The sequence below is a fragment of the Psychrobacillus insolitus genome (assembly GCF_003254155.1).
Classification (GTDB): Bacteria; Bacillota; Bacilli; order Bacillales_A; family Planococcaceae; genus Psychrobacillus; species Psychrobacillus insolitus.
In genome coordinates this window covers 57672-115342 of record NZ_QKZI01000001.1, presented here as the reverse complement: position 1 = coordinate 115342, position 57671 = coordinate 57672, and the positions used below count along the sequence as shown (strand labels likewise).

General features: G+C 35.3%; 54 protein-coding genes and 1 other annotated feature (2 of these 55 cut by a window edge). Of the genes, 9 read left to right on the top strand and 45 right to left on the bottom strand.

Features of this window, described 5'->3' with window-relative positions:
- Positions 1 to 397, top strand: partial view of a ribonuclease HIII gene (rnhC, locus tag C7437_RS00515; RefSeq protein WP_111437701.1) — the end only. The gene continues 539 nt to the left of window position 1, outside the view; the window shows 397 of its 936 coding nt (coding positions 540-936); its start codon lies beyond the left edge, outside the window; it ends in the stop codon at positions 395 to 397.
- 54 nt (positions 398 to 451) lie between these two features.
- Here rnhC and C7437_RS00510 read toward each other — a convergent pair whose 3' ends face one another.
- Positions 452 to 2533 (bottom strand): catalase, encoded by a 2082-nt coding sequence (locus C7437_RS00510; RefSeq protein WP_111437700.1) that lies wholly within the window; start codon positions 2531 to 2533, stop codon positions 452 to 454.
- A 186-nt stretch (positions 2534 to 2719) separates the two neighbouring features.
- Between C7437_RS00510 and C7437_RS00505 the strand changes: the two genes are divergently transcribed.
- Together C7437_RS00505 and C7437_RS00500 are read left to right on the top strand one after the other, a co-directional pair.
- Entirely contained in the window at positions 2720 to 3859 is a 1140-nt protein-coding gene (locus tag C7437_RS00505) for an MFS transporter (protein WP_245909174.1), read from the top strand.
- Positions 3860 to 3966: 107 nt separating this feature from the next.
- On the top strand, positions 3967 to 4785 hold the full coding sequence (locus tag C7437_RS00500; protein ID WP_111437699.1) for a cupin domain-containing protein: 819 nt from the start codon (positions 3967 to 3969) through the stop codon (positions 4783 to 4785).
- Positions 4786 to 4857: 72 nt separating this feature from the next.
- Here the strand turns inward: C7437_RS00500 and pheT are convergent, their stop codons facing one another.
- The 3 genes from pheT to C7437_RS00485 all read right to left on the bottom strand — a co-directional run bounded on the left by pheT (position 4858) and on the right by C7437_RS00485 (position 9471).
- On the bottom strand, positions 4858 to 7269 hold the full coding sequence (pheT, locus tag C7437_RS00495; RefSeq protein WP_111437698.1) for a phenylalanine--tRNA ligase subunit beta: 2412 nt from the start codon (positions 7267 to 7269) through the stop codon (positions 4858 to 4860).
- Positions 7270 to 7281: 12 nt separating this feature from the next.
- Positions 7282 to 8319, bottom strand: coding sequence for a phenylalanine--tRNA ligase subunit alpha (gene pheS / locus C7437_RS00490; protein ID WP_111437697.1), 1038 nt, complete (start codon positions 8317 to 8319; stop codon positions 7282 to 7284).
- A 101-nt stretch (positions 8320 to 8420) separates the two neighbouring features.
- Positions 8421 to 8654: a binding site (T-box leader), on the bottom strand.
- Between the two features lie 52 nt (positions 8655 to 8706).
- Positions 8707 to 9471, bottom strand: a complete 765-nt coding sequence (locus C7437_RS00485) for a TrmH family RNA methyltransferase (RefSeq protein ID WP_111437696.1) — start codon at positions 9469 to 9471, stop codon at positions 8707 to 8709.
- A gap of 90 nt (positions 9472 to 9561) precedes the next feature.
- Between C7437_RS00485 and sspI the strand changes: the two genes are divergently transcribed.
- A complete protein-coding gene (gene sspI, locus C7437_RS00480; RefSeq protein ID WP_111437695.1) occupies positions 9562 to 9771 on the top strand; it encodes a small acid-soluble spore protein SspI in 210 nt (69 codons plus the stop codon).
- Between the two features lie 227 nt (positions 9772 to 9998).
- Here the strand turns inward: sspI and argF are convergent, their stop codons facing one another.
- The 3 genes from argF to C7437_RS00465 all read right to left on the bottom strand — a co-directional run bounded on the left by argF (position 9999) and on the right by C7437_RS00465 (position 12785).
- Positions 9999 to 10964 (bottom strand): ornithine carbamoyltransferase, encoded by a 966-nt coding sequence (gene argF / locus C7437_RS00475; RefSeq protein ID WP_111437694.1) that lies wholly within the window; start codon positions 10962 to 10964, stop codon positions 9999 to 10001.
- Positions 10965 to 11111: 147 nt separating this feature from the next.
- Positions 11112 to 12200, bottom strand: coding sequence for a M42 family metallopeptidase (locus C7437_RS00470; protein WP_111437693.1), 1089 nt, complete (start codon positions 12198 to 12200; stop codon positions 11112 to 11114).
- Between the two features lie 99 nt (positions 12201 to 12299).
- The gene (locus C7437_RS00465) at positions 12300 to 12785 is read right to left on the bottom strand and encodes a dUTP diphosphatase (protein ID WP_111437692.1); all 486 of its coding nucleotides are present in this window, start codon (positions 12783 to 12785) and stop codon (positions 12300 to 12302) included.
- A 92-nt stretch (positions 12786 to 12877) separates the two neighbouring features.
- Here C7437_RS00465 and C7437_RS00460 point away from each other — a divergent pair, with 92 nt between their 5' ends.
- The gene (locus C7437_RS00460; RefSeq protein WP_111437691.1) at positions 12878 to 13261 is read left to right on the top strand and encodes a sigma-w pathway protein ysdB; all 384 of its coding nucleotides are present in this window, start codon (positions 12878 to 12880) and stop codon (positions 13259 to 13261) included.
- 83 nt (positions 13262 to 13344) lie between these two features.
- Here the strand turns inward: C7437_RS00460 and C7437_RS00455 are convergent, their stop codons facing one another.
- The 20 genes from C7437_RS00455 to citZ form a co-directional block, all read right to left on the bottom strand.
- A complete protein-coding gene (locus tag C7437_RS00455; protein WP_111437690.1) occupies positions 13345 to 13629 on the bottom strand; it encodes a DUF1294 domain-containing protein in 285 nt (94 codons plus the stop codon).
- Positions 13630 to 13690: 61 nt separating this feature from the next.
- Entirely contained in the window at positions 13691 to 14050 is a 360-nt protein-coding gene (gene rplT, locus C7437_RS00450; RefSeq protein WP_111437689.1) for a 50S ribosomal protein L20, read from the bottom strand.
- 44 nt (positions 14051 to 14094) lie between these two features.
- Positions 14095 to 14295, bottom strand: coding sequence for a 50S ribosomal protein L35 (gene rpmI / locus C7437_RS00445; RefSeq protein ID WP_093536914.1), 201 nt, complete (start codon positions 14293 to 14295; stop codon positions 14095 to 14097).
- 30 nt (positions 14296 to 14325) lie between these two features.
- Positions 14326 to 14847: a translation initiation factor IF-3 gene (gene infC, locus C7437_RS00440; RefSeq protein WP_245909220.1), complete on the bottom strand. Its 522-nt coding sequence runs from the start codon at positions 14845 to 14847 to the stop codon at positions 14326 to 14328.
- A gap of 291 nt (positions 14848 to 15138) precedes the next feature.
- On the bottom strand, positions 15139 to 17064 hold the full coding sequence (thrS, locus tag C7437_RS00435; RefSeq protein WP_111437687.1) for a threonine--tRNA ligase: 1926 nt from the start codon (positions 17062 to 17064) through the stop codon (positions 15139 to 15141).
- 397 nt (positions 17065 to 17461) lie between these two features.
- Complete coding sequence (gene dnaI / locus C7437_RS00430; RefSeq protein ID WP_111437686.1) at positions 17462 to 18406, bottom strand: primosomal protein DnaI; 945 nt, start codon at positions 18404 to 18406, stop codon at positions 17462 to 17464.
- Positions 18407 to 18415: 9 nt separating this feature from the next.
- A complete protein-coding gene (locus tag C7437_RS00425) occupies positions 18416 to 19771 on the bottom strand; it encodes a replication initiation and membrane attachment family protein (RefSeq protein ID WP_245909173.1) in 1356 nt (451 codons plus the stop codon).
- Positions 19772 to 19812: 41 nt separating this feature from the next.
- Complete coding sequence (gene nrdR / locus C7437_RS00420) at positions 19813 to 20277, bottom strand: transcriptional regulator NrdR (protein ID WP_111437684.1); 465 nt, start codon at positions 20275 to 20277, stop codon at positions 19813 to 19815.
- Between the two features lie 571 nt (positions 20278 to 20848).
- The gene (locus C7437_RS00415) at positions 20849 to 21856 is read right to left on the bottom strand and encodes a glyceraldehyde-3-phosphate dehydrogenase (protein WP_111437683.1); all 1008 of its coding nucleotides are present in this window, start codon (positions 21854 to 21856) and stop codon (positions 20849 to 20851) included.
- Positions 21857 to 21961: 105 nt separating this feature from the next.
- The gene (gene coaE / locus C7437_RS00410; RefSeq protein ID WP_111437682.1) at positions 21962 to 22549 is read right to left on the bottom strand and encodes a dephospho-CoA kinase; all 588 of its coding nucleotides are present in this window, start codon (positions 22547 to 22549) and stop codon (positions 21962 to 21964) included.
- A gap of 17 nt (positions 22550 to 22566) precedes the next feature.
- Positions 22567 to 23439: a bifunctional DNA-formamidopyrimidine glycosylase/DNA-(apurinic or apyrimidinic site) lyase gene (gene mutM / locus C7437_RS00405; protein ID WP_111437681.1), complete on the bottom strand. Its 873-nt coding sequence runs from the start codon at positions 23437 to 23439 to the stop codon at positions 22567 to 22569.
- Positions 23440 to 23451: 12 nt separating this feature from the next.
- Positions 23452 to 26079 (bottom strand): DNA polymerase I, encoded by a 2628-nt coding sequence (gene polA, locus C7437_RS00400; protein WP_111437680.1) that lies wholly within the window; start codon positions 26077 to 26079, stop codon positions 23452 to 23454.
- Between the two features lie 117 nt (positions 26080 to 26196).
- Entirely contained in the window at positions 26197 to 27168 is a 972-nt protein-coding gene (gene hflC, locus C7437_RS00395) for a protease modulator HflC (protein WP_111437679.1), read from the bottom strand.
- Positions 27168 to 28151, bottom strand: a complete 984-nt coding sequence (gene hflK, locus C7437_RS00390; RefSeq protein WP_111437678.1) for an FtsH protease activity modulator HflK — start codon at positions 28149 to 28151, stop codon at positions 27168 to 27170. The genes hflC and hflK overlap by 1 nt, the downstream gene beginning before the upstream one ends.
- Positions 28152 to 28326: 175 nt before the next feature.
- Positions 28327 to 29541: a carboxylate--amine ligase gene (locus tag C7437_RS00385; RefSeq protein WP_111437677.1), complete on the bottom strand. Its 1215-nt coding sequence runs from the start codon at positions 29539 to 29541 to the stop codon at positions 28327 to 28329.
- 11 nt (positions 29542 to 29552) lie between these two features.
- Positions 29553 to 31088: a two-component system histidine kinase PnpS gene (pnpS, locus tag C7437_RS00380; RefSeq protein ID WP_111437676.1), complete on the bottom strand. Its 1536-nt coding sequence runs from the start codon at positions 31086 to 31088 to the stop codon at positions 29553 to 29555.
- A gap of 2 nt (positions 31089 to 31090) precedes the next feature.
- Positions 31091 to 31801, bottom strand: a complete 711-nt coding sequence (locus tag C7437_RS00375) for a response regulator transcription factor (RefSeq protein WP_111437675.1) — start codon at positions 31799 to 31801, stop codon at positions 31091 to 31093.
- A 249-nt stretch (positions 31802 to 32050) separates the two neighbouring features.
- Positions 32051 to 32989: a malate dehydrogenase gene (gene mdh / locus C7437_RS00370; RefSeq protein WP_111437674.1), complete on the bottom strand. Its 939-nt coding sequence runs from the start codon at positions 32987 to 32989 to the stop codon at positions 32051 to 32053.
- Positions 32990 to 33157: 168 nt separating this feature from the next.
- Positions 33158 to 34423 carry an NADP-dependent isocitrate dehydrogenase gene (gene icd, locus C7437_RS00365; RefSeq protein WP_111437673.1) on the bottom strand — a complete coding sequence of 422 codons (1266 nt, stop codon included), beginning with the start codon at positions 34421 to 34423 and terminating at the stop codon, positions 33158 to 33160.
- A gap of 88 nt (positions 34424 to 34511) precedes the next feature.
- Positions 34512 to 35627 carry a citrate synthase gene (gene citZ / locus C7437_RS00360; RefSeq protein WP_111437672.1) on the bottom strand — a complete coding sequence of 372 codons (1116 nt, stop codon included), beginning with the start codon at positions 35625 to 35627 and terminating at the stop codon, positions 34512 to 34514.
- Between the two features lie 194 nt (positions 35628 to 35821).
- Here citZ and C7437_RS00355 point away from each other — a divergent pair, with 194 nt between their 5' ends.
- The gene (locus C7437_RS00355) at positions 35822 to 36784 is read left to right on the top strand and encodes an AI-2E family transporter (RefSeq protein ID WP_170122284.1); all 963 of its coding nucleotides are present in this window, start codon (positions 35822 to 35824) and stop codon (positions 36782 to 36784) included.
- Here the strand turns inward: C7437_RS00355 and C7437_RS00350 are convergent.
- From C7437_RS00350 to C7437_RS00315, 8 genes are all read right to left on the bottom strand, one after another.
- Positions 36771 to 37163, bottom strand: a complete 393-nt coding sequence (locus tag C7437_RS00350) for an FxsA family protein (protein WP_111438942.1) — start codon at positions 37161 to 37163, stop codon at positions 36771 to 36773. The genes C7437_RS00355 and C7437_RS00350 overlap by 14 nt on opposite strands.
- 52 nt (positions 37164 to 37215) lie before the next feature.
- Positions 37216 to 38976, bottom strand: a complete 1761-nt coding sequence (gene pyk, locus C7437_RS00345; RefSeq protein ID WP_111437670.1) for a pyruvate kinase — start codon at positions 38974 to 38976, stop codon at positions 37216 to 37218.
- Between the two features lie 39 nt (positions 38977 to 39015).
- The gene (gene pfkA, locus C7437_RS00340) at positions 39016 to 39975 is read right to left on the bottom strand and encodes a 6-phosphofructokinase (RefSeq protein WP_111437669.1); all 960 of its coding nucleotides are present in this window, start codon (positions 39973 to 39975) and stop codon (positions 39016 to 39018) included.
- A gap of 65 nt (positions 39976 to 40040) precedes the next feature.
- Complete coding sequence (gene accA / locus C7437_RS00335; protein ID WP_111437668.1) at positions 40041 to 41009, bottom strand: acetyl-CoA carboxylase carboxyl transferase subunit alpha; 969 nt, start codon at positions 41007 to 41009, stop codon at positions 40041 to 40043.
- Positions 41003 to 41872, bottom strand: coding sequence for an acetyl-CoA carboxylase, carboxyltransferase subunit beta (accD, locus tag C7437_RS00330; protein ID WP_111437667.1), 870 nt, complete (start codon positions 41870 to 41872; stop codon positions 41003 to 41005). The genes accA and accD overlap by 7 nt, the downstream gene beginning before the upstream one ends.
- Positions 41873 to 42517 carry a FadR/GntR family transcriptional regulator gene (locus tag C7437_RS00325; protein WP_111437666.1) on the bottom strand — a complete coding sequence of 215 codons (645 nt, stop codon included), beginning with the start codon at positions 42515 to 42517 and terminating at the stop codon, positions 41873 to 41875.
- Positions 42518 to 42628: 111 nt separating this feature from the next.
- Positions 42629 to 45688 carry a DNA polymerase III subunit alpha gene (dnaE, locus tag C7437_RS00320; RefSeq protein WP_111437665.1) on the bottom strand — a complete coding sequence of 1020 codons (3060 nt, stop codon included), beginning with the start codon at positions 45686 to 45688 and terminating at the stop codon, positions 42629 to 42631.
- Between the two features lie 17 nt (positions 45689 to 45705).
- A complete protein-coding gene (locus C7437_RS00315; protein WP_111437664.1) occupies positions 45706 to 46635 on the bottom strand; it encodes a DHH family phosphoesterase in 930 nt (309 codons plus the stop codon).
- 93 nt (positions 46636 to 46728) lie between these two features.
- Here C7437_RS00315 and C7437_RS00310 point away from each other — a divergent pair, with 93 nt between their 5' ends.
- Complete coding sequence (locus tag C7437_RS00310; RefSeq protein ID WP_111437663.1) at positions 46729 to 47037, top strand: YtpI family protein; 309 nt, start codon at positions 46729 to 46731, stop codon at positions 47035 to 47037.
- A gap of 61 nt (positions 47038 to 47098) precedes the next feature.
- On the opposite strand, the gene C7437_RS00305 is transcribed toward C7437_RS00310, so the two are convergent.
- Both C7437_RS00305 and C7437_RS00300 read right to left on the bottom strand, forming a co-directional pair.
- A complete protein-coding gene (locus tag C7437_RS00305; protein ID WP_111437662.1) occupies positions 47099 to 48406 on the bottom strand; it encodes a DRTGG domain-containing protein in 1308 nt (435 codons plus the stop codon).
- A 72-nt stretch (positions 48407 to 48478) separates the two neighbouring features.
- Positions 48479 to 49159 carry a metal-dependent hydrolase gene (locus C7437_RS00300; RefSeq protein WP_111437661.1) on the bottom strand — a complete coding sequence of 227 codons (681 nt, stop codon included), beginning with the start codon at positions 49157 to 49159 and terminating at the stop codon, positions 48479 to 48481.
- Positions 49160 to 49277: 118 nt separating this feature from the next.
- Here C7437_RS00300 and C7437_RS00295 point away from each other — a divergent pair, with 118 nt between their 5' ends.
- The gene (locus C7437_RS00295) at positions 49278 to 50369 is read left to right on the top strand and encodes a M24 family metallopeptidase (RefSeq protein ID WP_111437660.1); all 1092 of its coding nucleotides are present in this window, start codon (positions 49278 to 49280) and stop codon (positions 50367 to 50369) included.
- A gap of 446 nt (positions 50370 to 50815) precedes the next feature.
- Here C7437_RS00295 and C7437_RS00290 read toward each other — a convergent pair whose 3' ends face one another.
- From C7437_RS00290 to ald, 3 genes are all read right to left on the bottom strand, one after another.
- Positions 50816 to 51178, bottom strand: coding sequence for a fluoride efflux transporter FluC (locus C7437_RS00290; RefSeq protein WP_111437659.1), 363 nt, complete (start codon positions 51176 to 51178; stop codon positions 50816 to 50818).
- The gene (crcB, locus tag C7437_RS00285) at positions 51175 to 51540 is read right to left on the bottom strand and encodes a fluoride efflux transporter CrcB (RefSeq protein ID WP_111437658.1); all 366 of its coding nucleotides are present in this window, start codon (positions 51538 to 51540) and stop codon (positions 51175 to 51177) included. Before crcB ends, C7437_RS00290 begins: the two co-directional genes overlap by 4 nt.
- Before the next feature lie 102 nt (positions 51541 to 51642).
- A complete protein-coding gene (gene ald, locus C7437_RS00280) occupies positions 51643 to 52758 on the bottom strand; it encodes an alanine dehydrogenase (RefSeq protein ID WP_111437657.1) in 1116 nt (371 codons plus the stop codon).
- Between the two features lie 242 nt (positions 52759 to 53000).
- Here ald and C7437_RS00275 point away from each other — a divergent pair, with 242 nt between their 5' ends.
- On the top strand, positions 53001 to 53447 hold the full coding sequence (locus C7437_RS00275) for a universal stress protein (RefSeq protein WP_111437656.1): 447 nt from the start codon (positions 53001 to 53003) through the stop codon (positions 53445 to 53447).
- A 426-nt stretch (positions 53448 to 53873) separates the two neighbouring features.
- Here C7437_RS00275 and C7437_RS00270 read toward each other — a convergent pair whose 3' ends face one another.
- The 5 genes from C7437_RS00270 to C7437_RS00250 all read right to left on the bottom strand — a co-directional run.
- On the bottom strand, positions 53874 to 54794 hold the full coding sequence (locus C7437_RS00270; RefSeq protein WP_111437655.1) for an HNH endonuclease: 921 nt from the start codon (positions 54792 to 54794) through the stop codon (positions 53874 to 53876).
- A gap of 30 nt (positions 54795 to 54824) precedes the next feature.
- The gene (locus C7437_RS00265; protein ID WP_111437654.1) at positions 54825 to 56024 is read right to left on the bottom strand and encodes an acetate kinase; all 1200 of its coding nucleotides are present in this window, start codon (positions 56022 to 56024) and stop codon (positions 54825 to 54827) included.
- A gap of 84 nt (positions 56025 to 56108) precedes the next feature.
- Positions 56109 to 57026 carry a class I SAM-dependent methyltransferase gene (locus C7437_RS00260; RefSeq protein WP_111437653.1) on the bottom strand — a complete coding sequence of 306 codons (918 nt, stop codon included), beginning with the start codon at positions 57024 to 57026 and terminating at the stop codon, positions 56109 to 56111.
- A 52-nt stretch (positions 57027 to 57078) separates the two neighbouring features.
- Complete coding sequence (gene tpx / locus C7437_RS00255; RefSeq protein WP_111437652.1) at positions 57079 to 57588, bottom strand: thiol peroxidase; 510 nt, start codon at positions 57586 to 57588, stop codon at positions 57079 to 57081.
- Positions 57589 to 57623: 35 nt separating this feature from the next.
- Positions 57624 to 57671, bottom strand: the 3' end of a protein-coding gene (locus C7437_RS00250; protein ID WP_111437651.1) for an RDD family protein. It continues 534 nt past the right edge of the window; the window shows 48 of its 582 coding nt (coding positions 535-582); its start codon lies off the right edge, out of view; it ends in the stop codon at positions 57624 to 57626.

Here is a 57671-nt window from a genome sequence, read left to right as displayed (position 1 = left end):
GCACAACCAAGCACTTATGCATGTGTTGAAAAAAATGGCGCCTGAAAAACCAGCTTTTATCTTAATTGACCAATTTGCAGAACGTGGCATTTACTATAATCACGTAAAAGCAGAAAAACAAATCATTCGTGAAAATGTTCTATTTTCCACTAAAGCAGAACAACTGCATGTAGCTGTCGCAGCAGCTTCCATTATTGCAAGATATGCATTCTTAAAAGAAATGGATCGTCTAAGTGAAATTGCACATACGACTATTCCTAAGGGAGCAAGCGCAAAAGTGGACGAAATCGCAGCTAGAATTTATTTGAAGCACGGAGAAGATTTTCTTAAATCTATTACGAAATGGCATTTTGCGAATACACAAAAAGCGATGAAGCTTGCAAATAAAAGAAAATAGAAAAAAGCAGCTCCTTTTCTACCCAGAGCTGCTTTCGTTATTAGTCATGCTGATTTAATAGATTTTTCTATCCCAAAATCGTTGTTGTGTGATTGATTTAACAAATGCATTCCCGAAGTCAGGATAATCTTTTGCAAATACGATGCCAGGTCCCGCTGTTGCATTCGACACATCGAAAAATGGATTACCAGTCGTTGCAACACCTATTGGCTTGTAATGTTTAAACGCTTCATTTATAAAGTACACAACATCGTTGTTGAATTTCGCTTGATTATCGGCAGTTCCGCCAACGACATACAAGGAATCAAACAATACGGAACCTGTTGTGAGAAGTGTTTCATTGACCTTTACTTTACGTCCATCCGCACTTGTGATGGTCCCTAGTTTTTCACCAATAATGCTAAATAGTACACCGTGCCGTCTTAATGTTTTAATAGCTGCTTCCACTTCAGCAACATGAAAACCGTTGCCAATGAGTACACCTACTTTCAAGGTTTGAGGAACTTTCCTTGTGTTCGCCTGACTTAGTGCGGGAGAAGACAAGGTTACCCTGGACTGCTCTCCAGTTGGTCGATTTACCCCAATATTATCTGCGATAGTCGTTGCCATGGCTTTATCTACATGAACGAACATCTCAACCACTTGCTGTCTAATGTCTTTGCTTTTCACTTTTCCTAATTCAAAAATGAATGCATCTAAAATATGTTGCTTTTCTGGAGGTGACATACTGTTCCAAAATAGTCTTGCTTGAGAAAAATGATCGTTGAAGGACTCACTCCGTGCCTGGATGACACGCCCTTCTACTTTTTCTTCGTAGTGTACAAAGCCACCTTCTTTTGCAGTACTTGGAGAAGGGCTATTATTGGCAAGTGAATTTTTATGGTAACTCACTTGCCCGACATTGATGGTCTGGCGACTGAATCCATTCCGCTGATTATTATGAATTGGACAAACAGGCCGGTTAATCGGAATTTCAGTAAAATTGGATCCACCTAAGCGAATGAGTTGTGTATCGATATATGAAAAAAGTCTTCCTTGTAAAAGTGGATCATTTGTAAAATCAATTCCAGGAACGACATTCCCTGGATGGAATGCTACCTGCTCTGTTTCTGCAAAGACATTATCAACATTACGATTCAATGTCAATTTGCCAATTATTTTTACAGGTACAATCTCTTCAGGCCAAACTTTCGTTGCATCGAGAATATCAAAATCAAATTTAAATTCATCTTCTTGTTCAATGATCTGCACACCAAACTCATACTGTGGAAAATTCCCCTGTTCAATCGACTCCCATAAATCTCGTCTTTGGAAGTCAGCATCTTTTCCAGAAATTTTCTGCGCTTCATCCCAGACCAATGAATGTACACCAAGAATTGGTTTCCAGTGAAATTTCACAAATCTAGATTTTCCTTGTGCATTGACGAAACGAAATGTATGCACACCGAATCCTTCTATTACCCGCAAATTTCTTGGGATTGCTCTGTCGGACATCTGCCACATAACCATATGTGCTGTTTCTTGATTGTTAGCTACGAAATCCCAAAATGTATCATGAGCAGAAGAAGCTTGTGGAATTTCATTATGTGGTTCTGGCTTGACCGCATGAATCAAATCTGGAAACTTTACTGCATCCTGGATAAAAAATACCGGGATATTATTGCCGACTAAATCGTAGTTTCCTTCTTCCGTATAAAACTTCACTGCGAATCCTCGCACATCTCTGGCCGTGTCCGCAGATCCAAGACTTCCTACAACATTCGAAAATCTAGTGAACACGGGAGTTTTCGTTCCAGGTTTCTGGAGAAAATTAGCTTTCGTGAATTCCTTCATGGATACATACAATTCGAATTCCCCGTGAGCAGCATATCCTCTTGCATGCACAACTCGCTCTGGAATACGCTCGTGGTCAAAATGCGTTATTTTTTCCCGAAAATGGAAATCCTCCATCAAAGTTGGTCCACGAACTCCTGCTTTCAATGATTCCTCATCATTCGACACTTTTAGCCCTTGATTTGTCGTAAGTTTTTTTCCATCATTGTTCACACGGAATTGTTCTAACTGTTGATCCTTACTGTTTGTATCTACTTTTCTTTGATGATCTGATGACGATTTATCCACGCAATCCCCTTCCATTATGTACTAGATTATGAGCACTCCCTATTATATGTAGTATTAAAGAAGCCTAGTACGAAGTTTGAATTTATTGAAAAGTATCATTAAAAAAATCTAACACGTCCATTATTGTTCATGGATATCCGCTATGCAAATCAGTTATAATAATCAAAGGTGAGCACTTTTTGCTTAAGAAGGAGAATATTTTTGAAAGCAATAGTATTATTAAAAAGTTATAATTTTATGTTTTTCGGTTTACTTGCACTCTTCATACCATTTTTACCAGTTTATTTGAGCAAACAAGGATTATCAACAAGTGAAATAGGATTAATTATTGGGACCGGTGGATTTGTGACATTAATTGCACAACCATTGTGGGGACTAATCAGTGATAAAAAGAAAACAGTTCGAAAAGTGATGTTATTACTAGTTGTATTTACTACCATTTTTGGTTACTTCTTATTTAGTACAAATAGCTTTTTATTACTCGGACTTTTTGCGTTGCTCGTTTATTTCTTTTTAATGCCATTAGATCCACTAACAGAAAGCCTTAATTTTACCGTTGCCGAAAAGGCAGGCATTAGCTATGGTTCTATTCGAACATACGGTGCACTTGGTTATGCAGTATTGTCATTAATTACTGGTTTTGCAATGGATTATTTTGGCGTAAGTAGTCTTGCTATTTTATTTGTTTTACTCGGTTTCCTGTCATTTGGACTTGTTTGGTTTATGCCCGATGTACAAGCATCATCAAAGCCTGTATCCATAGAAGGTTTGAAAAAAGTATTTTCTAATAAGGAAATGATCTTGTTTTTGGCATTAGTTTTTATCAGTGCCGTACCAGCCCGTATGAATGATACGTTTTTAGGCATTCATATTCAATCACTTGGTGGAGACGCTACATTAGTAGGAATTGCATTTTTCTTGGCTGCTATTAGTGAAATTGTGATCTTTGCCTTGAGTTTTTGGTGGTTGCGAAAAGGAAAAGAACTGGAAATCATTACAATTGCTACTTTCTTTTACTTTTTACGCTTCTTTGCCTCTGGGTTTGTAACAAGTCCAGTCGTTCTTACACTACTACAAGTTTTGCAAATGCTCACATTCCCTATTTTTTACACGGCTGCGATTCAATATCTATATCAAATAATGCCTAAGGAATGGCGGGCTACTGGACAAACTGTACTCGCGCTATTATTCTTCGGATTATCCAGTATTATTGCATCCTATGTAGGGGGATTCTTGTATACCAAATTTGGAGGACATTCCTTTTACTTCCTCATTTCAGCTATGTCTTTCATCGGAGTTCTATTCGGTATCTTCTTGACGATTCGTAAATATAGAAAATAAGTGTTTTAGACTAATAACGCTTTCTTAAAGAAGTTAATATGAATCCAAGTACATTCCTATAATAAGTTGCATAGTATAATTTTATAAACTGTGAAGGGATTGAAAAAATGTACTATGTTCCTCATATGTGTCAATGCCCTTATTACGTAACTGTACCAATGCATAATTACGGAAGCCCGTCTGGTTATTATACTGTCCCTAATAGAATAGAGGATGCAAACGGATTTAATTCTTATCCGACAGCCAATGGTAATGAAAGTATTTTGTTAACAGATTATGGACCAAAACCATTTGTCGTTAATATTAACGAAGCAACGAAGCAAAACAATACGTATCGTACTGCTTTATGGACCGGAACACATTTACAGATTACTTTAATGAGTCTCAATGTTGGAGAAGATATTGGTTTGGAGATGCATCCTAATGTAGACCAATTCTTACGTATTGAACAGGGTCAGGGTATTACTCAAATGGGCATGAATAAAGACAATTTAAATTTCACAAGAAATGTATTTGATGACTCGGCAATCATGATACCTGCTGGAACATGGCATAACTTAACAAATACAGGTAATATTCCATTAAAAGTTTATTCGATATATGCTCCGCCTAATCACCCATTTGGTACTGTTCATCCTACGAAATCAGATGCAATGGCTACGGAACAAAGTCATAGTCATAGCAATGGAAATACAGTTATTTCTGGCAAGACTCCAGATGAATGGGTACGGTACTCGGAATTTTTGGTAAATGAAGGTTTAGAGGATGTTAATAGAGGAATAAATGCTACACATATTCTTCAAGAATTTATTCTTATGGGAATCCTAGTAGGGAAAGGCTATTCTCCTGAAAGGGCATATGAGACAGTAGAAGAATGGGAACGCACAGGAGAATCAAAACTTCTTCAACAAAGTAAAAATATGTAGAAAAGATATATAGTTTCTTATTCCATACAAAAGGAGCAGCACCTGAAATCGGTGCTGCTCCTTTTGTATTTATTATCCTCGTAACTCTGCTCCAGCTTGTTCTGCTAGTGCTTTTAATACTTTATTATGTGCATTTACTACTTCTTCGTCTGTAAGTGTACGCTCTGGGTCGAAATATGTTAGGGAGAATGCAACCGATTTTTTGCCTGGTTCCATTTTTTCTCCTTCGTATAAATCGAAAAGATGTACATTTTTCAGTAATTTCCCACCAGATAACTGGATGATTGCTTGTAGTTCACCAGTAGCTTTTTCACTGTCCACTACTAATGCAATATCACGTGTAATGGATGGGAATTTAGATACTGGCGCATAGTATAATGCTTCCAACTCTTTATTTAACACTTTTGCTAAATTGATTTCCACTACATATGTTTCTTTTAAATCACGTGCTTTTTGTTCAGATGGGTGTAGTTGTCCGAGAAGACCAATTTCTGCTCCATCAAGTTTAATCGAAGCAGTACGTCCAGGGTGTAGGCCATCTTTTACTGTACGTTCAAAAGTAAGTTCTTTAGAATGTCCAAGAAGACCCATTAATCCTTCTACAATTCCTTTTAATACGAAGAAATCGACTGATTTTTTCTCTCCTTGCCAGCTATGATCCAACCATTTACCAGTAATAACAGCTGCTAAATGTTCTTGTTCATGTGGCAATCCAGATTCCGTTTCACCTAAGAAAACAGATCCTACTTCATAAAGTGCTACTGTATCTGCTTGGCGAGCTGTATTGTACGTAACTGCTTCTAGTAAATGCGGGATTAAGCTTTGACGAAGAATACTGCGGTCTTCGCTCATAGGCATTAATAATTCCGTGACTGGAGCAGTTTCTAATGCAAATTTTTGAGACATTTCTTTTGACGTTAATGAATACGTAATTGCTTGATACAGACCTGCACCTTCCAAATATGCACGTACTTGACGACGCTTAGCTTGGTAAGATGTTAATCCACCTGGTTTCGATTCTTCCACTGGTAACGTCATTGGGATTTCATCATACCCATACATACGAGCAATTTCTTCAATAATATCTTCTTCTATTTTAATATCTTGACGACGAGTTGGTGCTTTAATGTATATGTAACCATTAGCAGCTTGGTAGTCAAATTTTAATCTGGATAGAATAGATGTCATATCTTCTAAAGAAATCTTCATACCCAAACGATTGTTAATGAAGTCTGGAGATACAACTACTTCTGCAGGTTCTTTCTCTAGTTCATCTACTACTACAGAACCAGCTAACACTTCTCCTCCTGCAAGCTCTGCAAGAAGACTTGCTGCACGTTCTGCTGCAAGAATGACACGATTTGGATCGACACCTTTTTCGAAACGTGTACTTGCATCACTACGTAACCCATGGTCTTTTGATGATTGGCGAATTGATCCTGCTGTAAAGTAAGCAGACTCGATAACTACAGTTGTTGTGCCATCATGAACTTCTGAGTTTAATCCACCCATGACACCAGCGATAGCAACTGGTTCTACACCATTTGTAATAACTAAATGAGTCGATTTAAGCGTACGTTCTTGATCATCCAGAGTGACAATTTTTTCTCCTTCATTTGCTAAACGGACGACAATTTCTTTTGTTTCAAGTCTGTCATAATCAAATGCATGAAGTGGTTGGCCATATTCCATTAGTACATAGTTCGTTACATCTACTACGTTATTATGAGGACGAACGCCAGCAGCCATAAGACGATTCTGCAACCAAAGTGGTGATTCTTTAATTTGTACATTTTTCACTACTTTTGCGATATACATTGGATTTTCTTCCATAGCTTCAACACGCAAAGTTAAGTAATCCGATGCTTTTTCACTGCTCTCCGTGTATGTTGCTTCAGGATATTTCATATCTTCCGATAAAATAGCTCCCACTTCGTAAGCTACTCCAAGCATACTTAGTGCATCCGAGCGATTTGGTGTTAATCCAAGTTCAAGGATTGTATCATCTAATCCAAATAGTGGAAGAACACTTTCTCCAACTATTGCTGTTTCAGGAAGTACATAAATACCTTCTGCATATGCTTTCGGTACAAGTCTTCCTTCAATTCCTAACTCTTGAAGAGAACAAATCATCCCATTTGATACTTCTCCACGAAGTTTAGCTTTTTTAATTTTAATGCCACCAGGAAGTACTGCTCCTGGACGAGCAACAATTACTTTTTGACCTGCTTCAACATTTGGAGCTCCACAAATAATTTGTGTTGTTTCTTCTCCAACATCTACTTGGCAAATGTTCAATTTATCTGCTTCTGGATGCTTCACTTTTTCTAATACATAACCAACAACTATATTTGTCATACCTTGAGAACGATCTATAACTGCATCGACTTCGATTCCAGCTCGAGTTATTTTTTCACCTAACTCTTTTGGATCAAGCCCCTGTGTATTTACATATTCCTCTAACCATTTCGTAGAAACTAACATGTCATTTCCTCCTTACACTTCTGATCGGTGGAATTGCGATAAGAAACGAACATCATTTGTATAGAAATGACGAATATCTTCCACTCCATATTTCAACATTGCAATACGCTCTGGACCCATACCAAATGCAAATCCAGATAGTTTTTTCGAATCATATCCAGCCATTTCAAGTACGTTTGGATGAACCATCCCAGCACCTAAAATTTCAATCCAACCTGTTTTCTTACAAACGTTACAGCCACTGCCGCTACATTTGAAACAAGAAATATCCATTTCAACAGAAGGCTCTGTGAATGGGAAAAAGCTTGGACGCAGACGAATTTCACGATCGTCCCCAAACATTTTTTTCGCAAATAACGAAAGTGTTCCTTTAAGATCACTCATGCGAATATTTTCGCCAATTACAAGTCCTTCAATTTGAGTAAATTGGTGTGAATGTGTCGCATCATCATTATCACGACGGTACACTTTACCTGGACAAATAATTTTAATCGGTTGGCCTTCTTTTGCTTCCATCGTACGAGCTTGTACAGGAGAAGTATGTGTACGAAGAAGAATATCCTCTGAAATATAGAAAGAATCTTGCATATCACGAGCTGGATGACCTTTTGGTAAGTTTAAAGCTTCAAAGTTATAATAATCTTTTTCCACTTCAGGACCTTCCGCAATTTCATAACCCATGCTTAAAAATAAATCTTCAATTTCTTCTACTACACGAGTAAGTGGATGATGGTTACCTGTTTTCACAGGACGACCTGGTAATGTTACATCGATTGACTCTTTTTCTAATTGTTCATTGATCGCTTGTTCTTGAAGTAGTGTCATACGAGCTTCTAATACAGTTGTAACCTCTTCACGAACAACATTTACTAGTGCTCCCATTTTTGGACGTTCTTCTGCAGGAAGTTTACCCATTCCTTTTAATAAATCTGTAATCGGTCCTTTTTTTCCTAAATAAGCAACACGCACATCATTTAATTCTTTGACATTGCCTGAAGCTTCGATTTTCTGTAATGCTTCTTCTTTCAACTGTTGAAGTTGTGCTTCCATGTTTAATTATCCTCCTTTTTAGAAAAACGTAAGCAACTCTTACTGCCCAAGAGGTATGATACTTACGCTAAATCATGACAAAATAAAAACCCCGCCCCTATAAAAGGGACGAGGACTATTTTCGCGGTACCACCCTGATTACTGCACAAACAAACGTGCAATCACTCAATTCGAGTAACGGCTCTAAACCGGCGCACCTTTACAGTATACACTGGTCCCGGTGGCAGCTAGCGGGGTGAACTTCCATATGCATTCTCCATTTACACTTTCAGTCAAGGTGTAAATTCCCTAAATTTCGAATCGTCATATATACTTTTCCCGATGACAGCTTTTATATATCAAATTACTCTTATTATACGAAGTTTTTTAGATTTCTTCAAGTACGAGTTATTTTAATGTTAATCCGTAAAGGAGAATTCCCGTAGCCACTGCAACATTTAATGATTCTGCTTGACCTAAAAGTGGAACAATGATGTTTTGATCTGTTTTTTGTAAGAGTTCTGGATTAATACCACTTCCTTCATTACCAACTATTAAAGCAAATGCATCACTCTTTTTAACTTCATGATATGGAGTTGAGTTTTCAAAAGCAGTTCCAAAAACAGGTACTTGACGTTTTTTCAATTGCTCCACCCACTCTTCTAAATCCCCTTTTACGACAGGAATATGAAAATGTGAGCCTTGTCCGGAACGAAGTGTTTTTGGATTGTATGCATCTGCAGAACCTTTGCCAAGAATTACGGCATCGATTCCTGCCGCATCCGCAGTGCGAATCATGGTTCCAATATTACCAGGATCTTGGACAGCATCTATTAATAATAGTCGCTTCCATTTTAATTGATCTTCTTCCTTCACAACTTGTTGTTTACAATGTGCGAAAATTCCTTGTGTATGCTCCGTTTCAGCAAGTTCATTCTTGATAACATCATTTATTTCTACCATTTCTAAATTTGCCACATCCCAATTTTCGGGAATTTCACTAGTATCACTTACCATAATTGTCAGTACGTTTTCTTTTTGTTTAATGGCTTCTTCTACTAAGTGATAGCCTTCTATAATAAATTCGCCTGTTTTATCTCGTTCTTTTCGGACGCTTAACAACTTTTTCCAATGTTTTGCTATAGAGTTTTGTGGTGATTCAATTCGTTTCATGTATATGTGACCGCCTTTTTCTTTTAATTGTAACAAATTCATGTATACCTTGCGAGAGTTTGGGTAAATTGAAAAGGAGGAGTGATAAAAATGGATTTTCAAATTAGAGAAGCAATTTCAACAAATATGAAAGGACATTCACCAACAGAAATTCGAAGTGTTGTAGAAGATGCGATACAACGTGGTGAAGAGCATTTACTACCGGGCCTTGGCGTATTTTTTGAGAAATGGTGGAATATGGCCGACGACAGTAAAAAAGAATCTGTACTAACTGAACTATCTACCGCATTTGCTAAATGATAAAATCCGTGAAGAATTAGTTATTCTTCACGGATTTTTTTCATTCATACAAAATTCACTAAATCAATTTCATATACATTCTTATGCTTTTAATAAAATAAAGAGTGATTCAGCGTCTCCCGAATCACTCTTCCTATGTAGTGATGAAGCCATCCATCTTGACGATCGACATCACATCTAGACTGTTGGACAAACCCTGTCTTCTCAGTCTGTTATTATATTAAAGATTATGCCATTACAGAAGCTAGAACTGCTTTTTGTGCGTGCAGACGGTTCTCTGCTTGTTGGAAAATATATGAGTTTGGTCCATCAATTACAGAAGCAGAGACTTCTTCTTCACGGTGTGCTGGTAAGCAATGTAAAAACATATAATCACTTTTCGCATTTGCAACTAGTGCATCATTAATTTGGAAGCCTTTAAAGTCTTCTAAACGTTTTTGAGCCTCAGTTTCTTGACCCATTGAAGTCCATACATCTGTATAAATAGCATCTGCATTTATTGCAGCCTCGATAGGATCATTTGATACAAATAAAGATCCACCATTTTCAAGTGCAATAGCTTTTGCTTTTTCAATAATTTCAGCGTCTGCTTCGTATCCGACTGGAGTTGCTACAGCAATATGCATACCCATGTATGCCGCCGCAATTACTAAAGAATGTGCAACATTATTTCCATCCCCAATATACGCAAGTTTTAATCCTTTTGTATATCCTTTAACTTCATGGATTGTCAGTATATCAGCTAATGCTTGGCAAGGATGATAAATGTCTGTTAACCCATTAATTACTGGAATGCTTGCATGTTCAGCTAGTTCTTTTACCATTTCATGTGAATTGGCACGAATCATAATTCCATCTAAATAACCAGATAGTACATGCCCTGTGTCATGTACTGTTTCTCCACGACCAATTTGTAAATCACGAGCATGCATGAACATTCCGTTACCACCCAATTGCTTCATTCCAACTTCGAATGAAATTCTTGTACGAGTAGAATGTTTTTCAAAAATCATTCCTAATGTCTTACCTTCTAGAAGAGGTGGACACTTCCCTGCTTTTGTTAACTTCTTCAAATCAATCGCAAGTTGGATTAAATCCTCTACTTCCTCCTTGTTATAATCAAGAAGTGTTAATAGATCTTTTCCTTTTAAACTATCTACAACTTTTAAGTTTACCCATTCAAGTAGCTTCATGTATAATAACTCCTCACAACGTATATTTATGTAATTCTTATTATAAACGTGAATATTTATAAAGTCAATTGAATTTCCATACAAAATTAATAATTTAAAAAACAACTAGAAGTGTTAGCTTTCCTAACCATTCTAGTTGTTGTTATATCAATCAAATATGAGCTTGTTTACTGTTTCACTATCTATTTTTTTTATTACTTCTATTATTAACTTTACCGTATTTTCGTAATCATCACGATGTAGGATTCCTGCATGTGAATGTATATATCTTGTTGCTATACCTATTGACAGTGATGGGACACCATTTAATGAAATATGCATGGAACCAGCATCTGTTCCACCACCTGGAATTGTTTCAAATTGATAAGGAATACTATTTTCTTCTGCTGTATCTACTACAAAATTACGTAATCCTTTATGCGATACCATAGATGCATCATATAAGACAATTTGGGGACCAGCACCCATTTTGCTAGTAGACTCTTTTGCAGTAATTCCAGGTGTATCTCCCGCAATACCTACATCTACTGCAAATCCAATATCTGGTTTTACTTTTACCGTAGAAGTTTTAGCACCACGAAGTCCTACTTCTTCTTGCACATTACCTACACCATATACAATATTCGGGTGCAACTCATCTTTTAAACCTTTTAATACATCAATTGCAATCGCACAACCAATACGGTTATCCCATGCTTTTGCTAACAATAGTTTTTCGTTATTCATGACGGAGAATTCAAAATAAGGAACGACCATATCACCCGGTAACACTCCCCATTCCATTGCTTCCTCTTTTGAGGATGCACCTATATCAATGAACATATCTTTTACATCCGCTGCTTTTTTTCTTGCTTCTGGAGTTAATATATGTGGAGGTTTTGAACCTATAACCCCAGTAATTGTTTCCCCCTTACGCGTTACTATAGAAACACGCTGTGCAAGCATTACTTGTGACCACCAGCCACCTACTGTTTGAAAACTTAAAAACCCTCTATCATCAATTTTAGAAATCATGAATCCTACCTCATCTAAATGTCCTGCTACCATGATTTTAGGACCGTTCGCATCTCCAACTTTTTCTGCAATTAAACTACCTAAATTATCGTATTCAATTTTATCTGCGTAGGGTGAAATGTATTTCTCCATCACTTGACGAGGTTCACGTTCATTACCAGCAATTCCTTTTGCATCTGTCAAATCTTTTAACATCATTAATGTATCATCTAACTTTGACATTGTTTCGACCTCCAATAATACATATTTTAACCATTATATTCTATACGAAGAGCATTTTCAAAAATAGAAGTCTTCATTATAAAGAGGCATACTAAACAATCAGTACCCATTCTGTTGGCGCTCATAATTTGTTTCATTTTTTGACATGTATGCTTTTAAAACATCCTCACTGCTAAAACCTAGTTGTTCTGCAATAGCTCCGTATAAGATCCACGTTTTGTCATAACTACTTTTTGTTGGATTTAATAAAAATTCACCAATCGCTATATTTGTATGTAAAAATAAACTTGTGAGATCTTCTTCCATCGTTTCAAGGGGCCATTTTTCCAAATCATTAAATCCTTTTTCATTTCCAAGAGATAACAGAAAATGAATGGAATCTACATACTCTTCTAAAATAACTTCTCTTTCTGAAGGTCCCTTTTCACTCCAGAATTTAAAGCATCTAGTTTCATTCGCTAGCTCTGCAAGCTCTACTAGTAATGCTAACCCCTTTTTAGTAAATACATCCTCTGTTACCTGCTTATTTGTTTGAATATAATGATCTAATGCTTCCTGCATCGTAAAAAGTTTTTGTAAATCCATATTTTCCTCCAGAAATTTAAATTATTTTGAAACCAAAGTAGCCTCTCTATCGTATAGCAGGTAGTACATATTTTACAAGGGGGACATACAACATGTTCTATTTACTTAGACTGCTTATTATAATCGTGATTATATATACTTTTTATAAAATTCTCCGATATTTGTTTGACCCGAAAAGAAAATTAGATGAGGCTTACGAAAAAGAGCTCTACTATTTTTATGATGATATAAAGAATGTCCGGAAAAACTTTTTCATCACTTATAAGGGAGCATTATTTGAAGGTGAAAAATATTTGGGAACGACCGACCAAGCATTCGAAGTTGTTTCTATCTTCATTTGGACAAAAGATCCGGCTAAACTACAAGGCTTGACGAAAGAAGACTTACGTTTTCTACAAAATGAAATTAAAATGAATTATCCAGATGCCAAAATAAACTGGAAAAGCCCCATTGAACAATTAATGAAAGATGAATAGTGAAAATCAAGTTGGTCGAGAACTTTCGGCCAACTTTTTTTATGCGATCGATCGATTTGAAAACTACATAAAAAAAGACAGCGCTATGCAATGATAGAGCTGTCTGTTATTAATATATAAAATATAAAAAAAGCATATAAGATCATTAACATTAAAAAACCTAAACGAAAGTTTGTATGTTTTGTTTTATGTCGAAACATGTTCATCCCTAAATAAGATCCAATTGCTCCTCCAAAAATAGCAAGCGTCCACAAAGTACGTTCCGATATTCGTTGTCCATGCTTTTTCGCTTGTGACTTATCATATCCCATTACAAAGAACGCAATGACAGACATGATCAAGATTAAAATAAGAATAATCTGTTCCATTATAAAAACTCCTTGTACAAAAAAGGCTGATAGAAATATCTATCAGCCTTTTTAAATATAATTATTTAGTGATTGCTTTTTTTGCTAAATCTGAAAGTTGTGTAAATGCTTGAGAATCATTTACAGCTAGATCAGCTAACATTTTACGGTTAACTTCGATTTCAGCTAATTTCAATCCGTGCATTAAACGACTATATGAAAGTCCGTTTAAACGTGCTGCCGCGTTGATACGTGTAATCCATAATTTACGGAATTCACGTTTTTTGTTGCGACGGTCACGGTATGCGTACATCCAAGATTTCATAACCGCTTGGTTTGCTACTTTATAAAGGGTACGTTTAGAACCGTAATAACCTTTTGCTAATTTAATAATCTTTTTACGACGTCTTTTAGTTACTGGTGTGCTTTTTACGCGTGGCATGATTCATTACCTCCTGCTATTCTTTCGAATGATTAAATTTCAATTTATTTCATGTAAGTAAGTAAAGTTTTGATACGTTTGTAATCGCCTGAAGAAGCTACTTTAGATTTACGTAGTTTACGTTTAGCTTTAGTAGATTTGTTAGCGAATAAGTGGCTTCCAAAAGCACGGTCATGTACTAATTTACCAGTACCCGTTTTTTTGAAACGCTTTGCAGCTCCACGGTGAGTTTTCATTTTCGGCATATCGAATTCCTCCTAAACAATTGTACTCTATTATTGTTTTTCGTTCTTAGGTGCAAGCACTAAGAACATACTACGGCCATCCATTTTCGGTTTTGACTCGACAGTGGCAACTTCCGTACAAGCTACCGCAAAACGATCTAAAACACGTTGTCCAATCTCTTTATGAGTAATGGCACGTCCTTTGAAACGTATAGATGCTTTTACTTTGTCCCCTTTTTCAAGGAACTTGATCGCGTTTTTAAGTTTTGTTTGGAAATCATGTTCATCTATTGTCGGGCTCAAACGAACCTCTTTTAATAAGATAATCTTTTGATTTTTACGAACTTCACGATCTTTCTTTTGCTGCTCAAATTTGAATTTACCATAGTCCATGATACGAGCGACCGGCGGCTTGGCTTGAGGAGCCACAAGGACAAGATCCAAATTCACACGACCTGCGATTTCAAGTGCTTCGTTACGTGTTTTTAATCCTAGTTGTTCACCGTTCTGATCAATAACTCGTATTTCGCGTGCTCGAATGCCATCGTTTACATACATGTCTTTGCTAATAATGATCCACCTCCAGATAGTGTCGCGAATACATGGTTTGGGCATAAATTCCGTAGACACGAATTACTTACGCCGTTTTCGATCCATTAAAAAAACGGGCAGACATATAATATATGTCTGCCCGCCGATATGAGAACATGTACATGACATGTTACAGTCGATCGTGTGCTAACCAGTCAACAACTTACTGTGTCGAACAGGTGAGAAGCGGGCAGCCTCTTCTTATACCGCAAACTTGTATTCAATAACTTATATAATATTATCACTTGAAATTATGTTTGTCAACTAAAAATATTACTTATTTACTTCTTCTTGAATTCGAGCTAGGAAGTCTGCGAAAGGAATACTTTCCGATTGCTGTTCTCCGTATTTACGAACATTTACATTTCCTGATTCTAATTCTTTATCTCCTAAAACAAGCATGTATGGAATTTTTTGCATTTGAGCTTCACGAATTTTATAACCCATTTTTTCCTCGCGGTCATCCATTTCTACACGCAATCCTGCAGCTACTAATTGCTCTTCGATTTGTTTTGCAAATTCGAAATGCACTTCGTTTGATACTGGAATAATTTCTACTTGAACTGGCGCTAACCAAGTTGGGAATGCCCCTTTATATTCTTCTATTAAGAAAGCAACGAAACGCTCCATAGTAGAAACGACACCACGGTGAATTACAACTGGACGATGTTGTTTACCATCTTCCCCAATATAGTTTAAGTCAAAGCGCTCTGGTAATAAGAAGTCAAGTTGAACAGTTGATAATGTCTCTTCTTTCCCAATAGCAGTTTTCACTTGCACATCAAGTTTAGGACCATAAAATGCAGCTTCATCTTCTGCTTCGAAGTAATCTAATCCAAGTTCATCCATTGCTTCTTTTAACATACTTTGCGCTTTTTCCCACATTACATCGTCGTCAAAATATTTTTCTTTATTCGCAGGATCGCGATAAGACAAGCGGAATGTGTAGTCTGTTAAATCAAAGTCTTTATAAACCGAGATGATTAGCTCAACTACCTTTTGGAATTCCACTTTAATTTGATCGGGACGGACAAAAAGATGAGCATCATTTAATGTCATTCCACGAACACGTTGTAAACCTGATACTGCTCCAGACATTTCATAACGGTGCATTGTACCAAGTTCAGCTATGCGTAACGGAAGATCTCGGTAAGAATGCATACCAGCTTTGTAAACCATCATATGGTGCGGACAGTTCATTGGACGAAGTACTAACGTTTCGTTGTCCATTACCATCGGTGGGAACATAGAGTCTTGATAGTGCTCCCAGTGTCCTGATGTTTCATAAAGTTCTTTTGAGCCAAGCACTGGTGTATATACATGTTTATAACCAAGTCTAAGCTCTTTGTCTACAATATAACGCTCGATTACACGACGAATTGTTGCTCCGTTAGGTAACCAAAGTGGCAACCCTTGGCCTACTTTTTGAGAATTGGTAAATAAATCTAGTTCTTTCCCGATTTTACGATGATCGCGCTCTTTCGCTTCTTCTAGCATTGCTAAATGGTGTGTAAGTTCTTCTTTTTTGAAGAATGCAGTACCATAAATACGTTGAAGCATTTTATTGTCGCTATTTCCGCGCCAATACGCTCCAGCGATACTTAATAGTTTGAATTCTTTAAGTTTTCCTGTCGACGGAACATGTACTCCACGGCAAAGGTCAAAAAATTCACCTTGTTCATAAATAGAAACTTGTTCTCCTTCAGGAATTGCTCCTAGAAGTTCTACTTTATATTCATCATCTTTAAATTTATCAAAAGCATCTTGACGAGATACATTTAGACGCGTAATTTGGATATTTTCATTAATGATTTTTTTCATTTCTTTTTCAATTAAAGGTAAGTCTTCTGCTGTAATTGGTTCTGGTGAATCAATATCATAGTAGAAACCATTTTCAATAACTGGACCAATACCTAATTTTACATCTTTAAATAGACGTTTTACTGCTTGTGCTAATAAGTGAGCAGAACTATGACGTAATACTTCTAAACCTTCTTCTGATTCGGGAGTAATAATTGCAATATCTCCATCTTGTGTAATTGGTGTTTTTAAATCGATCAATTGTCCGCTTAATTTACCTGCTAGTGCTTTTTTACGTAATCCAGGACTAATTGATTGAGCAATTTCTTCTGTAGTTGTGGAAACAGGAAATTCCTTTACTGCTCCATCTGGAAATTTCAACTTTATAACTTCTGTCATTTTGAACACTCCTCTTAAAAAAATATAAAAAACCCCCTCCCTAAAAAGGGACGAGGTTAAATCGTGTTTCCACCCTTCTTCTGTCTATTGCATACCAAATAATATAGACGAAGCTCTGCATCGGCTAACGGACCGGTAACCGATAATTTTAACATTAGGTTAAAGTTACTGCTCGGAGGTGGTAAATCGATTGCCGATACTTAAGAAGCTTACAGCCTAGGCTTCTCTCTCTTTAAAGTCGTACAAACTGATTATTGTCCTCTTCAACGCATTTGATTATTCTTCTGTCAAAATTATACGCCACTCAAAAAGCATTTGCAAGTAGTTAAACAAATTTACCAAGGTCTAATTGAAACTAACATTTCCATCTATATCCAAAGGTAAACATAGACGATTACTATTCCTTATCTCTCCAATTTTTCCCATGGAGTGAAATAGGAATAGTAAGAGATCGAATACGCTCCATAATTCTACCAGCTTTAACAACTTCTTTTTCTCCGCGTTGCGTAAATGATAAATGATGTTCTAATTCATCATAGTTAAAGTTTGAGGTCAAGAAAGTTGGTAACTGCTCAGACATTCTATATTGTAGGATTGTCCCTAAAATTTCATCTCTTGTCCAGCTAGACATTGTTTCCGCTCCAATATCATCTAACATTAAAACAGGGGCACGTTTAACAAATTCAATCTTTTCAGAAAGAGTTTGATCTTGTATTGCTTGTTTCATCTCACGGAAAAATTCTGGAACATAAACAACTACTGAATGAATATGTCTTGCCGCTAATTCATTTGCTAGGGCACCAAGTAAATATGACTTTCCAACACCGAATTTCCCACTAATATACAACCCTTTCGGAGGCAATACATTTGTACGTTCCCATTCATTCAAAAAGTTTTTTGCTGCTCGAACTGCAACGACTCGACTACCATCTTCTAAGTCGACTCCCGCTAAAGTTGCTTCCATTACTTCTTTTGGCATATGAATACTGTCAATCATAGATGTTACTTTCTTTCGTTCATCCTCTATAATTCCACGTTTACAACGAACATATTCTATATCAATTAAATTTCGATCTAAAATCAGCTTCGGTTCATATCCCTTCATGAAATTGGTACACAACTCTAGTGATTGGCAAGAATCGCACTGATGAGATTGAGATTTATATTCATATAATTTACTTAAACTACGATCTACGATTTGCTTAGATATAACTGAAGCGTTGTCTTCCAAGAATTTCTGTATTCCTGGATTTTCTAACACTTCTTTCTTTATATCATCAAGCCTTGTTGAAAACTCAGGTGATTGTACAACTCTTTTCAATGTTTCATTAATACGCTCCACTTAATCCACCTACCTTTTCGTTACGCCAAGTTCAGCTAATAATTGTCTTCTCTCTTCATCTATATTTTGTATGCCATTTGTTTCTTTTCCAGATTGTTTCGTTTCACCGTCTTTTTTATAGAACCAATCTGGCACTTTTTCTTCTCTTGTTGGCTTTTTCGTATATGTTTTTTGTTTCGAACCTTCATTTTTCCACTTCGTATATTGCTCGTGTTCATTTCTTGCTAGTTCCATCGCTTCTTTAGCAGTTTGAACATCTTTGCGCATCCAGTGAGAGGCAATTTTTTCTGCATAATTTTTAGTAAGCTTCATGTCTGTTCGCAGTAAAACATATTGCAACAATACATTTACTACACCTACCGGCATTTTAAAATGTGTCACAAAATGATTCGCCAATTGCACATCTGCTAAAATAGGCTCTTTTCCATTTGCAATATCCTTTAACACATCAATAGGAGCAGTTGTTTCCAAATAATGAATTAACTCTTCCTCTTTTGTAAGCGGGGTAGTATTAAGAAGAGCTGGAGTTTTAATCTCCACTATTTTTTGGATAATTGGTGCATTTTTAGATACGGTGAGCTTATAAAAATCTGCACACGCCTTCTTGATCCTAGACTCTGAGAGTTGCAACTCGTCATCTAATGCAAGAATGACTACTTTTTGCATATCAATAGGGTTTAATTTGTAAAGAAAGGCTAGCTTTGCAATTACTTCTTTTGCTTCTAGCGTCAAAGCTGATTTTGGAACTAATTGTTCTGATAATCCATCTTGTAATAAAGCAAAGTCAAAGCCTTCATAGTAAAAAGGAATACTCGATTTTCTAGCTTTCGATTCAAATTGCTCATCGTTGCTAATCGTATTTCCAGTTTTAGTAGAGGGTTTAAAAACATCCATAAATGTTCGAGAGACGTCTGAAAATCCTTCTTTCCATTTAGTTGGTTGTATAAACCGATTCCTTAACTGTTTATATGCGTTTTCTCCAACCTTGTTGAGTAGAAACATCGATAACAAAGGATCTTTTAAAAAGGATTCTGCATCAAGAGGAGCAGATAGTTCATAATAAAAGGCTCTTTCATTATTCTCTGTTTTTTTAAAGCTTCGCAATAACCCTATTGCTTCAAGGGTAATTCTAGCCTGAAAAATTTTACCTACCGGAAAACCTAGTACATTCATCAAATGATAATGTGTCCATTGGTCGTTATTTTTTCCTTCTCCATCTGCCCAAAAAGTTAAATATAAACTTATGGCTTCTGCCCCAACTATCGGTTGGTAAAACAATGTTAATAATTGTCGGTCATAATCTGAGAAAGAATACGGCAGACGAATCATATATGTATCAGCTGGTTGTAGCTCTTTATATAACATCGACAACTGCACCTACTCTCTTTATTTCATCTACTTTTTTCTTAAAGTGAAGGGTTTTTCTTCATAATTTCTTTTAATTCCTCAATAAATACATTAATATCTTTGAATTGTCGATACACGGAAGCAAATCGAACATAAGCAACTTCATCTACTTTTGACAGCTTGTCCATTACTTTTTCTCCAACTTCTTCACTTTTCACTTCAGAATTTCCCGCTCTTCTCAGTTCTTTTTCAATAGAAAAAACAATATTTTCTAATACATCTAGTGCAACTGGTCTTTTTTCACACGCACGTATGAGACCACGTAAAATTTTCTCCCGACTAAATTCTTCTCGAGACCCATCTTTTTTCACAAGAACTAATGGTGTCTCTTCTACTTTTTCAAAAGTTGTGAATCGAAAACCACAATCTTCACATTCTCTTCTTCTTCTAATTGCTTTGCTGTCATCCACCGGACGTGAATCGACAACTTTCGTGCCATTAAATTGACATGCTGGGCATCTCATATAGACCTCTCCTAATTCCAAACATTAATTTATATATCTAGTATAACAAGATTCGACTATAAAATCGAAAAAGCAGAGGAATACATCCTCTGCCTATTATTTAAGCTACGTAATGGAGATTTTAATTGAACTTTTACTGTTTGCTTTGACATACTTACTTAGTAGTCTGTATGCAAAAGTACGTGAACACTATTATATGTTTATTTACTTCATTATGCAACTATAGATATTCCTAGCTATAGCCATGATAGATAAATGAAAAGTTGGTGAAATAAAAAAACCTGATCCACGCTGATTTTCGTTACGAGCGGACGCTTTCCGTGGGGCGTGCGGTGAGCCTCCTCGTCGCGAAAACCGCGCTCCTGTGGGGTCTCACCTGTCACGCTAATCCCACTGGAGTCGCCGCTCGCAACGAAAATCAGATAAGAGAATAATATAGGGGAAATAAGTACAACTAGATATAGAAAATAAGAATTGAAAAACTACATAAAAAAAGACTGCCGCAAAAAATCAGTTTTCCTGACTTTCTGGACAGTACTGTGACAAATAAATAAATTATAGCCAACTAAAATTATAGTGCTGCTGCTGCTACTTTTTTCGTTAAATCTACTACACGAGCAGAGTAACCCCACTCGTTATCATACCAAGCGATAACTTTAACTTTACGTTTACCAATTACCATTGTAGACAAACCATCAATAGTTGTTGAATTCGTAGTAGTATTAAAGTCTATAGAAACTAGAGGTTCCATCGTAAGTTCAAGAATTCCGTTCATTGATTCCTCTGATGCTTTTACAAATGAAGCATTTACATCTTCAATCGTTACATCCTGCTGTAAATCAACTACTAAATCTACTAAAGACACATTTGGAGTTGGCACTCGTAAAGCCATTCCATGCATTTTTCCTTCTAACTCTGGTAAGACAAGTGTCAGTGCTTTTGCAGCACCAGTCGTCGTAGGAATAATAGATTGGGCACATGCACGAGCACGACGCAAATCCTTATGTGGATTATCTAAGTTATTTTGATCATTTGTATATGAATGAATAGTTGTCATTAAACCATTTTCAATTCCAAAAGTGTCATTTAATACTTTTACAACTGGAGCTAAACAGTTCGTTGTACAGCTAGCATTAGAAATAATATTATGTACGGATACATCTAATTTGTCATCATTTACACCCATTACAATTGTGATATCTTCATTTTTCGCAGGAGCTGTTATAATTACTTTTTTGGCTCCAGCTTCTATATGAGCTACTGCTTTTTCTCCATCATTAAAGACGCCTGTTGATTCAATAACGATATCAACATTAAGTTCTTTCCAAGGTAAATTTGCAGGATTACGATCATTAACGATTTGAACACGTTTTCCATTGACGATTAGTGCATCTTCGTCAATTTCAATTGTTCCAGAAAAAGTGCCATGTGTAGAATCATATTTAATGAGATGCGCCAATGTTTCTAATGGGTATCTTACATTTATTGCTACAACATTTAAGTCATCTTGCACTATTGCTTGACGAAATACCATACGACCAATACGTCCAAACCCGTTTATTGCGATTGAAGCTACCATATATAAATCCTCCTGTAACTGTGTGATACTTTATATTTTTTATCTTGAATTAGTATAACATAATTACAGAATTGTGTAGCCTCTAAAATAGAAAAATTAAATTTATTATTTCCAAGCTAGTAGAATTTTATTTAGTTGTTCTTCTGTTGACTCTAAGGTGCCGTTATTATAAATAACTGCATCTGCACCTTTTTCTTTAATCGAAAGTGGTAGCTGAGATTGAATTCTTGCCTTTGCTTCCTCTAATGAATAATTATTGCGAGCCATCAATCGAGCTAACTGTATTTCTTCGGTCACCGTTACTACCAATATTTTATCCACATAGTGCGAAAGCTTACTTTCAAATAATAGAGGGATATCCATAACAATCGTAGGATGACCTTCTTTTATCAGCTCTTCTTTTTGTCGTAGCATTTCTGCTCGAATCGCAGGATGAATAATGTCATTTAGTTGCTTTCGTTTCGAAGGGTTCGTAAAAATGATTTCACCTAATTTTCCACGATGAAGTGAACCATCATCCGCTATTACCTCTTCACCAAAGGACTCTGTAATAGACTCTAGTGTTTTTGATCCCTTCTCCACTACAATTCTTGCGATTAAATCCGCATCGATGATTGGAAATCCTAATTTACTTAGCATATTTGACACTGTACTTTTTCCACTCGCAATACTTCCTGTTAATCCAATAATCATACATTATCAAACTTCCACTATCGCTGACACGCTGGGCAATACGTAGAAGTTCTTCCCCCTATCGTCTGTTGCTTAGTTTTCTTCTCACATGTAGGACAAATCTTTTTCCCATACATTTGTAATCTATTTTGCATATTTCCGGTTTCCCCATTAATCCTCCGATAATCTGAAATAGTACTTCCACCATTTTCAATACTATCTAACAGAACAATAACTATTTCATCAAACAACTGAATTTTTCGTTTTTCACTAATACGCTTCACTTTTCTACCGGGATGTAAATTCATACGAAACAATGCTTCTGTTGCGTAAATATTTCCACAACCAGAAACAATTTGTCCATCCATGATAAATTCTTTAATTGGCTTATTTTCATATTTGGGCAATGTACTTTTTTCTAAATAATGTGGTAATGCACCCGTATCAAATGGTTCTGGTGCCATTAACAATAATGGCGGATGATCCGCTTCACTTATGATTAGTCGAAGTTCTCCAAATCGTCGAATATCCGCATATACTAGTAAATCGCCATTATCAAAATGCAAAATTACATGCGCATGACGCTTAAATTTATCCTCTTCAATGTCATGAAGTGTTTTTACGTAAAACCAAGCACCTGACATACCTAGATGCGATACGAGCAAATAGGGAAGCCCATCTTTCATTAGGTGAAAGTATATATATTTGGAACGTCTTTCAATGGATTCAATCGTCATATTAGGCAAAGAGTTACGAAAAGTATCGACATCCGCACCTTTTATTATTGCCTCTTTCCCACTTGCTTTAGAATTAATAATCGTTTCAGATACATCTACCGAAACAATTGTTTTACCAGTAACAATCGGTTTTAACTCTCGAACGAGTCCTTCTACTTCTGGTAATTCAGGCATTACATACACTCCTTACTTCGTATCATACCAAGATGAACCAAATGCATAATCCACTTTTAATGGAACATTTAACTTGATTGCTGCTTCCATTACTTCTGGGACAATTTTTTCAAGTAATGCAAGTTCTTCTCTTGGTGCTTCAAAGATCAATTCATCATGTACTTGTAATAACATTTTCGATTGCATATTTTCATCAATTAATCTCTGCGCCATATCAATCATCGCTTTTTTTATAATATCCGCTGCGCTACCTTGGATTGGTGTATTCATTGCAGTACGCTCCGCAAAACTACGCAAGTTAAAATTAGAGCTCGTAATTTCCGGTAAGTATCTTCTTCTATTTAAAATAGTCGTCACAAAGCCTCTTTGTTTTGCTTCTTGTACAATCTCATCCATGTACACCTTAACTCCTGGGAAGCTATTTAAATACTGCTTTATAAACGTTGCAGCTTCTTTACGCGTAATATTCAAATTTTGAGATAAACCATAATCACTAATGCCATAAACAATTCCAAAGTTAACCGCTTTCGCAGCTCGTCTCATATCTGATGTTACGTCTTCTTTTTCCACATGGAATACATCCATCGCTGTTTTTGTATGAATATCCATATCTTGATTAAATGCATCCACTAGATTAACATCTTCTGACATATGTGCAAGCACGCGAAGTTCAATTTGAGAATAATCTGCTGCAAACATAACCCAATCCGGATTAGAAGGAACAAATGCCTTTCGAATCTTTCTTCCTTCTTCTAAACGAACTGGAATATTTTGCAGATTTGGATTAATTGAGCTCAAACGTCCAGTAGAAGTTAAGGCTTGTTGATAACGTGTATGTATTTTTCCGTCATCTTCATGTATTTCTTTCAATAACCCTTCAATATACGTAGAGTTAAGCTTGCCTAGTTGACGATAATGTAATATTTGTTCAATAATTTCATGCTCACTAGCAAGTTTCTCTAAAACATCCGCAGCAGTGGAATAACCCGTTTTGGTTTTCTTCAATGGGGTTAGCCCTATTTTTTCAAATAAAATCACACCAAGCTGTTTAGGTGAATTAATATTAAATTCTTCTCCAGCTAAAACATAAATATCTTTTTCAATTATTTGAAGTTTTCCTTCTAAATCTTGTCCCATTTCAACTAGAATTTGTTTATCTACTTTTACACCATCCGATTCCATTGTTCCTAAAATCGATGCTAATGGTAATTCTAATTCTTTATATAAACTATATTGTTCATTTTCTTTTAATTTTTCTTCCAGTGTGGGTTTTAAATTCCATAATGCTTGTGCTTTTCTACTTGCATGTTCTGCAATTTTATCCAACTCTGGTGTCGATTTTTTTGCGCCTTTTCCGTATACACTGTCATTCGTTAATACATTATAATAGCCAAATTCTTTTGCTATTGACGAAACGTCATCCGAAGAGATAGATGGATTCACGATATATGCCGCTAATAGTAGATCAAAATCAACACCATGCATACTGACTTTGTGCTTCCTACTAACTGCTTGTGTTGCTTTTGAATCCGCTAAATATTTTATCTTCGTGGCATCTTCTAACCATGTACAAAAAACAGGTGATTCAAATGCAATTGATCCCGGAACAAAATAACTCTCTTCTCCGTTAAATAAGCTGATTCCTAATAATTCACTTGTATGATATTGCTCATCATACATTTCCAAATGGAGTGCCATTGTATCTTGAAGAATGGACGCATCAATTTCATCCAGAATTGTAAATTGTATTTCAGTCGTCTCTTGGTCTTCCTCAACATACTCAGTTTTCTCTAATAGTGTTTTAAAAGAAAGCTCCTTCCATATAGCTACGACATCTTCCATATTAGGTCCACTATAAGTCAAATCTTCTATCGCCACTTCAATAGGAGCATTCACTTCTATCGTCGCAAGTGACTTACTCATTTTGGCCTGCTCTTCATTTGCAGTCAGTTTCTCTTTTAGTTTTACTCCACTAACTGTATCTAAAGCTTGATACAGATTTTCTACGGAACCATGTTCTTTTAATAATTTGATGGCCGTCTTTTCGCCAACTCCAGGTACGCCGGGAATATTATCAGAAGCATCTCCCATCAGACCTTTCATATCAATAATTTGAAGCGGAGTTAATCCGTATTTTTCTTCTATATGTGCAGGTGTATATTTTTCAATATCCGTGATTCCTTTTCTTGTTATATAAACGGTTGTCTTGTCTGTAGATAACTGTGTTAAATCTTTATCTCCAGAAACAATGACAACTTGCTGCCCTTTTTCGTAAGCTTGCTTGCTAAGCGTCCCAATAATATCATCTGCTTCGTACATTTCAAGTTCATATCGTTTAATGCCATATGCATCAATTAGTTTACGTATATAAGGAAACTGCTCCGATAATTCTGGTGGCGTCTTTTGTCTTCCACCTTTATATTCTTCAAAAGTTGAGTGTCTAAAAGTTGTTTTCCCAGCATCAAATGCAACCAACATATGTGTAGGTTTTTCTTCTTCCATAATTTTTTGAAGCATCATGGTAAAACCATAAACAGCATTCGTATGAATACCGTGCTCATTTGTTAATAAAGGTAATGCGAAAAAAGCTCGATACGCGAGACTATTTCCATCTAATAATAGAATTTTTTCGGATGCCATTTTAGGTTCACTCCTTAAATTTGAAATGCGGTACTTGATGTCTACATTTGGACAAATAATAAAACCGTCATTCCCTATATCTTACCACGTGGATAAGGGGAATGACGATTCATATACTTATTCTAAGGATCCAGACAAGATACTGGCATACGGAGAGTCAGATGGAATAATAATCATCGTATCCTCTCCAATTGTTTTTTTGTAAGACTCGAGCGTCCGGTAAAGAGAATAAAACTCAGGGTCTTTTGAAAATGATTGGTTGTATATTTTTGCAGCTTCTGCATCGCCCTCTGCCGTAATAATTGCAGCTTCTTTTTTGGCAGTTGCTAGCATTTCTCTTACTTGACGATCTGTTTCCGCTTCAATACGACGTTTGTCAGCATCCCCAGTAGATAAGAATTTCTGCGCGATACTTTGTCGTTCTGAAATCATTTCATTGTAGACTGATTGCTCATTTTCTTCTGGTAAATCAGTCCGTTTAATACGTACATCCACCACTTCTATCCCGTAATTATCTTTTTTAAGCAATTCATTTACATGCGTTGTAATTTGATCATTTAAGCTTCCTCTAGATGAGTTCTCATCATTAATAATCTCGTTATAGTTTAGTTGCCCAAGTTCAGAACGTACAACGGAATAGATGAATTCTTCCATACGAGAACCCGCGTTTACAAGGGTCCCTGCACTTGTAATCATTTCTTTCGCGTTCACTACTCTCCATACAGCATAATTATCAATAATAATTCGACGTTTGTCTTTCGTGTTAATTTCCGCTTCCGATAACTTATAGTTCATTTGGTATTTGGGAACGGTAGTCACACTTTGAACAAAAGGTATTTTCATATGTAAGCCAGGTGATTCTTTAATATCTTTTATCTCTCCGAACTGACGAATAACTTTAAATTCTCCTTCCTTCACAACATATATATTTGCAAATGCAATGACAAGAAGGATGAACAAAGCAAAAATAACTAGAAAAGATTTCGTATACTTTTTATAATCAATTGGAACTTTTTCTTTTTTAGGCTTTTTTTGTGTTTCTTTAAATTTTTCTTCTAAGTTTGCAAATGGATTTTTTTTATCCGCCATTATTGTCCACTCCCATTTTCTGATTCTGTTTCCGGAGCAACTGGTGGGGTAGTTTGCTTAGTAGATTCTACAGGTTGAAGTGGCAAGTATTTCATCGTTCCACCATCGTCATTCATAATGTATATTTGTGCGTTTGGTAATACCGCATCTAATGTTTCCATCACAAGTCGTTGTTTCGTAATCTCTTTATTGTTTTTGTATTCGGCAAAAATCTTATCAAACAATGCTACATCTCCTCGTGCTTGTTCAGTACGAGCAGTTTTGTATCCTATAGCATTTGAAATAATGGCATCTTTTTCTCCAATTGCTTCACTTAACTTTTGGTTTTCATATTTCTCTGCCTGGTTCACTTTAGTATTTTTCGTTTCTTCGGCATCTGTTACAGCAGTAAATGCAGAACGAACTTCGGCATTCGGCAGTTCCACGTCTTGCAATTTTACGGAAAGTACAGTAATTCCAATATCATACTTTTCGATTAAAGAACCAAGTAACTCAACGGTATCTGCTTCAATTTGCCCTTTTCCTGAAGTAAGTGCATCATCAATTTTAGAATTACCAATTACGGAACGAATGGATGCTGAAGTAGCATCATGTAATAATTCTTGTGGACTTTCTGAATTGAATAAATATGATTTTGGATCTGTAATCTTATACTGAACGACTAAATCAGTCAAAACGATATTGTCGTCACCAGTAATCATTTTAGTTTCTTTATCAAAGGAAGTTACTTCCCCATCCGCTGCTTGCTTATAACCAAATCGCAGACTAAATGTTTCTTTAGATAGCTTTTCTACCTTTTGGATTGGCCAAGGTATTTTAAATTTTAAACCAGACTCCGTAATGGGGTCACTAGCTTCACCAAATGTAATAACAATTGCTTGCTCTGATTCATCTACGGTATACCAAGATGTTAAGACAGCAGATAATAGAATGATTCCAATAAATGATGTAATAATGATCGTAACTAATCTTTTGGCACTCATCTTTATTCCCCTTTCTATGTATATCTTATTTTACGGATGAATATACTATAAGTTTCAGAAAAATAAAAAAAAGCTAGCACAAGCTAGCTTTTTTTAGCAAAACATTTGGAAAAGGGGTCTGATTAAATATATCAAACAATTGTAAATTCAATGTGTTTTAATTGTAAACTTTTCATCACCAATTATTATTCTTGTACTTTTTATAATAATTAAACTGACGAGCTAGTAGAAAGAGTTTTCTCGTAAGATGTTTATCTTTTTTATAAAACAATGGATTTCCCCATTTACCATCTCTTAATAATTGTCTAACTTCTTTTTGAATCTCTTTATTTTCAACAAATTTTTTCAATACTATTTTAGGAACAACTGTGAATAAATAATGTTCATCTAATAATGTAAGTGGCTTTTCTTTTTGATAAATAACATCATCTACAAAATAACGTGCCATATTATGACCAAGAGCAGTCGTATAATAACTTGAACGTCCTTGCCTTATATTTACTTCAAACACTTTAAATTTCCCATCACGTTCATCAAACTTCAAATCAAAGTTTGCAAATCCAACATAGCCTACAGCCTCTAAAAAACGCTGTAATTTTACCATCATTTCTTCATTATATCTTGTGATTAAAGCAGTGTAGTTACCAATTGCTGTAACCGTATGTTCTTGCAGTACTACTTGGGCAAACGTCCCTAATTGCGCTTTCCCTTTTGAACTCATGTAAAATACAGAATCCCACATATATGTATCATCACCAGGGATATAATCTTGAATGATAAGATCTTCTTCATAACCACTAGCATTCACTTGGTCAATAACATCATTCAATTCTTCTCTATTTTCCACTCGGTATACTTTTTGTTGACCAGGGAATTTATTTTGGTAATATTGAACACCATCACTTGGTTTAATAATTAAAGGAAATAGAACTTCCTCTTTGAAAACTTCTTTCTTCGCACACGAATAATAATACGTTTTTGGCGCGTCTAATCCATGCTCTTCACATAACTTATAAAAATTAGTTTTGACCAAAAGATTATTCATCAAATCTTCTGCCATATAATTAAATACATACATCTCTTTTAGAACAGCTGCATGTTCAATAATTAAGCGAACATAGAAATCATTCGTTCCAATTAATAACAGTTGTTTTCCTGGAACACTATACTTTTCGGCAACTTTAATTAGAACTTGTACAAATGATGTTTTATCCCACAAATTTGCATGTATTTCTGTATGTTCAATAATATTACTCCATTTAGTGAAAGACATTGCTTCTTTACCAACTAAGATTGGCTTTATATTATATTCTTCATGAAATGAAATAGCCATATTGTATGCGTTTATATCAGTTCCGATAATTATCGGAATAAATGGTTTGTTATTCATATTTACCTCCGTTAAGTATTAACAATAGGGATGTATACTTTAAAAATAGTACCTTTCCCTTCTTCACTATGCACCTCGATATACCCTTGATGTGCTTCAACTAGATGTTTCACGATGGCAAGACCAAGGCCTGTACCTCCTGAGTTTCTACTTCTAGCACGGTCTACCCGATAAAAACGCTCAAAAATACGCGTTATTTCTACTTTACTAATCCCAATTCCTTGGTCTTCTATTTCAAAAATCCCATACTTTTTATTTTGATAAACACTTAGCTTAATCATTGTATTTTCGAGAGAGTAATTAATCGCATTAGCAATTAAATTAACGATAATTTGTTTTAGACGGTTCGTTTCCCCTAGTATTACAACTTGTTCATCTATATTCGTTTCAATCGTTATATTCTTTTTATCAGCTAAATGAATAGTCAATTCAATGCTACTATTAATAATTTCACTGAAATATACTTTTTGTTTAGAAATTTCATAGCCTGTTTGCTCTACTTTAGAAAGATCTAATAAGTCGATAATAAGTGCTTGTAATCGATTGCTTTCCTTATGTATTATTTCTAAAAATGAAAGGAGTGTTTCTTCCTTTTTATAAGCGCCAAATAATAGAGTCTCAGAAAATCCTTTGATAGAAGTAACAGGAGTCTTTAATTCATGAGATACATTTGCAACAAAGTCTTTTCTCACTTGCTCTAGCTTTTTTAACTCTGTAATGTCATGCATGACGATCACAATTCCAAGCCATCTACCGTGTTCTCCTATAACTGGAGCTCCGTATGCATCCATGTAATAAGTAAAATGATTTTTTTTAATATTAAGTTGTTGTCGATTGGAGGATTCAGTTAAGAATAGCTTGTCGATAAACTCTTCTATTTGATCTGGAAGTCCTATTTTACGGAACAACTTTCCATCCACATCTTCAAACTTAAGTTGAAAGAGTTTCAAAAATGATCGATTGGCAATTGTTGTTTCTCCATTTCGATCAATCATTAATAGCGCACTTCCCATATTTTCAATTAACGTTTTTAGTCGTTCTTTCTCCGTTTCACGCATAACTGAAATATCGTGTAAATTGCGAGCAAGAATATTAATCGACTTACTAAGTTTTGACATTCCTGAGAAGTCATCTTCAAATGCCCTGACCCGATAATTCCCTTTTGCCAGCTCCATTGCTGTTTGCGTTAAATGTTCAATTGGCACAGCATATTTTTTGAAAACACTTGCACCAATTATAATGGCTATTAGAAAAGCTAAGAACAATATAATAAATAGAAACATCCAAAATGTTTGTTGTATATCAGTACTTTCAATAATGTGGTCATTAAATGAAACTTTATGAATAATTTGATTTTGAATATCTTTTGGTACTTCGGTAGTCGATAAATACGCTGATATATCCTCTACTTTTGAATTAACTAAAGAATTTGCGGTATTATCTACAAATAATGGGTACAGCTGTCCAAGAACAAGACCTACGCCCGCTAGAAGAAGTCCAATTAAGATAGAATATATTCTTAAAATTCTATTTTGAAAAGACATCATTATTACCTAGGCTCCTCAAATTTATAACCAAGGCCTCTAATCGTTTTGATAAATATAGGCTTTCTACTATTCACTTCAATTTTATCTCTTAAGTGACTCACATGAACATCTACAATTCGAGTATCTCCAGCAAAATCATAGTTCCATACCGCACTTAATAATTGATCCCGTGTTAATACACGATTTTTGTTTTCAATTAGATAAACAAGTAATTCAAACTCTTTTGGAGTAAATTCAATTGTTTCATCATTTAACAATACTTCAAATCTTTCCGGGAAAACTTGTAAAGGACCAAAAACGTATTGTTCTTCTATACTTCTTCCTTCAGTTCTCTTAATGTCAGAAGACATCCCCGATCGACGAATCATTGCCTTTACACGAGCGATTACTTCACGAGGACTGAATGGTTTTGTCATATAATCATCCGCACCTAATTCAAGACCAAGAACTTTATCAAACTCTTCATCTTTTGCAGTTAGCATAATAATTGGTGTTTGAATTTTTTTGATACGAAGTTCTTTACAAACTTCCATACCATCCAAGTGTGGTAGCATCCAATCTAATACGATGACATCTGGATTTTCAGTTTTTGCAAGATGCAAACCTTCTTTCCCATCTGCAGCTGTTATAACTTGAAACCCTGCTTCTTCTAAATTATATTTTAACAATGTCACGATTGAGCTTTCATCATCTACAACTAATATTTTTTTCATTTAATAGCCTCCAAAGTTGATTTGAAACCCCCATTCCAAATCACTCAATTGATAACTTAACAAATGTTTCATTTATTGATTCATTTAAAATTATACCTAAAAAGAGAACATCATCTCTCTAAAAGTAAACTACCTTTATCTTAACAATAACCACTAGAAAAGCGCAAGCATCCGCTCAGTATTTTGAGTTTCTATAAAATCAAAAAATAACCGAGCAGGTTTCCCCACTCGATCCTAATTATATTTAGATTAAGCTAAAACGTTCATTACTGCTTTAACTGATTCAGCAGATTTGTTTAATAATGCTTTTTCTTCTTCTAATAATTCAAGTTCGATAATTTTCTCGATACCACCAGCACCAATTATCGTTGGAACACCAAGGTAGATTCCATCCATACCATATTCGCCTTCTAAGTAAGCGATTGATGGTAATACACGTTTTTGATCTTTAAGAATTGCTTCAGCCATTTCAACTAATGATGCGGCTGGTGCATAGTAAGCAGATCCATTACCAAGTAGGTTAACGATTTCAGCCCCACCCTTACGAGTACGAGCAACAATTTCTTCTAAACGAGCAGCATCGATTAAGTTTTCTAATGGAATACCACCAGCATAAGAGTATCTTACCAATGGAACCATATCATCACCATGTCCCCCTAAAACAAAACCAGTTACATCCTTAACAGAAACGTTTAATTCCTGCGCAACAAATGTGCGGAAACGAGCAGTATCAAGTACTCCTGATTGTCCGATTACACGTTCTTTTGATAAACCCGATTCTTTATATACAGTGTAAGTCATTGCATCAACTGGGTTAGTTAATACGATGATTATAGTGTTCGGAGAGTATTTTACAATATCTTTAGTTACAGCTTTCATTACTTTTTGGTTTGTTTGAACTAAGTCGTCACGGCTCATACCAGGTTTACGTGCAATACCAGCAGTAATAATAACTACATCTGAGTCTTTTGTATCTTCATAGTTTGAAGTACCAATAATGTTAGAATCAAAACCTTGCACTGGACCTGCTTGTGCCATATCTAAGGCTTTACCTTTAGTAGCATTTTCAACTTGAGGAATGTCTACTAATACAACATCTCCAAGTTCTTTTTGGGCTAATAAGAAAGCAGTTGTTGCACCTGTAAATCCGCCACCGATAACTGAGATTTTATTACGTTTCAATGTCATGTAGAATCTCTCCTTTTGTTTTTATAAGAAAAGCGCAAGCACCTATCTCTAAACTGAGGGGCTGCTTACGCTAGACAGATACCAAGTAAAAAATTTATACTTTCTCGTCTTATAAAAAAAGAGAGGGTTTTACCCTCTCTAAAAACCAAATTTCATATTAACTTCAGATTAAAGATTTTTAATTAATACGTCACCGAATTCAGAACATTTCACTTCTGTTGCGCCGTCCATTAGACGAGCGAAATCATAAGTAACTACTTTAGAAGCAATAGATTTCTCCATTGAATCCATGATTAATTTCGCAGCTTCGTTCCATCCAAGATGTTCAAGCATTAATACACCTGAAAGAATTACTGAAGATGGATTTACTTTATCAAGTCCAGCATATTTTGGTGCTGTACCATGAGTTGCTTCGAAAATAGCATGTCCAGTTACATAGTTAATATTAGCACCTGGAGCGATACCAATACCACCAACTTGTGCAGCTAGTGCATCCGAAATATAATCACCATTTAAATTCATTGTAGCAACTACATCGAATTCTTTTGGACGAGTTAAAATTTGTTGTAAGAAAATGTCAGCGATTGAATCTTTCACTAAGATTTTACCAGCAGCAATTGCTTCAGCTTGTGCTTTATCAGCAGCTTCTGCTCCTTGCTCTTCTTTAATTACATCGTATTGGTTCCAAGTGAATACTTTATCACCAAATTCTTGTTCAGCAACTTCATAACCCCAATTTTTGAACGCGCCTTCAGTGTACTTCATGATGTTTCCTTTATGTACTATCGTTAATGAAGTACGACCTTCTTTAATGATGTAGTTAAGGGCAGCACGCACTAAACGTTTTGTACCTTCTTCTGAAATTGGTTTAATACCAATACCTGAAGTTTCTGGGAAACGAATTTTGTCTACTCCCATTTCATTTTGAAGGAAATCAATTAATTTTTTTGCTTCTTCTGTTCCAGTTGCATATTCAATACCTGCATAAATATCTTCCGTATTTTCACGGAAAATTACCATGTCAGTATCTTCAGGACGTTTCACTGGAGATGGAACTCCGTTGAAATAACGAACAGGACGAAGACAAGTATAAAGATCAAGTTCTTGACGTAATGCTACGTTCAATGAACGAATACCCCCACCGATTGGTGTAGTAAGTGGTCCTTTAATAGCGATTAAATATTCTTTAATAACGTCTAGTGTTTCTTTTGGTAACCATTCACCAGTTTGATCGAATGCTTTTTGTCCTGCAAGAACTTCTTTCCATTCAAGTTTCTTTTCGCCGTTATATGCTTTTTCAACAGCTGCTTCAAGAACACGTGATGCTGCAGCCCAGATATCAGGACCTATTCCGTCTCCTATAATGAAAGGAATTACCGCTGTGTTTGGTACATTAAGTACACCGTTTTCTACTGTTATTTTACCTGATGTCATTTGTTATTTTCCTCCTACAATTATAATAATATGGTTTTTAACACAAAATGTGCTAAAAACCTAAACCGTACACCTTATTATACCTTACTTATCTTTGTTCGATTGGAATATATTTTTGAATTCCTGGTCCAATGTACTCTGCACGTGGACGAATAAGACGATTATTAGCATATTGTTCAAGAATATGAGCTGTCCAACCAGATACACGTGATACAGCAAAGATTGGTGTAAATAGGTCATGATCAATATTCAATGAATGATAAACAGATGCTGAATAGAAGTCTACATTTGGTGGTAAATTCTTTTGACCAGTAACGATTTCTTCGATTCTAATAGACATGTCATAAAGTTTTGACTCTTCACGAAGTGAAGTAAGTTTTTTAGACATTTCACGTAAATGTTTCGCACGTGGATCGCCTAGTCTATATACACGGTGACCAAAGCCCATAATTTTATCTTTGTTAGCTAATTTTTCATTGATATACGCATCAACATTATCAAGTGTATCAATCTCAGTTAACATTTTCATAACTTGTTCATTTGCACCACCATGAAGTGGTCCTTTTAGTGCACCGATAGCTGCTACAACACCAGAGTAAATATCTGAAAGTGTTGCTACACATACACGAGCAGTAAATGTAGAAGCATTTAACTCATGATCAGCATGTAAAACTAATGCTTTATCGAAAGCTTCAATTTCAATCGCTTCTGGTAACTCTCCTGAAAGCATGTACAAGAAGTTTGCAGCATAACCTAAATCTGTTTTAGGTGCTACTGGTTCTAAACCTTTACGTACGCGTGAGAAAGCAGTTACTAAAGTTGACATCTTAGCTTGTAGTTGGATTGCTTTTAAGTAGTTTGCTTCATCCGACATATCTTCAGCAGCATCATCATACAATGCTAACATAGATACAGCTGTTCTTAGAGCAGACATTGGATGAACTTTGTTTATTGGATAAGTTTTGAAATGATTTAATATTTCTTGAGGAACTGCCATATTTTCTGCAAGTTGTTGTTTTAATTCCGCAAGTTCATCTACTTTTGGTAATTTTTTATGCCAAAGCAAATACACCACTTCTTCAAAACTTGCATTAGATGCTAAATCGTCAATATCATAGCCAACGTATGTAAGAGTATCATCAATAATTGAACTGATAGACGTTTCCGTTGCTACAACTCCTTCTAAACCACGAGTTGCTGTCATTTTTAAATCTCCCCTTTTGCAGTTCAAATAGTTCGATTTACAAAATTCGTAAAAAGAAAGATTAACTGTTTATTAGTTACTTCAAACGCTTGCTCTTTCATTATAATCAATTTTGGCGAACTTGTGAATAATATCGCTTAAATTTTTAAAATAATACATTTTATTTACCAATTTTTTGAAAAGAATGGATGAAAATGATTATAATGCAATTAAATAAGAAAGATTTGTTCTCAAAACTGATACCAATTGTAATTATTATCCTTATTTCATTTGTTGTTTACCCTCTTTCACTGTCCATTCTAGCAGGGTACTTTTTATTTCCAATTACTAAATTCTTAAATAAAAGATGTAAAATCCCACTTTTTCTTAGTGTATTTTTGACAGAATTAATCATTGTATCTGCAGTTTTTTTATTTGGAATATTTATTGTACAAACACTCATTAATATTATTCCATTAATACACGATCATGTTATCTTACTTCCAGTTGCTGAAATGCAAAATCATCCCATTTTTCTCTTGTTCGAAGGAAAGCTCCAATCTCTAATGAATACTTTTATGAACAATGCTTTAATGAATTTAACTCATTTACCTTCTTACTTTTTTGAGCTTTTACTATTTAGTATGGGATTATTTTTTTCTTTGCAGGAATCTATGAAAGATCGACAGTGGTTTTTAGTGTATTTCCCAAAAAAAGCTCGGATTATTTGTCAAAAAGGATTATTAAAATCGACAGATGTGATTAATAAGTTTATATCCGTTGAGATAAAATTATTTTTATTAACATTTTTTTTGTTATCTATTGGATTTCTTACACTAGGATTTCATCAACCAATAAAATACGCTTTTCTCATTTCATTAGTTGATAGCATCCCATTTCTCGGTACTGGAATAATTTTAATACCATTTAGTATATATTTTTTCCTACTCGATCAACATACTTTCGGAGTTATCGTGTTACTTCTGTATATCTTTGTTCAATTAACAAGACATCTAGTGGAATCCATGCTTTGGTCATCCTCTATGCAAATAAAGGCTGTCCACGTCTTTTTTCTAAGCGCGGCAGCCGTTTTAATATTTGGGGTTATAGGAATATTATTTAGTCCCTTTATTTATTTGTTCGCAAATAAGTGGACTGACTTTACTAAGGCTTCATAACAATCACTTGACCACTTTTCATTTTCTTTCGAATCCATTTATATATAAATGGCTTAAATAATATATTTCTAGTAGGTCCAATTAACAGAAGAAAACCTAAAATATCTGATATAAAGCCAGGTAATATGACGAAAATAGATCCGGCAAAAATACAGAGTCCATTAATTGCTTGTTCTGCAGGTGCTTGATAATTCTTTACATTATCGGAAACTTCTCGGAAAGCTTTGATTCCTTGCTTTTTTGCTACGTATGCTCCAATCACTCCTGTAGCGATTATTAATAGAAATGTATACCCTACTCCAATCGTCTTTCCGGATAATAGAAGAATGTATAATTCTACTGCTGGAATAATAATAAATAAACTAATGAACCATTTCATCCAATCACCTTCCATAAAGTAATTGCCTCACCTTTACAGGTGAGGCAATTTTTTAAATAATACTAGCATGTCCATGATAGATGACGCCACTTTCAGCATCTATCGTTAATTCTTGGCCATCTTTAATAAGATTTGTAGCATTATGGACTCCAACAATTACTGGAATACCTAGGCTTAATCCTACAACTGCAGCATGACTTGTTAAGCCGCCTTCTTCCGTTATAAGTCCCTTACAATTTTCTATCGCAGGAACCATATCACGATCTGAACCTATTGTAACAATGATTCTATCTGTTGTATCTTGTCCTTTTAGTTCCTCTGCATTATGGACAATAATTGCTTGTCCATAGGCAGTTGATTTACCTATACCTTGACCTTTTGCTACCATATCTCCAATTACATGAACTTTCATCAAGTTAGTTGTACCTGCTTGACCTACCGGTAGCCCCGCCGTAATAATAACTAAGTCCCCATGTGTAACATATTGATGTAGAATACTTTCTTCTACCGCCACTTCTAAAATTTCATCTGTAGAGTAAGCTTTTTTACCAACGATTGGATAGACACCCCATACAAGTGTTAATTTTCTTGAAGGGATAATAGAGGATGTGACAGCAATAATCGGTACCCCAGGTCTAAATTTAGAAATCATTTTGGCAGTATAGCCACTTTCAGTAGGTGCAATTACAGCTTTTACTTTTAAGTTAATTGCTGTGTGAGCAACTGCTTGTCCCATAGCATCTGTTAGATTCACTTCTCTTGCTTTACTTAACTTTGTCACGATGGAACGATAATCTACAGCATTTTCAGTTGTTTTAGCAATTCTATCCATTGTTTGTACTGCTTCTAGTGGATACATACCAGCTGCAGTTTCTCCTGAAAGCATAATTGCATCTGTACCATCTAAAATAGCGTTTGCTACATCACTTGCTTCTGCACGTGTAGGTCTTGGATTTCTCTGCATGGAATCTAACATTTGTGTAGCAGTTATTACTGGTTTTCCAGCTATATTACATTTATGAATTAGACTTTTTTGCACGAGAGGAACTTCTTCAGCAGGTATTTCAACGCCAAGATCTCCCCTAGCTACCATTAAGCCATCAGAAACTTGAATAATCTCATCAATATTATCTACGCCTTCTTGGTTTTCTATTTTCGGGATAATTTGAATATGAGCACCATTATTCGATTCTAATAATCCTCTTATTTCCATTACATCTTTCGCACGACGTACAAAAGATGCTGCGATGAAATCTACTTCTTGTTCAATACCGAAAAGAATATCTGCTGCATCTTTTTCCGTAATTCCAGGTAATTGAACAGATACTCCTGGAACATTTACACCTTTATTATTCTTTAAAGTTCCCGCATTTTCAATATATGTAGAAATAATCCCTTTATTTGCATCGATATTTGTTACTTTTAACTCGATTAAGCCATCATCTAACAAGATGATTGACCCCACTTGAACATCTTCGATTAATTTTTCATATGAAATAGAGAAACGTTCACTATTACCAAGAACTTCTGACATCGAAATATCAATTGCCTCACCAGAAATTAATTCAATCGCATCATTTTCCATTTTATGCGTACGAATTTCAGGCCCTTTTGTATCTAATAAAATCCCTACAATCTTGCCTGCCTTCTCAGAAGCTTCTCTAATTCTTTTAATTCGTACAGCATGCTCTTCATGGTTGCCGTGTGAAAAGTTCAAGCGTGCTACATTCATTCCTGCTTCAATTAGATTGTCTAACATTTCTACGGATTCACTTGCGGGTCCAATTGTACAAACTATTTTAGTTTTTCTCATGGTCAAGTCCTCTCTAAAATAAAATAATATCGTGCTTTTCTAGATTGATAGTTCTTTCGATAATTGATACATTTTAGAATCCATTATCTCACCTTTTTCAAATGCTTCATTCATATCATAGTCTACCACTTGATGATTCTGTATGCCAATAGCTCGCCCACCATGTCCGGCAAGTAATACCTCTACCGCTTTCGCTCCAAACAAGCTCGCTAGGACACGATCTCTACCTGTAGGAGAGCCACCGCGTTGAATATGCCCTAATACAGAAACACGTGTTTCAATATCGGCATGCTCTTTTATTTTTGCTGCAAACTCAGACCCACTCATAACACCTTCAGCTACAATAATAATACTGTGTTTTTTTCCACGAGTAGATCCACTTTTTAAACGACCAATTACTTCTTCCATGTTATATGTTTCTTCTGGAATGATAATTGTTTCTGCTCCACCTGCAAGCCCCGCCCACAAAGCTAAATCTCCAGAATCTCTTCCCATTACTTCAATGATAAATGTTCGGTCATGAGAAGTAGCTGTATCTCTAATTTTATCGATGCAGTCTATAACTGTATTTAATGCAGTATCAAAACCTAGGGTGTAATCAGTTCCTGGTATATCATTATCTATCGTTCCTGGAATACCAACACAAGGAAAACCACTATTCGTCAAAGTCATTGAGCCCCGGTACGAACCATCCCCCCCAATAATCACTAGTCCATCAATTTTATTTAATTTCAGTTGTTCGATTGCTTTTTGTTGTCCCTCTTTAGTACGAAATTCAGGGCATCTTGCTGAATATAATTTAGTACCGCCTCTTTGAATAATATCTCCTACAGAACCTAAGTTTAATACTTCCATATTCCCATCTATTAAACCTTGATATCCGTGATATATCCCAACAACTTCGAGCCCCTCAAACATAGCTTTTCTAGCAACTGCTCTAATTGCTGCATTCATACCTGGAGCATCTCCTCCACTAGTTAATACACCAATCCGTTTCAAGAATATCCCCTCCCCCTTATTTATTATACTTAGCTTATCATGAATTGAAGCAAAAAAAAACGTGCCTATTTAGACACGTTATCCTCTGTATATTCCCCAATTGCTCTAAATTTATCATACCTAGAGGAAATGAGTTCTTCGACTGAAAGTTTACTAAGAATTTGTAAAGATTGTAAAAGAACATCTTTCATATTTTTTGCTTGTATTTCTGGATTTCTATGAGCTCCACCCTGTACTTCTTTAATAACTTCATCTATAATGTTCATTGCTTTCAAGTCAGGTGCAGTTATCTTCATAGCTTCTGCCGCTTGTTTTGCGAGTGTTGGATCTTTCCAAAGTATAGACGCTGCTCCTTCAGGAGAAATGACAGAATACGTTGAGTTATCTAACATATGAATATGATTTGCAACACCTAATGCAAGTGCCCCTCCGCTACCACCTTCACCAATTACTACACTAATCACTGGAACTTTTAACCCTGCCATCTCTACTAAGTTTCTCGCAATTGCTTCACTTTGACCACGCTCTTCGGCAGCTTTTCCTGGATATGCTCCCTTTGTATCAATGAAACAAATAATTGGACGGTTAAATTTCTCCGCTTGTTTCATTAAACGTAGTGCTTTGCGGTATCCTTCAGGATGTGGCATCCCAAAGTTACGTTTAATATTTTCCTTCGTATCAAGACCTCTTTGATGCCCGATAATCGTAATTGGATTCTCTTCAAATAAAGCAATTCCTCCAATGATTGCAGCATCGTCTCCATATAATCGGTCTCCGTGAAGTTCCATGAACTCCGTAAATAAAAGCTGAATATAATCTCTTGTAGTTGGACGATTTGGATGTCTGGCAACTTGAACCCGATCCCATGGTTCCATATTTTCATAAATATCCTGTTCTAATTTTGCAAGTCTAGTTTCTAAATTCCCTATTTCTTTAGACATATCAACTTCTGCATGTTCTGTATACTCTTTTAATTCTGCAATTTTTGTCTTTAATTGGATGATAGGTTCTTCAAAAGGTAATGTTTTCACCATGTTGTAATCTCCTTACTTGTGTGCATTTTCACTAGAGAGGAAACTTTTTCTTTCATTTCTTTTCTGTGAATTACTGCATCCAATTGACCATGATCCATTAAAAACTCCGCAGTTTGAAAATTTTCTGGTAGTTTTTCACGAACTGTTTGTTCAATTACTCTTCGTCCAGCGAATCCAATCAAGGCTTTAGGCTCCGCAATATTAATATCTCCAATGGATGCAAAGCTTGCAGAAACTCCACCAGTAGTAGGATGCGTTAAAATAGAGATATATAAAAGTCCGTGATCACTATGCCTTCTAAGTGCAACGCTTGTTTTGGCCATTTGCATGAGAGATAATACTCCTTCTTGCATACGTGCACCCCCACTAGCTGTAAAGATGATAAAAGGAATCTTTAGTTCAGTTGCTTTTTCAATAGCTCTTGTAATTTTTTCTCCAACAACAGATCCCATAGAACCCATTCTAAAATGAGAATCCATAATTGCTACCACTACTTTTCTTCCATCGATTTCTCCAACTCCGGTTAATACTGCTTCATTCAACCCAGTTTTTTCTGAATCTGATTTAACTTTTTCTGTGTAACCTGGAAAATTTAATGGATTTTCCGTTTGTAAATGATCATCCATCGATGTAAAAGTACTTTCATCCAAGAAAATTTCTACTCGTTCCCACGCTGTCATCTTCAAGTGATGATCACAAGATGGACATACTTTTAAATTTTCCATCAATTCTTTTGTCAAAACATTTTTTTTACATTCAGGGCATTTTACCATTAACCCCTCCGGCATCTCATTGTTCGATTGCTCAATAGAAATCGTTGCATATTTCTTTTTATGATTTTTTCTAAATAAATCTCGAATCATTTACACTTCACTCCTATTCATTAACAAAAGCCATTGGTTGTAAAGAGATATTGCTTTATATTCATCCCCGTTTTTTACATTCTCAAGTATCTCTATCCAAATAGTTGTTTCATCCATACTCATTTCCTTCACATACGGATCACCGGCAAATTGCTTTAACAAAAACCAAATTTTCAATGTAAGTCGATTTCCGACCAAAACAATAATTTCTCGGATAATCTCTTCTCGTATTACCTGCTCTTCTCGTAACTTAAGTAAAAAGCCATCCCAAATTCTGTGTTGTTTAAATTTATCCTTTTGACAAATGACACGAATCGCATCTTTTTCTAATGTTTGTCTCGTTTCATTAACATCTTCATATGTTTTAATATCTTGCAATATAAAAGTAGATAAAACTTCTACTAGTTGATGTTTACGGTAGTCGGATAGAAAAGTTCCTTCTCCTCTTCTTGTTTCAATTAAACCAAGTAATTCTAAACTCCTCAGTGCTTCTCTGATAGTAGATCTTCCTACTTGAAGCTGCTCAGCAAGTACACGTTCAGAAGGTAATTTCCCACCAATCGGTACTTTCGTTTCTTGGATAATCTCTCTTAACTTCTTTACTGTCTCTAAAAACATTTTGGGTGAATTTTTTTCTGGATTCATAAAATCCTCACTTTTTCCAAAAATTACAAAGTGGTCTGACCACTCGACTTTATTAGCATACAAAAAAAAGAAACAAACGTAAAGACAAAACTGCACAAATAAATGTGCAGTTTAGTTTGAAACGTATTTAGCAATTATTTGGGAACGCCCATTTCTTCTTTCTGCTTTCCCCTCCACTTTAATGATACCTAAATCTTTTAATAATTCATTGAATTTCGCTAATTCTTCTGGAAAAAGCGTCACTGACATGTTTCCAGTTTCATCTTGCAGTGTAACAAAGGCCATTAATTCGCCTTTTTTCGTGCGAATTCGTTTTATTTCTTGTATTAATCCGATAATCACTACTTTTCCTTCTTTTGTCGATTGAAGTACATTCCAAATAGAATGAATCGGTTCTTGCATTTTTTTCTTCACTGAAATAGTTGGATGCTCGGAAAGATATTGGCCAAGTACTTCCTTTTCAAATTGTAATTTGATCATAAGAGGCATTGGATCCGTTCGAATATATTTTGATTTGCCAAAATGAAATGTATCTCCAGCAAATAAATCTAGTTCTTCAGACGGACTTACTAGTTCAGCATATTTCACTGCAGCATCTAATGTAGCAAGTAAAGTAGACCTTTCCTCATTAAATTCATCTAGCGCACCTGCTTTAACTAGTGGTTCTATATTTTTGCGAGTAAAATATGTAGCTGTTAAATCAGAAGCAAAATCAAACATATCTTCCCATTTACTAGTTCGTTTTGTTCTTTGTTGGATCAGTTTTTGAACAAATGAATGAGAAACGCCTTTTATAGCTTGCAAACCAAAACGAATAGATGGTTTGTCTACAGTAAAAAAGGCTTGACTAGTATAAATGGAAGGAGCTAGAATTTCTATTCCTTTTAATTTCATTTCCATAATCAACTGATTTACTTTCTCTTGATTTCCAGCTGAAGTAGTTAATAATGCGCAGTAAAACTCCAATGGGAAATGTGCTTTCAAGTAAGCCATTTGATAGGAAATGATACTATAGGCAACTGCATGGCTTTTCGGAAACCCATAGTCTGCAAATCGTACAATCAAATCGTAGACAGCTGTAGCAGCTTCGGATGTATGACCTTGTTGAAGTGCTTTTTGAACGAAGTGAACTCTTTCTTGTTGCAATATTTCTCTATTCTTTTTGCTTACTGCTCTTCGAAGTAAGTCTGCTTCTCCAAATGTAAAACCTGCCATTTGCGATGCAATTTGCATAATCTGTTCTTGATACACGATAATCCCGTAAGTTTCTTTCAAAATCGGTTCTAATACAGGGTGTTCATACGTAATTTTTTCTTGTCCTAATTTACGCTTTGCATATAGTGGAATACTATCCATTGGACCTGGACGATATAACGCATTTACCGCAACAATGTCATCGAATTTAGACGGTCTAATCTGTTTTAACGCGTTTCTCATCCCCGCTGATTCTAATTGAAAAACACCTGTCGTGTCTCCATTTTGAAGCAACTGAAAAGTACGACTGTCATCTAGTGGAATAGAAGTTAAGGATAATTTTGTCGACTGGGAATAATTTATAAGCTTCAATATACGTTCAATTATAGTTAGATTTCTTAACCCTAAGAAATCCATTTTCAGTAAACCAATTTGTTCTACTTCTTTCATTGGCCACTGTGTTAAATATATTTCTTCATGGCCCATTTGTATTGGCACTATATCTACAAGTGGCATTGGCGATAATACTATACCCGCAGCATGGGTAGAAGCATTTCTAGGTAATCCCTCTAAAGCAAGCGCTACTTCAAACCATTTTTTCCGAATTTCTTCTGTTTGAACAAACTCACGTAACTTCTGAGACTGTTCATAAGCCTCCCTAAGTTTAATTCCAGGTTTCGATGGAATAAAAGATGAAATAGCCTCCAATGTAGAGGATTCAAAACCAAATACTCTGGCAACTTCTCGAGCTACTGCCTTTGTTGATAAAGTACCAAATGTAATGATCTGTGACACATAATTCTTTCCGTACTTTTCAGCAACATATTGAATTACTTCCATCCTTCTCGAATCTGCAAAATCTATATCAATATCCGGTAAAGTAATTCGATCTGGATTTAAAAATCGTTCAAATAATAATCCATACGCTAGTGGATCTACATCTGTAATACGAAGAGAATATGCAACAAGAGAACTCGCTGATGAACCTCGACCTGGTCCTGTTAAAATATTTTTTTGCCTAGCAAACTTCATAAAATCTTGAACAATTAAAAAGTAATCATCATATCTCATTTGACTAATAACCGTTAACTCATAGAGTAATCGTTCTGTATATTCTGTTGTTATATGTTGTACACGTTCCTTTAATCCTTCTTCACAAAGTTGTTTTAAATAATCTTTTGCTAATAATCCATCAGCCAATGGATATTTGGGCATATGATGTGTTTGTTGTGGAAATGTAAGCTGGCATCGTTTTAACATATTACTCGTGTTAATAGTCCATTCAGGTACATCTAAAAATCGTTCCATCCATTCCGTTTCAGTTAGTACATGAGCTGAAACTTCTGAAGGTTTTAGTCGGTTTCTATCAGACATTTTGACTGATTGGTCCATTGCATCTAAAACTTCGTATGCAAATGCATCTTCTTTTTCTATATAGCGGCTTAAATGATAGGTTGTAATTGGAATAGAAAAATCTTCTGAAACTTGCATGATTTTTATTTCATCTTCCAATTTCACGCCATTTGGCCGCTCCATTCCGATAAATAAATTTTTCGACTGAAATATTTTTATCAATTGTTGTAAAGTTTCTTCTGAAAATTTCGAATCCCCTTTATAGACAACTATAAGCCCATCTTTATATGCTTCTAGCCAGCTTTGAGGTAGTTCAGTAAGCTCTCTTGTTTCTAAACTACTCGAAATTTTCAACATATTTTCGTACCCTTTATTATTTTCTGCATAAATAATAAGACAAACTACCTCATCATGTAATTTTACACGAAGAGAAAGTCCTATCACAGGATGAATCCCATGTTTTTGTAAATCATGCCAAAAAGGCAACACCCCATACAATTTACTATTTGTAATGGCGGCTGCCTTTGCGTTATTCATTTTCAACTTATGAATGAGCTGTTCCAATTGAATTGTGCTTTTCAGCATATCCGCTGATGTCACAATTTGTGGATATACTGTTTCCATATTTATAACACCCCGATTTACAGCTTTCTTAAATCCTCTATTACTAAATCTGCTTCATCCCATGTTCTAACTGAAGCCCCAGATGCTAGCGGATGACCTCCACCACCATATTTTTTAGCTACACCATTAATCACTGGCCCTTTAGAGCGTAGTCTAACACGGATTGTTTCTGAATCTTCAATGAAAAACACCCAACATTTCATTCCTTTTACATCTGCAAGAGCACTTACTAATAAAGAAGCTTCCGATTCTGCTACACCGTATTTTCGTAAAATCTCTCTAGTAAGTTTGATAGATCCGACACCATTTTCATCCATACTAAAGTTCTCATAAATATAGCCTTTAAGGTGAAGTAAGCTTCTATCTACTTCATACATCCCATTAAACAGTTCGGTACGATCAAAACCGTACGTAAGTAGTTTCCCAGCATACTCCATTGTCTTAAGAGAAGTACTTTGGAACATAAATCTCCCAGTATCCCCAACAATTCCGGCAAATAAAAGACGTGCAATACTTTTATTCATCTTCCAGTCTTTATATGCACTACCTTCTTCAAATAAATTACAAATCATTTCACTTACAGAACTTGCAGTTGTATCTACCCAAAGTAAGTCTCCATAAGCATCATCATTTGGATGATGATCAATTTTTATAAGGTGTTTCCCTAGTGTATATCTTTGATCATCTATTCTTTCTGTATTTGCAGTATCCGTAACAATAATTAATGCATTAGAAAAGTCTTCATCCGTCACTTGATCTGGACGTGCCATGAAATCTAAAGTAGGCTCATGCGTCCCAGTAGCAAAAATCTTTTTTGAAGGATAGTTCAGTGCTAATAATTCTTTTAAACCGATTTGTGACCCATATGCATCTGGATCAGGTCTAACATGTCTATGTAGGATTATTTTGTCAAAGCGCTCGATTGTGTCAATGATTTGTCTTTTCATGTAAATTCCTCCGTGTCAATATATATTCAGTTCGCATTTTCTCCATTTTCCCTTTACAATAATAGAAGCTTAACTATTTATTGGAGGTTTATTATGATTCTCAATGGAATATTCATACTTGGTATCGTGGTTTCTTTTGTTTGGTATTTTTATTTTAAAACGAAACAATTCCGCACTACTTTCCCAATTAGGAAAAAATGGTTTTCTTCCAAAGCATCTGTATGCTTAGGAGCTTTTATTTTCTTTTTTGGGCTTAACTTTTTAATCGTGTACCCTTCTTCTGTAACATATGTTATTTCCGGATTATTTATCTTACTTGGAGCTTATTTTATGTACCATAATTTTAAAGCTTATAAACATTACAGTCAATTTGTTCAAGAAGAACTTAGAATAAATCAATAACTTAACTTCATACTTCAAAATAAATGATGCAACTAAAATAGGTTGCATCATTTATTTATGATTATCTTTCTAATAATTGATAAGTAATCATTGCTTTTCCAACTAACAATTTTTCATTGAAAACTTCGATATCCATCTTCGCTACTTTCCTACTCATTTCTAACATACGAGCGTGTACACGTAGAACCGTTTCTAATTGAATCGGTTTTGTATGATATATCGTCATATTTTCTACAACACTTTCACCACGTTTACGAATCTTCAGTGATTGAGCTCCTGTTTCTGTCAGCAAAATAGTAAATGCTCCGTATGACATCGCACCGAAATGGTTTGTCATTTGAGGTGTAACTATGCATTCAAATACCATTTCTTCTGAAGATATGATCTTCATTTGTTGTTTTACAATATCATCAATTGTTTCACCATTTTGTGGTTGTCGCGAAGCAGCTTGTAATGCTTTTAAAACATCCTGTCTACTAACAACACCTTGTAAAACACTATTTTCACCAAGAACAGGCATTAAATCTATACCTTCCCAAATCATTCGGTGACTTGCTGCGGCGACACTTGTTTTCATCGTGATAGTAATAGGATTTTTAGTCATTACTTTATCGATCTGCTCATGGCTTTCCTTATCAATCACATCTCTTGCCGTTACAATTCCTACCGTTTTTTTGTTCGAGTCTACAACTGGATATCCTCCATGGTTGGTTAAACTGTTTAACTCGCTATATTTCTTCACTTGATCTGTTGTTAACAAATACGCAGTCTCATCTAATGGTGTGAATATATCTTCAATAAGTAATACATCTTTTTTTATCAGTTGGTCATCAATGGCACGGTTTATCATTGTAGCAACTGTAAAAGAATCATAACTGGTTGAAATAACAGGTAGCTCCATCTCATCCGCCAGTTTTTTTATTTTCTCAGGTACATCAAAACCACCAGTAATTAAAATAGCAGCTCCTGCTTTTAATGTATGCTCATGTACTTTAAGTCGATTCCCTACAATGAGTAAATTCCCTGGTTCTACATATCTCATCATGTCCTCAAGTTGCATGGCACCGATGACAAACTTATTTAACGTTTTATAAAGTCCTGCTTTTCCTCCCAGAACTTGTCCATCTACAATATTTACAACTTCTGCAAAAGTTAGTCGTTCAAAATGCTCTTTTTTCTTCAGTTCGATACGGATTGTACCAACACGTTCAATCGTACTAACAAGCCTTCTGTTTTCAGCTTCTTTTATCGCACGGTAAGCAGTTCCTTCACTCACTATTAAATCTTTTGCAATTTGTCTAACCGATATTTTATCCCCTACAGGTAGCTTTTCAATATATTCTAAAATTTGTTCATGTTTTGTTGTCATGTAGTCACATCCAAACGATTATTATGCGTTTATTGTAACACATACTGTTCTGTTTTCATTCTACAAAGAAACTCAAAGTTCGATCTTATCTCCTGCTTTTAAAATATGCACTTCGCTTGTTTTTACTAATTCTTTGAATCCATAAGGGTTCTGTTGAATTCCAGGGAATGTGTTGTAATGAATAGGTACAACTACTTTAGGTTTCAAAAGTTCCGTAGCATACGCTGCATCTTCTGGACCCATCGTGAAATTATCCCCGATAGGTAAAAATGCAACATCAATCGCATTTTGTTCTCCAATTAGTTTCATATCCCCAAATAATGCCGTATCTCCTGCATGATAAATAGTTTTGCCACCCTCTGTGAAAAGAATTCCCCCGGGCATCCCTGCATAAATAATTTCACCATCTGCTGTTGTAAATGAAGAACTATGGAAAGCCTGTGTATACTTCACACGTCCAAATTCAAATTCATAGGCCCCACCTAATCCCATTGCATGTGTTCTTACACCCTTAGATTCTAGGTACCTTGCCAGTTCAAAAGTTGCAATGACGAGTGCATCATTTCTTTTAGCAATGTCAATTGTGTCTCCTACATGATCATTATGTCCGTGTGTAAGTAAGATGACGTCTGGTTGTTCTTCTGATGCAACTAAATCTGTTTGACCGTTTCCAGAGATAAAGGGGTCGATTAATATTGTATGACTAGCTGTTATAATCTTTACTACTGAATGTCCATGAAAACTAATTTGCATATGTTAGCCTCTCCTTTTATTTTGAGTTTCGTCTATATTCTATATATTTCTACAAATATGCTAGAAATCCTTTATTCTGTTATGCTAAAATAAGAAAAATTTAAATGAGGTGTCCATATTGAAACCACTTGAAAAAATTCAAACTTACTTAGTATCTCAACAAATAGATGCAGCCTTCATTACGTCCCCAGATAATGTATTTTACTTCACTGGATTCAGAAGTAACCCACATGAACGTTTACTTGGTGTAGTCATATTTAAAGAGAAAACACCTTTAATAATTTGTCCCAAAATGGAAGTTCCCGATGCTTTAGCAGCTGGTTGGTCGGGTGATATTGTTGGACACCAAGATACTGAAAATGCATGGGATATTTTTGCTGAAACAATTAAAGAAAAAGTTGGAAACATCCAAACACTTGCCATTGAAAAAGCACATATTACCGTAGAGAGGCTAGAGGCAATTACCGACAGATTTCCTGCTATAGAAGTTTCAAGAATCGACGGAAAAATTAATGATCTACGTGTAATAAAATCAGAAGAAGAACTTGTCAATATGCGAAAAGCAGCTGAACTTGCAGACTTTGCAATTGAAGTTGGTTGTAAAGAAATTATAGAAGGAAAAACAGAACTTGAGATATTAAATGCTATTGAGCTTGCAGTGAAAGAAAAGGGCGCTTTCCAAATGTCATTCGATACAATGGTACTTAGCGGACCAAAAACTGCGTCTCCCCATGGAACTCCTGGAGATCGTAAAATACAAAAGGGTGACTTTATCCTATTTGATCTAGGAGTCGTTTATAATGGCTATTGTTCAGATATTACGCGTACTATTTCTTTTGGAGAACCAACAGCTAAAATGAGAGATATTTACGAAACAGTTAGACGTGCAGAAGAAACGGCGATTCAAGCAGTTAAACCAGGTGTAACTGCAATGGAACTTGACAAAACAGCACGAGATATCATTACTGAAGCGGGATACGGAGATTATTTTACACACCGACTAGGCCATGGTCTCGGGATTTCTGTTCACGAATTTCCATCCATCACTGGCGTAAATGACATGAAATTGGAAGTTGGCATGGTATTTACAATAGAGCCCGGCATCTATCATCCTGACATTACAGGTGTTCGAATTGAAGATGATGTCGTTGTTACTAAAGATGGTGTAGAAGTGCTGACAAAGTTTCCGAAAGAATTAATAATTTTATAATGAGAAAGAAAGAAAGAGAGCACACGATCCTAGAAGCGAGCCAAAAAACTTTGACTTACATGACTGTAAATCATCAAAAACAAATTAGTCACCTATCATTGCTACATGTTAAATATTTCTATTAAAATTTTTAATCCTGTTTTATAAAATATAGCAAAATGACGATACGACATAACTGAAAATAAGTGCCAAAAGAGACTTTTTTCATATGTTGTACTTATTTTAAATTATGTCGTATGTGAATTTTGCCCATTTATGAGGTTGAAGACTATTTTTTTGGCAGATTCGTTTGAGGAGTGCTTTTTTATTTTAGCCATACCCCGTTTTTTAGATCCGTCCAGAGTTATCTAAAAAAATGATCCATACTGAAGTTCGAGTCGCTGAAGTTTTCATACTTTATTATTCTTCTAAAATAACAATAAAAAGCATCCTTTAAAAGATGCTTTTTATATACTTATACCAAATAAATAGCCCAGTAATCCAAATATTATTCCCCCTACATAAGTGTATGAAAAATACATGAACCATTTCCCAGGAAATTTTTTTAATGTATACAGTTCTTTATTAAAAGTAGAGAATGTAGTGAATGCTCCTAAAAATCCAGTTCCTATAAATAATATATATAGCCCGTCTACACCAACACTTACAATAAATCCAAGTAAGAAAGACCCGATCAAGTTAACTAAAAGTGTTCCTACTGGCAAATGATTATCTTCTACAGTCTTATTTAATTTTCGCGCAATATAGTATCTTGAAATAGCTCCTAAGAAACCACCTGCTCCAACTGCTATTAAATGAAAAACTGTCATCCGACCACCTCTTTTGTCAATCCTAAGTTCCACATTAAATTGCCTCCCACCATACTAACAAAAATATACAAGATTGCTAATAGAACTCTTTCATCTTGAAATAACTGGATCGTTTCCAGACTAAACGCTGAAAATGTTGTGAAAGAGCCTAAAAAGCCAGTTCCTATTGCCGTCTTTAAATTAGCTGAAATCCATTTTTTGTGAAAACTAGTAGATGTTAAGTAGGCAAGCATGTAACAACCAACCAAATTTACGAATAAAGTAGCAATTGGAAAAACAACTTCCGTAAATAAAAAGAGCCCTACCAAATAACGAGACATCGCTCCAAAAGCGCCAGCAATTCCTATATATAAGTAAATCATTCCTATCAACTCCAGGGTACTTTATATAAAAAAATAAAAGAACCTTGATGGTTGGCTTTTACAGTCTCCAAACATCAAAGTTTCTATTAAGTAGAGAATAAATTATTTTAAAAGTATAGCGGCATCAACATAAGGAAGTCCTTGTGCTTCCGCTACTGCTTTAAATGTAATGTGTCCAGCAAGTGTATTTAATCCTTTGAAAAGCGCTGGATTCTCTAAACAAGCTTGTTTATATCCTTTATTAGCAATTTGGATTGCATATGGAACTGTCGCATTGATAAGTGCCATTGTAGATGTTCTAGGTACCGCTCCAGGCATATTTGCTACCGCATAGTGAACTACACCATATTTTTCATATGTGGGATTATCATGCGTTGTAATACGATCAGATGTTTCGAAAATACCTCCTTGGTCAATTGCAATATCAACTACAACAGATCCTGGTGACATAGATTTAATCATATCTTCCGTTACCAACTTAGGGGCTTTAGCACCCGGAATGAGAACTGCTCCAATTACTAAATCCGCTTCTTTAACAGCTTCTGCGATATTATATGGATTTGATATTAACGTTTGAACACTGCTTCCAAAAATATCTTCTATTTGACGAAGGCGCTCTGGGTTTAAATCGATAACCGTTACTTGGGCACCCATTCCTACAGCTACACGTGCTGCATTAGTACCTGCAATCCCGCCACCAATTACGGCCACTTTCCCGCGTGGTACTCCAGGAACTCCGCCAAGTAGGATTCCTTTACCACCATTAATTTGCTCTAAATATTGAGCACCTATTTGTGTAGACATACGGCCTGCTACCTCACTCATTGGAGACAATAGAGGAAGCGAATTGTTCTCCAGTTGCACTGTTTCATATGCAATTGCGGTTATCTTTTTATCTAACAACACTTGTGTTAGTGCTTCTTCTGGAGCTAAATGTAAATATGTAAATAATATAGATTCTTCACGAATAAGTGAGAATTCTTTTTTAGTTGGTTCTTTTACTTTCATTACCATTTCCTGATTCCAAGCTTCTTCTGCAGTTGGTACAATGATTGCTCCAGCAATAATATAATCATCATCTGTAAAACTCGATCCTAATCCAGCACCCGTTTCAATAATTACTTCATGATTAAATAACGTTAAATTTACTACTCCAGCTGGTGTCATTGCTACACGGTTTTCATTATTTTTTACTTCTTTTGGAATCCCAATACGCATAATAAGCCCTCCTCTGTAATATAGTAAACACGAGTTGATATTAATTTTTTACTCAAAGTAAATTTATTTTAATCTTAACATTAATTATTTTAAAACGCTCTATTTTTTAAAATAATCTCCTTTTTCAGAATTTCTTTTGATTATTCACTAAATGTTCACAAGTTTTTTGAAAATGAGGGAGGAATTTGATGACAAATCTCGAATTATAATAGTATATCCATAGAAAATAGGAGGTTTTTAAATTGACATTAAAATACAATCAAATTTTAGTTGCAGTTGATGGTTCAAAAGAAGCTGAATATGCGTTTAAAAAATCGGTTTCAATCGCAGAGAGAAACAATGCAACTTTAAACTTAATAAACATTATTGATACAAGATCTTTTGCAGCAATCGAAGCATACGATCGTTCAATCGCTGAAAAAGCACAATCATTTGCTGAAGACTTATTAGGTGGCTACAAAAAAGAAGCACTTGCTGCTGGTGTAACAAATGTAAATATTGTAGTTGATTATGGTTCGCCAAAAACTATGATTTCAAAAGATATTGCAAATAAAGTAGAAGCAGACTTAATCATCTGTGGTGCTACTGGACTAAACGCAGTTGAACGTTTCCTAATTGGTAGCGTTTCCGAATACATTGTTCGCACTGCAAAATGTGACGTATTAGTAGTACGTACGGATGAAGTATAAATTTTAATAATTAACTAAGAGGTAGTCCATTAAATGGACTACCTCTTTTTATGACGTTGGTGAAATAACATCTCCTTCTTGGTCAAACAGGAGAAAGGGATGGAACTTCACTAATGTCATTTTTTAATCAATATCTATACAATAAAAAAATCTGATCCACGCTGATTTTCGTTCCGAGCGGACGCTTTCCGTGGGGCGTGCGGTGAGCCTCCTCGTCGCAAAAATCAGCAAAGTGAGTATTAGAAACATAAGTTCAAATAAAAATAGAAAAAAAGACTGCCTCAAAAAATCAGTTTTACTGACTTTCTAGACAGTCCCGCGACAAATAAATAAATTATATCCGACTAAAATTCTTCCCCAACGTCATTTGACAAAGAACCGTTTTTAAAAACTATCAAAGACGGAAAAAGGACACACGGAACTTTTTTATTTTTGAAATATATTCTTTAGATGCCATTTGAAATAAGGCTTATTTTCCTCAAATCGAGCAATTTTCTTTTTCGGATGGATATTATATTTTAAATAATCATCCTCAGGTATAGAAGTAGAAATATGTAATTTGCCTTGTCCATCAAAAGCAATATACCCTTTTTCATATAATGCGTCATGATTACAACATAGTGGTACTCCATTATAAGCATAGACTCTTTCTAGATCCGTACTGTCTTTCCACGGTTTAGAGTAGCTCGCTTGAAGTAATGCAGATAATTCAATCTCACACAATGCACATTTGTGATTCCACAATTGCAATAACTCTCTCCTAAACTTTTGTTTGCCTAAACGAATCTTTGATTTAACTTCCGTTTCCGTTTCCGCAATCATTGGAATAAAAGTATTGCGCTCTGTACGTCGTATTGTACCTATCGCTAACTCTAGCTGCTCCTCATCCACTTGGTAAATGTTCAGGTCACTAATGAGTTCTAATAATTTAATGACTAAGTCTTCATTACATGGATATAAATATCCTGAGTTTCCATTTCCATCTTGTTGAAATGGGGAATACTTTATTGGTAAAAGTGGTAATATTTCATCAAATTTCGAGTGTACATTTAGAGGCTCTTCTAATTCATGATATTCTAATTCTACTAAATAACCGTCACCATTCGAGCGTTCATATCCCTGCATTTTTGATGGTTTAGTCGCTGTATAGCAATCAGTATTAGCAACACTAATTGCAACAATATTCCCTTTTACATAATGGAAGATCCGATCCCCTTCATTTACTTCCTTCATCCGCAACCATGAATGGGGTATTTGGTCTCCACTATCTTGTTGTGGAGACCAAATAATACCTAATTCTTTTTCTTCTTGATATGTTTCTCCTTGCATGACAAAAAAGCTCTGCATATATTGAACACTCCCTAAATAATAAAACCCCTAAAGCCCTTTCCCTTCTATAAGCCTCATTGTATCTCTCGCTATCATAATTTCTTCGTTTGTTGGGATGACAATAACTTTTACCGGAGAATGCGGATAATTGATAAACCCTTCCGTTCTGTGTCCTCTATTTAAATCAGGGTCCATATAAACACCCATAAACTGTAGTCCAGCCAACACTTTTGCTCGAATCACGTCACTATTTTCTCCAATACCCGCTGTGAAAATAATAGCATCCACTCCGTCCATTCTAGCTGCATATGAACCTATATATTTATGAATTCGATTCGCAAAAACATCTAATGCAAGTTGCGCACGATCATTTCCTTTTGAAGATTCTTCTACAATTTCACGTAAATCACTTGAAAAACCTGATACACCTAGTAACCCGGATTTCTTATTCAGAACATCTAGTACACCTTCTGCACTCTTTCCAGTTTTCTCCATCAAATAAGGGATAAGTGCAGGATCAATATTACCAGACCTTGTACCCATCGTGACCCCAGCAAGTGGTGTAAATCCCATTGATGTATCAATTGATTTCCCTTGGTTTATGGCAGCAATACTTGCTCCATTTCCTAAATGACAAGAAATAAAACGAGTGGTTTCAATCGGTCTATTTAGTATCTCAGCAGCTCGATTCGCTACAAACTTATGAGAAGTTCCATGAAATCCATATTTACGAATACCATAATTTTCATAATAACTATATGGAATGGAATACAAATAAGAACTTTCAGGCATCGTTTGATGAAAGGCTGTATCAAAAACAGCTACTGCAGGAACGTCTGGTAATTCTCTTTGGAACTCACGTATCCCGGTCACATTTGCAGGATTATGAAGAGGTGCCAACTCAGATAATTTTTCGATCGTTTCTAATACTTCTTCTGTTATTAATACCGAATCACTATATATTTCTCCGCCGTGCACTACTCGATGTCCAATGCCTTGAATCTCATCTAATGATGAAATTACGCCTTTTGTTATCAATAATTCTATTAATAACTCTACTGCTTGTTTATGATTATCAATTTTTTCTATTATATGAATTCGTTCTGTATTCGTCGTCATTGTAAAAAAAGGTTCACTTAAACCAATACGTTCTATTAATCCCTTTGCGATCACTTCTTCTTCTGGCATTTTTAATAATTGGAATTTTAATGATGAACTTCCGGCATTTACTGCTAAAATATTTGGCATAAAAAAACGCTCCTTCTTTGAACTTGTACCTTTATTGTACAGTTCATGAGTAGGAACGAGCAACCTTTAATTTTAATTTTCAATTTATTCTCGCCAGATATCAATTTTTCGAAAAAATAATTCCAACGCAGTTTTATTCGACATATTTGGAACTTTTGCGAGTAACACTTCTCTAGGTGCTTTCAATACATCACTTTTCTTTTGAAGAATTAACAAGCTCTTTTCTTGCCCTTTTGTTTTAAAAATAGATGCTGGAAACTGAATAACTGCTTCTATCCATCCATATTCTTTTATAAACTTATGCAGATTTGAAGCTTGTTTAGATTCAAAAATAGTTTCAGGAACTAAGAAATATAAATGTCCGCCGGGCTTTACATGTTTCATCGATTGTTCGATGAATAAGTGATGCGCATAAGACATCTCCTCCGTACTATGCAGGAAAAAGTCCTTTGAAGTCTCATTATCTGGATAATAACCTACCGGTAAATCACTTACAACGATGTCTACTGGATCGATTAATAATGGTTTGAGTGCATCTTGTCTAAACAATTGAATATCACATTCTAAAAGTTCACCCGTTTGGGATGCTAATTGAATCAATAAGTCATCTATTTCTACACCAAATGCATTTTTCTCACCATCTAACATATTCATGACTGTATAAAGTAAATTACCTGTACCTAAAGCTGGATCTAAAATAGAAAGTTCTTTTTTGCCCTTTGTCATTTCTTTGATAAAATAGCTTACTAAAAGACCAATTGCGTCAGGAGTCATTTGGTGATTCACTTGAACAGCCTTTTTCATTCCCTTTAGAATCGCTAATTGTATTCCTTTTCTAATCTCTTCTTTATCTGGATTATTTAGGACTGGTGCTTTTTTATCCGATAGCCACAACTCAAGTGAGTATATAACACCTTCTAAATAAGTAGCATTCTCTTGCTCTTCAATAAACGTACTTTCCTGATCGATAAACGTAAAAATTTGTTCCATATTTGTTTGCATATACTATCCCTCAAATGAAAACCCACTCGAATGAAGAGTGGGTTTATTTTTATTATTTTTTTGTTGCTTCTTTAACTGCTTCTAATGCTTTATCGTAATCTGGGTGGTTTGTACCCTCGCTTACATATTCTACATACGTTACTACATCATTTTGATCTACTACAAAAATAGAACGTGCTAGTAAACGTAATTCTTGCATCAATACACCGTATGCTTCTCCGAAAGAAACATCGCGATGATCTGATAAAGTTTGTATAGCATCTGCAGCATTTGCTCCGCACCAACGTTTTTGTGCGAATGGTAAATCAACAGAAACAGTTAAAATGACAACATCGTCACCTAAGCTTGCAGCACTTTCGTTAAATTTATTTGTTTGAGTCGAACAAACACCAGTATCAAGTGAAGGAACCACACTAATTAAACGAACTTTACCAGCTGAATCTTTAAGTGTCACTGGTTTCATATCATTTGCTATCACTGTAAAGTCTGGTGCTTTTTGTCCTACTACAACTTCACTACCAACTAAAGTTACAGGATTGTTTATAAATGTTACTTGAGCCATTATATATTGCCTCCTTTTTCATTATCTTTATCTTACTAGAATACGTTCTGTTCTTGCAACTCTTTTGCAGTATTTGATTTTTC

Coding starts and splice junctions, on each gene's coding strand:
- C7437_RS00510 (WP_111437700.1), bottom strand. CDS start 2,533: ATGGAAGGGGATTGCGTGGATAAATCGTCATCAGATCATCAAAGAAAA.
- C7437_RS00500 (WP_111437699.1), top strand. CDS start 3,967: ATGTACTATGTTCCTCATATGTGTCAATGCCCTTATTACGTAACTGTA.
- pheT (WP_111437698.1), bottom strand. CDS start 7,269: ATGTTAGTTTCTACGAAATGGTTAGAGGAATATGTAAATACACAGGGG.
- pheS (WP_111437697.1), bottom strand. CDS start 8,319: ATGGAAGCACAACTTCAACAGTTGAAAGAAGAAGCATTACAGAAAATC.
- C7437_RS00485 (WP_111437696.1), bottom strand. CDS start 9,471: ATGAAACGAATTGAATCACCACAAAACTCTATAGCAAAACATTGGAAA.
- sspI (WP_111437695.1), top strand. CDS start 9,562: ATGGATTTTCAAATTAGAGAAGCAATTTCAACAAATATGAAAGGACAT.
- argF (WP_111437694.1), bottom strand. CDS start 10,964: ATGAAGCTACTTGAATGGGTAAACTTAAAAGTTGTAGATAGTTTAAAA.
- C7437_RS00470 (WP_111437693.1), bottom strand. CDS start 12,200: ATGTCAAAGTTAGATGATACATTAATGATGTTAAAAGATTTGACAGAT.
- C7437_RS00465 (WP_111437692.1), bottom strand. CDS start 12,785: ATGGATTTACAAAAACTTTTTACGATGCAGGAAGCATTAGATCATTAT.
- C7437_RS00460 (WP_111437691.1), top strand. CDS start 12,878: ATGTTCTATTTACTTAGACTGCTTATTATAATCGTGATTATATATACT.
- C7437_RS00455 (WP_111437690.1), bottom strand. CDS start 13,629: ATGGAACAGATTATTCTTATTTTAATCTTGATCATGTCTGTCATTGCG.
- rplT (WP_111437689.1), bottom strand. CDS start 14,050: ATGCCACGCGTAAAAAGCACACCAGTAACTAAAAGACGTCGTAAAAAG.
- rpmI (WP_093536914.1), bottom strand. CDS start 14,295: ATGCCGAAAATGAAAACTCACCGTGGAGCTGCAAAGCGTTTCAAAAAA.
- thrS (WP_111437687.1), bottom strand. CDS start 17,064: ATGACAGAAGTTATAAAGTTGAAATTTCCAGATGGAGCAGTAAAGGAA.
- C7437_RS00425 (WP_245909173.1), bottom strand. CDS start 19,771: ATGTTATATAAAGAGCTACAACCAGCTGATACATATATGATTCGTCTG.
- nrdR (WP_111437684.1), bottom strand. CDS start 20,277: ATGAGATGCCCAGCATGTCAATTTAATGGCACGAAAGTTGTCGATTCA.
- C7437_RS00415 (WP_111437683.1), bottom strand. CDS start 21,856: ATGGTAGCTTCAATCGCAATAAACGGGTTTGGACGTATTGGTCGTATG.
- coaE (WP_111437682.1), bottom strand. CDS start 22,549: ATGATTATTGGATTAACAGGAAGTATTGCGAGTGGAAAAAGTACAGTG.
- mutM (WP_111437681.1), bottom strand. CDS start 23,439: ATGCCTGAATTACCAGAAGTAGAAGGACTCGTTCGAGAGTTAAAACCG.
- polA (WP_111437680.1), bottom strand. CDS start 26,079: ATGGCATCCGAAAAAATTCTATTATTAGATGGAAATAGTCTCGCGTAT.
- hflC (WP_111437679.1), bottom strand. CDS start 27,168: ATGGCGGATAAAAAAAATCCATTTGCAAACTTAGAAGAAAAATTTAAA.
- hflK (WP_111437678.1), bottom strand. CDS start 28,151: ATGAGTGCCAAAAGATTAGTTACGATCATTATTACATCATTTATTGGA.
- C7437_RS00385 (WP_111437677.1), bottom strand. CDS start 29,541: ATGAATAACAAACCATTTATTCCGATAATTATCGGAACTGATATAAAC.
- pnpS (WP_111437676.1), bottom strand. CDS start 31,088: ATGATGTCTTTTCAAAATAGAATTTTAAGAATATATTCTATCTTAATT.
- C7437_RS00375 (WP_111437675.1), bottom strand. CDS start 31,801: ATGAAAAAAATATTAGTTGTAGATGATGAAAGCTCAATCGTGACATTG.
- mdh (WP_111437674.1), bottom strand. CDS start 32,989: ATGACATTGAAACGTAATAAAATCTCAGTTATCGGTGGCGGATTTACA.
- icd (WP_111437673.1), bottom strand. CDS start 34,423: ATGACATCAGGTAAAATAACAGTAGAAAACGGTGTACTTAATGTACCA.
- citZ (WP_111437672.1), bottom strand. CDS start 35,627: ATGACAGCAACTCGTGGTTTAGAAGGAGTTGTAGCAACGGAAACGTCT.
- C7437_RS00355 (WP_170122284.1), top strand. CDS start 35,822: ATGATTATAATGCAATTAAATAAGAAAGATTTGTTCTCAAAACTGATA.
- C7437_RS00350 (WP_111438942.1), bottom strand. CDS start 37,163: ATGAAATGGTTCATTAGTTTATTTATTATTATTCCAGCAGTAGAATTA.
- pyk (WP_111437670.1), bottom strand. CDS start 38,976: ATGAGAAAAACTAAAATAGTTTGTACAATTGGACCCGCAAGTGAATCC.
- accA (WP_111437668.1), bottom strand. CDS start 41,009: ATGGTGAAAACATTACCTTTTGAAGAACCTATCATCCAATTAAAGACA.
- accD (WP_111437667.1), bottom strand. CDS start 41,872: ATGATTCGAGATTTATTTAGAAAAAATCATAAAAAGAAATATGCAACG.
- C7437_RS00325 (WP_111437666.1), bottom strand. CDS start 42,517: ATGAATCCAGAAAAAAATTCACCCAAAATGTTTTTAGAGACAGTAAAG.
- dnaE (WP_111437665.1), bottom strand. CDS start 45,688: ATGGAAACAGTATATCCACAAATTGTGACATCAGCGGATATGCTGAAA.
- C7437_RS00315 (WP_111437664.1), bottom strand. CDS start 46,635: ATGAAAAGACAAATCATTGACACAATCGAGCGCTTTGACAAAATAATC.
- C7437_RS00310 (WP_111437663.1), top strand. CDS start 46,729: ATGATTCTCAATGGAATATTCATACTTGGTATCGTGGTTTCTTTTGTT.
- C7437_RS00305 (WP_111437662.1), bottom strand. CDS start 48,406: ATGACAACAAAACATGAACAAATTTTAGAATATATTGAAAAGCTACCT.
- C7437_RS00300 (WP_111437661.1), bottom strand. CDS start 49,159: ATGCAAATTAGTTTTCATGGACATTCAGTAGTAAAGATTATAACAGCT.
- C7437_RS00290 (WP_111437659.1), bottom strand. CDS start 51,178: ATGACAGTTTTTCATTTAATAGCAGTTGGAGCAGGTGGTTTCTTAGGA.
- crcB (WP_111437658.1), bottom strand. CDS start 51,540: ATGATTTACTTATATATAGGAATTGCTGGCGCTTTTGGAGCGATGTCT.
- ald (WP_111437657.1), bottom strand. CDS start 52,758: ATGCGTATTGGGATTCCAAAAGAAGTAAAAAATAATGAAAACCGTGTA.
- C7437_RS00270 (WP_111437655.1), bottom strand. CDS start 54,794: ATGCAGAGCTTTTTTGTCATGCAAGGAGAAACATATCAAGAAGAAAAA.
- C7437_RS00265 (WP_111437654.1), bottom strand. CDS start 56,024: ATGCCAAATATTTTAGCAGTAAATGCCGGAAGTTCATCATTAAAATTC.
- C7437_RS00260 (WP_111437653.1), bottom strand. CDS start 57,026: ATGCAAACAAATATGGAACAAATTTTTACGTTTATCGATCAGGAAAGT.
- tpx (WP_111437652.1), bottom strand. CDS start 57,588: ATGGCTCAAGTAACATTTATAAACAATCCTGTAACTTTAGTTGGTAGT.